This window comes from Massilia norwichensis (genome assembly GCF_024753245.1).
GTDB classification, from domain to species: Bacteria; Pseudomonadota; Gammaproteobacteria; order Burkholderiales; family Burkholderiaceae_D; genus Telluria; species Telluria norwichensis.
Genome location: NZ_JANUGX010000041.1, coordinates 1 through 46,336, shown reverse-complemented (window position 1 = coordinate 46,336; position 46,336 = coordinate 1). Strand labels below are relative to the sequence as shown.

Below are 46,336 nucleotides of genomic sequence, written 5' to 3'. Positions count from 1 at the left end.
TCAGCGCGCTCTCTTTTTCAGCGTCCTCTCTTCTGATACGTCCCGATCAATTCGCCCTGCGTCAGCACGTGTCCCTGCATCGCCTTTTCCAGCTCCGCCTTGGTCGGATGTCCCGGATCCGGCAGCACCACATCCAGCGCGTAGAGCTTGTGCACGTAACGGTGGCGCCCCGTCGGCGGACATGGCCCGCCGTAACCACTCTTCTTCCAGTCGTTCAGACCGGTGCGCGTACCTGGCGGCAGATCCGTGCCGCGCACGCTCGACGGCAGGCTGACCGCAGAGATCGGGATGTTGTAGAGCACCCAATGCACCCAGGTCATCGTCGGCGCTGCGGGATCGGGTGCGTCGGGATCGTCGACGATCAGCGCGAAGCTCTTCGTGCCCGGCGGCGCGCCTGACCAGGACAGGGCGGGTGCGGTATCGGTGCCTTCGCAGGTGTGAACGGCCGGGATGCTCCCTCCCGCATCGAAGTTTGCCGAGACAAGGGATAGGCTCATTGCGAGGTCCTCCTCATGCTTCGACAGCATGCCGCCATCCGGGTTGCAGCTTCCCGCTTAACGGCATCAAGCCTGCAGTTCGGGCCGCAGTTCAGGCCGCAGTTCAAGCTTGAGACAAGGGCGCCGAATCCTGCGCGCTGGCTTCCTGCGCTTGTGGTTTGCCGCGGCTGATGCTTTCGCCGTCGCCGCGGCGCAAACGCCAGAACACGAGCGAGGACAGCATCGTCGTGATTGCCAGTGCGAGGAAGGCGTGGTGCAGGGCCGAGGTCACCATTACCTGGTCGGTTTGCGGTACCCTTCCCAGGAACCAGCCGGTGACCAACGACCCGCTGGCCAGGCCGAAGCTCATCGAGAGCTGCTGGAAGGAACTGGCGATCGTGCTGGCCATGCTCGAGTCCTTCTGCGCGACATCCGCATAGGCCAGCGTGTTCATGCTCGAGAACTGCAGCGAATTGAAGAAGCCCTGCAGCAGGCCGATGCCGGCGATCGCATACCAGGGCGTGCCCGGGCCCACCAGCGTGAACAGGGCGATCGTCAGGCCGATGCAGATCGTGTTCACGATCAGTACCTGGCGGTAGCCGAAGCGCGCCAGCACCTTCGGCGCGATCAGCTTCATGCCCATCGCGGCGGCTGCGGTCGGCATCATCAAGAGACCCGACTGCCAGGCCGGCAATTTGAGACCCAGCTGGTAGAGCAGCGGCAGCAGGAAGGGCAGGCCGCCGATGCCGAGGCGGGTGATGAACCCGCCCAGCACGGAAATGCGGAACGTGCGGACCTTCAGCAGCGCCAGCCGAAGCAGCGGGAACTCTTCCTTGTTCGCATGCCAGACATAGGCCGCCAGTAGCGCCACCGACAGGCCCAGCATCAGCATCATGGTCACCATGTCCAGCGTGTGCTCGCCGAAGATCTCCAGCAGCCAGGACAGCAACGCCGTTCCCGAACTGAACAGGATCAAGCCGATCACGTCCAGCGGGCGCGGCTCGGCGCCCTTGTAGTCGGGCATGTAGCGGAACACCAGGAACAGCGCCAGCAGGCCGACCGGCACATTGACGAAGAAGATGGCCCGCCACGAGGCCCAGTGCACGATCAGGCCGCCCACCGTCGGGCCCAGCAGCGGGCCGATCAGGGCCGGCAGGATCACGAAGTTCATCGCGCCCAGCAGCTCGCTCTTGGGAAAGGTGCGGATGATGGCGAGGCGCCCGACCGGCATCATCATCGCGCCGCCCAGGCCTTGCAGCAGGCGCGCGAAGACCATCATCTCGGCGTTCACCGATAGCCCGCACAGGACCGAGGCGAGCGTGAAGATGGCGATGGCGGTGCCGAACACGCGCCTGGTGCCGAAACGGTCGGCCATCCAGCCGCTCACGGGGATGCCCACGGCAAGGCTGAGGATGTAGCTGGTGACGACGGACTTCAGGCTCAGCGGCGTGACGTTCAGGCTGGCCGCGATGCTGGGGATGGCGGTGTTGACGATGGTGGCGTCGAGCTGCTCCATGAACAGGGCAGTCGCCACCAGCCAGGGAAGGTAGCTCTTGACGGTGCTGGTATCGGTCATGGGACGATTGTCACATAAACGATCCGACGCCGACGCCAGCCACGGACGTCATTCCTGCGGAGGCGGGAATCCATACAGAGCCAACCTGGCCCGCTCAGCATGGGCCCCCGCCTGCGCGGGGGCGACGAAACAGGGGATCAGTAGTGGTAGCTGGCCTTCACCATCAGCAGATTCACGCCGCCGTTCGGATGCTTGATACCGCCATTCGAATAATGCTGCAGACGCGCGCCCAGCTCCCATTTATTCGCGAACACGTAGCCGACGCCGACGTGGTCCGCGAATTCATACGCGGTCGACAGCTGGCGGTGGGTGTTGCGGTACACGTCCGAGAACAGGGCGGCGCCGATGCCGGCGTCGGCATAGAAACCGAGCTTGTTGTCCGCTTCCCAGCGGAACACCGGGGTCAGGCCGATCACCGCCAGGTTATGGCTGTTGTTCGGCAGGTCCAGCCAGCGGTTGGCGCGCCAGTAGGCGATGTTGGCATCCCAGTAGCCCGACAGGTGGTAGCCGCTGGTGGCGAACCAGTTCTTGTTCCAGTCCTTCTGGGCCGACAGGCGCAGGACCTGCACGTGTTCGCCGCCGCCGGCTTCCACGGAATAGCCATCGACCAGGCCGTGCTGGGCGTGCGCCGACTGTGCTGCGAACAGGGCAAGTGCTGCGGCGATCGGGGCCGCGATTTTCTTGATGGAGAACATCTTCTTATTCCTTTCGATTGACGAATCCAGCTATTTTAACGAGGTCCGCGTTTTGACGTGGCCGGCCCGTCAATTGTTAGAATCGAACGATATGGAAAACGACACCACCATGACCCTCCCGACCCTGGCATTTCTCGGCATCGGCCTGATGGGCCGCCCGATGGCAAGCCGTCTGGCGCAGGCTGCGTATCCGGTGCGCGCCTGGAACCGCACCCATGCGAAAGCCGAGGCGCTGCGCGCGAGCGGCGCCCAGCCCTGCGCGCAACTGCACGACGCCGTCAGGGATGCCGACATCGTCATTTCGATCCTCGAAGCGGGAGCGACCGTCGACGAAGTACTGGCGGCGGCGCTGCCGGCGCTGAAGCCGGGCAGCCTGTGGATCGACATGAGTTCCACCCGCCAGGACGAAGCGCTGGCTTTCCATGCGCGCTTGACGCAGGCCGGTTGCCGCTTCATCGATGCCCCCGTGTCCGGCGGCGTGCTGGGTGCCGAAGCGGGCAGCCTCGCCATCATGGCTGGCGCCGATCCCGCCGACTTCAGCGAAGCACAGCCAATATTGGCGGCGATGGGCAATCCGAAATGCGTCGGGCCGGTCGGCAGCGGCCAGGTCGCCAAGCTGTGCAACCAATTGATCGTCGGCGCCACCATCAACATCGTGGCCGAGGCACTGTTGCTGGCCGAAGCCGCGGGCGCCGATCCGGCCGCGGTGCGCGAAGCGATCCGTGGCGGCTTTGCCGGCAGCCGCGTGCTGGAGGTGCATGGGCAGCGCATGCTGGAGCGCAATTTCGTGCCCGGCGGCCAGGTCAAGACGCAGTTGAAGGACCAGCGCAACATCCTCGCCGCCGCGGCAGGGGCGGGCATCACGCTGCCGGTGACGGCGCTGGTGACGCGGCAGTACGAAAGCATCGAGAAAGACCTGCCGGCGGCCGATCACTCGGCGGCGCTGATTGCGCTGGAGCGGATGAATCCGGGGCAGCGCCTCGGAAGCAAAGCCGATACGCTGCCGGAATAGCGAGCGAACTTGGGGCCCCCGCCTGCGCGGGGGCGACGCGTTACCGAGCGGGGGCGACGCGTTAACGCGGCAAGCTCATCTCCACCAGCCGCACCCAGTAGCTGGCCCCGATTGGCAACAGCTGGTCATTGAAGTCATAACTGCCGTTATGCAGCTGGCATGGGCCGAGCCCATGGCCGCCCAGGCGGTGCGCGCCATCGCCGTTGCCGAGGAAGACGTAGCAGCCGGGCTTGGCCTGCAGCATGAAGGCGAAGTCCTCGGCGCCCATGGTCGGTTCGACATTGGCGTCGACATTCTCCTCGCCCACCACCGCCTTCATGGCCTCGATCGCGAAGGCGGTCTGCGCGGCGTGGTTCACCAGCGGCGGGTAATTGCGCTTGAACGAAAAATCGACGCCCGCATTGAAGGCGCTGGCCACGCCGGCCGCGATTTCCTGCATGCGGCGCTCGACCAGGTCCAGCACCTCGGTGGTGAAGGTGCGCACGGTACCGATCAGCACCGCTTCGTCCGGGATCACATTGGTGGCGCTGCCGGCGTGGATCTGGGTGATCGACAGCACGGCGGTGTCCAGCGGGTTCTTTTCGCGCGAGACGATGGTCTGCCAGGCTTGCGCGATCTGCACCGCCACCATCACCGGGTCGATGCCGCGGTGCGGCTGGGCGGCGTGGGCGCCCTTGCCCTTCACGACCACGCGGAACTCGTTACTGGACGCCATCATCGGCCCGGCGACGACGCCGAACTTGCCGGCCGCCATACCCGGCCAGTTGTGCAGGCCGTACACGGCATCCATCGGAAAGCGTTCGAACAGGCCGTCGGCGATCATGCGGCGGGCGCCGGCGCCGCCTTCCTCGGCTGGTTGAAAGATCAAGTAGACCGTGCCGTCGAAGTTGCGGTTCTGCGACAGATAGTGGGCTGCACCCAACAGCATCGCTGTATGTCCGTCATGACCGCAAGCATGCATCTTGCCGGCGTGGCGCGACGCGTGCTCAAATGTGTTGAGTTCCTGCATCGGCAGCGCATCCATGTCGGCGCGCAGGCCGATCGCACGTTCGGACGTGCCGTTCTTGATGATGCCGACGACGCCGGTGACGCCCAGGCCGCGCACGACCTCGATGCCCCAGTCGGTCAGGCAACGCGCCACCACGTCGGCGGTGCGTTGTTCCTCGTAGCAGAGTTCGGGATGGGCGTGGATGTCGCGGCGGATCGTTTCCAGTTGGGCCTGCTGGGCCAGGATGGGTTCGACTAGTCTCATACGTTCTCTCCCTATGTTTTTGAACTATTGTAGCCCTTCCGCCGCAGACCTTGCCAGTGCCGGCACAGGGGCCTCAGGAATCGTCTAAACTATTGGTTTCTCGACGTTTTTCCCGGATCCGATTCAATGACCAAGACCCTTGTCAGGGCGACATGCCCGCACGACTGCCCCGATACCTGCGCCATTCTCGTCACCGTCGAGGATGGCGTCGCGACCGAGGTCAAGGGCGATCCGGACCACCCGACCACGGCCGGGGTGCTGTGCACCAAGGTCTCGCGCTACGTCGACCGCACTTATCACCCGGACCGCCTGCTCACGCCCATGCGCCGCGTCGGCAGGAAGGGCGAAGGCAAGTTCGAGCCGATCACCTGGGAACAGGCGTTGGACGAGATCGCGGCACGCTTGACGCCGATTGCCGAGCGCGACCCGCAGGCGATCCTGCCCTACAGCTATTGCGGCACCATGGGCCTGGTCCAGGGCGAGGCGATGGCGATGCGCTTCTTTAACAAGCTGGGCGCCTCCTTCCTCGACCGCACCGTCTGCGCGACCGCCGGTTTTACGGGTTACAAATACACCATCGGTGGTTCGATCGGCACCGACATCGAACAGTTCCAGGATGCGAAGCTGATCCTCATCTGGGGCGGCAACCCGATCGCCTCGAACCTGCATTTCTGGATGCGCGTGCAGGAAGCCAAGCGCCGCGGCGCGAAGCTGATCGCCATCGACCCCTACCGCTCGCTGACGGCCGAGAAGTGCCACCAGCACATCGCCGTCATGCCGGGCACCGACAGCGCGCTGGCGCTGGGCATGATGCACGTGCTGGTCAAGGAAAACCTGCTCGACCACGACTACATCGCCCAGCACACGCTCGGCTTTGCGCAACTGAAGGACCGCGTGGCCGAATGGACACCGGAACGCACCGCCGAGACCTGCGGCATCACTGCCGAGGAAGTGGTGAACCTGGCGCGCGAATATGGCCAGACCGCGATGCGCGGCGAGCCGGTCGCGATCCGCATGAACTACGGCCTGCAGCGCGTGCGCGGCGGCGGCATGGCCGTGCGCAACATCGCCTGCCTGCCGGCGCTGGTGGGCGCCTGGCGCCACGCGGCCGGCGGCGTGCAGCTGTCGACCTCGGGCTCCTTCCCGGCCAACAAGCTGGCGCTGCAGCGTCCGGACCTGCTGCGCGGACGCCTGCCGCGCACCATCAACATGAACACCATCGGCGACGATCTCTTGCGCGAAGCGGCGCCGGAATTCGGCCCGAAGATCGAAGCCGTCATCGTCTACAACGCGAACCCGGTGGCGATCGCGCCCGATTCGTCGAAGGTGCAGCGCGGCTTCGAGCGCGAGGACCTGTTCACGGTGGTGCTGGAACACTTCCAGACCGACACCGCGGACTACGCCGACATCCTGCTGCCGGCCACCACCCAGCTCGAACACGTCGATGCCCACCTGGCCTATGGCCACCTGTACATGATGGCGAATAACGCGGCGATTGCGCCGCTGGGCGAAGCCAAGCCGAATACCGAGATCTTCCGCCTGCTCGCCAGGCGCATGGGCTTTACCGACCCGGTGTTCGACGAGACCGACGACGAGCTGGCCGCGCAAGCCTTCAACAAGCAGGACGCGCGCGCCGTGCACTTCGACTGGGAATCGCTGAAGCGCACTGGCTGGAGCAAGCTGAACATGCCGGCGGCGCCCTTCGCGGAAGGCTGCTTCCCTACGCCTTCCGGCAAGTGCGAGTTTTACTCCGAATCGATGCTGCACGACGGCCTCGATCCGCTGCCGACGTATATTGCGAATTACGAATCCGTGGCGTCCAACCCCGAACTGGCAGAGAAATATCCGTTGGCGATGATTTCTCCGCCGGCCAGGAACTTCCTCAACTCAACCTTTGTCAATGTCCAGAGCCTTCGCGCCACCGAGGGCGAGCCTCACCTGGACATCCATCCCGTCGACGCCGCATCGCGCGGCATCGAGCACGGCGAGATGGTGCGCATCTTTAACGACAGGGGCGCGTTCGTCGCGCGCGCCCGTGTCACGCCCAAGGCGCGGGCCGGCCTCGTGGTCGGCCTGTCGATCTGGTGGAAAAAGCTCGCCAGCGACGGCAAGAACGCCAACGAAGTAACCAGCCAGCGCCTGACCGACATGGGCCGGGCGCCGACCTTCTACGACACGCTGGTGCAGGTGGAGAGGGCATCTTGATAAACCTACTGCGCGTCGGATTTTCGTCCTGCGATGCTCGCCGTACCGGAAGTACGGCTGCGCTTCTCGGACGAAACTCCTTCCGCTCGCTACGGTTTCTCAAGACGCCTCTAGGCCGCGCCATGATGAACCTGACAAATGAAACTTTCGCGAATCACCCCGCGGCTCCGTGCCGTGCTCCTTGCGGGCACGGCAGCGGGGCTGCTGGCCAGCTGCTCCACGCTGAACTACTACTCGCAGGCGGCCCAGGGCCAGCTTGAACTCCTGTCGGACGCCCGTCCGATCGACGACTGGATCGCCGACCCCGGCACCAGCTCCAAACTGCGTCTCCGCCTGGAGACCGCGCGCCAGATCCGCCGCTTCGCCGTTAGCGAAATGGCATTACCAGATAACAACAGCTACAAGAACTACGCCTCCCTCAAGCGCCCCTACGTGCTGTGGAACGTGGTCGCCACGCCCGAACTGTCGCTGAAGCCCCTGCAGTGGTGTTTCCCGGTGGCCGGCTGCGTGAACTACCGCGGCTACTACAGCAAGGACGCCGCGCTGGCCTACGCGAAGGAGTTGAAGGCCGAGGGCAACGACGTCGAGGTCGGCGGCGTGCCGGCGTATTCGACGCTGGGCTGGTTCAGCGATCCCTTGATCTCCACCTTCATCAACTACCCGGACGCCGAACTGGCGCGCATGATTTTCCACGAACTGGCGCACCAGATCGTGTACGTGCAGGGCGACTCGCAGTTCAACGAATCCTTCGCCAGCACGGTCGAGGAAGCGGGCGTGGAACGCTGGATGGAGCGCTTCGGCAATCCGGCGATGCGCGACGCTTATGCGCGCTACAAGAGCCGCAAGCACGATTTCCTGGGCCTGCTGCTCAAGTACCGCAAGGCGCTCGAGCAGAATTACGGTGTGGTCGACCGCAGCGACAACGAAAAGCGCGCGGTCAAGGTGCGCCTGTTCCAGGAGCTGAAGGACGAGTACCAGGTCCTGAAGGGCAATTGGGGCGGCTATGCCGGCTACGACCGCTTCTTCGAGCAGCCTTTGTCGAACGCCCACCTGGCCTCGATCGCGACTTACGAGGACTTCGTGCCGGCCTTCCGCGCCATGCTCAAACGTGACGGCAGCTTTTCGCGGTTTTACAAGTCGGTCCGGCAACTGGCCGAGCTCGACCGCAAGGAGCGTCACCGCATCCTGAAGGCACTGGTGCCGCCGGCGCCGGCCGCGCCCCTGATGGTGCAGCGCAGCGATGCCCCGACCATGGGCGGACGCTAGAATTCATGTTCGAATTGCTTTAAAAATGCTTGCTATCGGGCGCGCTGCCCGATAGCATCATGGAAAGCAAACTCAGCACGACCGTGCGTTTTTTTCGGTTGGGCGGCCCACACAGAATAATTACACTGGAGACAGGCACCCGATGGACAAGATTTGGCTGAAGTCGTACCCGCCCGGCGTTCCCGCGGAAATCGATCCCGACCAGTATGGCTCGCTCGTGCAGCTGCTGGAGGAATCGTTCCAGAAGTACGCCTCGAACAACGCCTTTGTCTGCATGGACAAGTTCCTGACGTATGCGGAACTGGACAGCATGTCGAAGCGCCTGGCCGCCTGGCTGCAGAGCCGCGGCATGGCCAAGGGGGCACGCGTGGCGGTCATGATGCCGAACGTGCTGCAGTATCCGGTGGCGCTGGCCGCCATCCTGCGCGCCGGCTACACGGTGGTGAACGTGAACCCGCTGTACACCCCGCGCGAACTGGAGCACCAGCTGAAGGACTCGGGCGCCGAGGCCATCATCGTGCTCGAGAACTTCGCGCACACGCTGCAGGAGGTGATGGGCAAGACCCCGGTGCGCCACGTGGTGGTGGCGAGCATGGGCGAGATGCTGGGCGGCGCCAAGGGCATGCTGGTGAATTTCGTGGTCCGCAACGTCAAGAAGATGGTGCCGGAGTTCTCGCTGCCGAGCAGCGTGCGCTTCAAGGACGCGCTGGCGCAGGGCGCCAAGATGCCGTTCCAGAAAGCGGAGCTGAAGAGCAGCGACGTCGCCTTCCTGCAGTACACGGGCGGCACCACCGGCGTGTCGAAGGGCGCGACCCTGACGCACCGGAACGTGATCGCCAACCTGCTGCAGGGCGAGGCGTGGTCCGCGGTGGCGATGAACCAGGAGCCGGTGGTCGAGTTCCCGACCATCGTCTGCGCGCTGCCGCTGTACCACATCTTCGCGCTGACGGTGTGCGCGCTGTGGGGCATGCGGGTGGGGGCGCTGAACGTCCTGATCCCGAACCCGCGCGACATCCCGGGCTTCATCAAGGAGCTGGGCAAGTACAAGTTCAACTCGCTGCCGGCGGTGAACACGCTGTACAACGCGCTGGTCAACCATCCGGACTTCAAGCACCTGGATTTCTCGGGCCTGAAGCTGGCGAACGGCGGCGGCATGGCGGTGCAGCAGGCGGTGAACGACCAGTGGAAAGCCGTCACCGGCAAGCACATCATCGAAGGCTACGGCCTGTCGGAGACCTCGCCGGTGGCCACCGCGAACCGCTGCGACATCTCGGCCTTCACCGGCACGATCGGCCTGCCGATCCCGTCGACCGAGGTGGCGATCCTGGACGACGACGGCAAGGAACTGCCGATCGGCAGCGTCGGCGAGATCGCGATCCGCGGTCCACAGGTGATGGCCGGTTACTGGAACCGTCCGGATGAAACGGCCAAGGTCATGACGGCGGACGGCTATTTCAAAACCGGCGACGTCGGCATCATGGACGAGAACGGGTACGTGAAGATCGTCGACCGCAAGAAGGACATGATCCTGGTCTCGGGCTTCAACGTCTACCCGAACGAACTGGAAGGCGTGATCGCGGCGCACCCCGGCGTGCTGGAATGCGCGGTGATCGGCGTGCCGGACGAACACTCCGGCGAGGCGGTCAAGGTCTTCGTGGTCAAGAAGGACCCGGGCCTGAGCGCCGAACAGCTGATGGACTACTGCAAGCGCGAGCTCACTGGCTACAAGAAGCCGAAGTACATCGAGTTCCGCAGCGAGCTGCCGAAGACGAACGTCGGCAAGATCCTGCGGCGCGCACTGCGCGAGGAAAAGCAGGCAGCGTAGTCTGAATTAAAACCGTCGTCCCCGCGCAGGCGGGGATCCAAGTTCGCTCTTGGGTCCCCACCTTCGCGGGGACGGCGTTTGTATAGATAGAAAAAAGAGGCAATAACATGGACAAATTCTGGCTGGATTCGTACGAGGCGGGCGTACCGTCGGAGATCGACTGGACCCAATACCGCTCCCTCACGCACCTGCTGGAGGAAGCCTTCCGCAAGTACGCGGACCGCAAGGCCTACGCCTGCATGGGCAAGTCCATGACGTTCGCCGAACTCGACAAGCTGTCCGGCCAGATGGCCGCCTGGCTGCAGAGCCGCGGCCTGCAGCCGGGCGCGCGCGTGGCGATCATGCTGCCGAACGTGCTGCAGTATCCGGTGGCGATGGCCGCCATCCTGCGCGCCGGCTACACCATCGTCAACGTCAATCCACTGTACACCGCACGCGAGCTGCAGCACCAGCTGAACGACTCGGGCGCCGAAGCCATCGTCGTGCTGGAGAACTTCGCGCACACGGTGGCCGAAGTGGTCGCCACCACCAAGGTCAAGCACGTCATCGTCGGCACCATGGGCGACCTGCTGGGCGCGAAGGGCATGATCGTCAACTTCGTGGTCCGCACGGTCAAGAAGATGGTGCCGGCCTTCTCGATCCCGGGCGCGGTGCCGTTCAAGCGCGTGCTGGCTGAAGGCGCGCGCCAGACCCTGAAACCGGTCCAGGTGGGCCATGACGACGTCGCCTTCCTGCAGTACACCGGCGGCACTACCGGCGTGTCGAAGGGCGCGGTTCTGCTGCACAAGCACGTGATCGCCAACGTGCTGCAGAACGAAGCCTGGTTCGGCCCGACGCTGGCCAAGGCCGGCGCCGACCTGCAGTTCGTGTGCGCGCTGCCGCTGTACCACATCTATGCGCTGACCGTCTGCGCCCTGCTGGGCCTGCGCGTGGGCGGCATGAACCTCCTGATCCCGAACCCGCGCGATATCGGCGGCTTCATCAAGGAACTGCGCGGCTACCGCATCAACGTCTTCCCGGCCGTGAACACCCTGTACAACGGCCTGCTGAACCATCCGGACTTCGCCAGCCTCGACTTCTCGGGCCTGCTGGTCTGCCCGGGCGGCGGCATGGCGGTGCAGAAGCCGGTCGCCGACAAGTGGCTGCAGCTGACCGGCATCCCGATCGTCGAGGGCTACGGCCTGTCCGAGACCTCGCCGGTGGTCTCCGCCAACCGCTGCGACATCACCGACTTCACCGGCACCATCGGCCTGCCGCTGCCATCCACCGAGATCCGCATCCTCGACGAAGCCAGCCAGGAAGTCCCGTTCGGCACCGCCGGCGAGATCGCCGTGCGCGGTCCGCAGGTGATGGCCGGCTACTGGCAGCGTCCGGACGAAACGGCCAAGGTCATGACCGCGGACGGCTTCTTCAAGACCGGCGACATCGGCATCATGAACGAGCAGGGCTACATCAAGATCGTCGACCGCAAGAAGGACATGATCCTGGTCTCGGGCTTCAACGTGTATCCGAACGAAGTCGAGGAAGTGGTCGCAAGCCACCCGGGCGTGCTGGAAGTGGCCTGCGTGGGCGTGCCTGACCAGCACTCGGGCGAGGCGGTCAAGCTGTACGTGGTCAAGAAGGACAAGGCGCTGACCAAGGACGACCTGCTGTCCTTCTGCAAGGAGCAGCTGACCGGCTACAAGCGGCCGAAGTACGTCGAGTTCCGCGACACGCTGCCGAAGACGAACGTCGGCAAGATCCTGCGGCGCGAGCTGCGGGATGAGAAGCAGACGGCCTGACCATATACCGTCGTCCCTCGCAATGATCTCGTCGTCCCCGCGCAGGCGGGGACCCAAGTTTGTTTGCGGTTTGCTAGCCTGCCTTGGATTCCCGCCTCCGCGGGAATGACGGTCAAGATCGCGGAAACGACGTTCACAAGCCGCAGGCCTAGATCGCCGTCATCTCCACCCCCGCCGTCCCACTCTCCACCCTGAAGGCCGCCAGCTCGCGCTGGCCGGTCTTCGGATCCCGCACCTCGTCCAGGCCCATGAACTGGACCCGCGTCTCTTTCGGCGTCACCGCCATCAGCATGTAGCCGCGCTTGTCGCTGCGGCCGTACTTGATGTGCGGGTTCATCGCCACGTATTGCGCGGTGCGCTGCTGCGGGCGCGAGTTCGAAGTCACCGAGGTGCCGACGAATTCGGTCGCGAGCACCGGGTTGTCTTTCGAGACGGGCCGGTTGAAGTCCGCGCGCAGTTCGCTCGCGTAGAAGGTATGGACGTCGCCGCCCAGCACCAGCGGATTGCGTGCGCGGCTGGACACCAGCGTGTCGAGCAGGCGTTTGCGCGCCGCCGGATAACCATCCCAGCCATCGGTCCAGAAGCGGCCATCGCCGGCCGCGGCGATCGGCAACTGGGTCGACTGCGCCATCAGGGTCTGCTGCGCCAAAATGTTCCAGCGCGCCTTCGACGATTGCAGGCCGCCGGTCAGCCAGGCTTCCTGCTCCCGGCCCAGCATCGTGCGCCGCGGGTCGAGCAGCGAAGGGCAGGCGCGCGGACCCACCGAATTCGAGCCGCCCAGGTTCTTGCCGGGACAGGCCTGCGCCGCGCGGTACTGGCGGTCGTCCAGCACGTGAAAGCGCGCCAGCCTGCCCCAGTCGTAGCGCTGGAACATGCGCACGCTGGCGAAGCTGCGCGGCGGCGGCAGGCGCAGCGGCATGTGCTCGTAAAAGGCCTGGTAAGCCGCCGCACGGCGCGCCGCGAAGTCCTGCGATAAACGCTCGTCGCGGTCGGCGGCGTAGTCGTTGGCGACTTCGTGGTCGTCCCAGGTCACGATCCAGGGCGCGACCAGATGCGCGGCCTGCAGGTCCGGATCGGTCTTGTACTGGGCATAGCGCTGGCGATAACTCTGCAAGTCGAACGACTCGTTCTGGCGCACGATACGCTCCCCCGGCTGCGGATGCTGCAGGCGAAAGGCGCCCCACTCGTAGATGTAATCGCCGAGGAAGGCGACCAGGTCCGGCTGGCTGTCGGCGATGTAGCGGTGCGCGGCATAGCTGCCGAATTCCCAGTGCTGGCAGGAAGCCACGGCCAGCTTCAGCAGGTCCGGCATGCTGCCGGCGGCGGGTGCGGTACGCGTGCGGCCGACCGGGCTGACGGCGTCGCCAAGCATGAAGCGGTACCAGTACCAGCGGTCCGGCTGCAGGCCGGTCACGTTCACGCGCACGCTGTGCGCCAGCTCGGGCGTCGCGACTGCGCTGCCCTTGGCGACGATCTTGCGGAAGGCTTGGTCCTGCGCCACCTCCCAGCGCAAGGGCACGGCGAGCGTCGGCGCCGAATGCGCATCGAGCGGATTCGGCAGAATACGGGTCCACAGGATCACCGAGTCCGGCAGCGGCGAACCGGAAGCCACGCCCAGGCTGAACGGATAGCCGGCCGCGTTCGACGGCGCGGCATGGACGATGCCGGAAGCGCTGACGGCCGCGGCCAGTCGCGCCGCATCCAGCAGGAACAGGCGGCGCGGCAGCGGCATCGTCGGGACGCTTAGTGCTCGATCAGCGAGTCGAGCGGCGGCAGCTGGCGCGGCTTGCGGTCCGGGCCGGTGGCGACGTAGGTGAGGGTGGCCTCGGTGACTTTCACGACGTTGGTCTGCAGGCGGTTGCGCTCGGCGTAGACTTCGACGTACACGGTGATCGAGGTATTGCCGACCTTGACCACGTCGGCGTAGAAGGACAGCAGGTCGCCGACGAACACCGGGTTCTTGAACAGGAAGGAATTCACGGCAATGGTGGCGACGCGGCCATTCGCGCGGCGCACGGCCGGCAGCGAGCCGGCGACGTCGACCTGGGCCATGATCCAGCCGCCGAACACGTCGCCGTAGACGTTGGCATCGGAGGGGGCAGGCATCATCCGCAGCACCGGCATCTTTCCTTCGGGCAGTCGGGTGGTGGATGGCGTCTGGTTTTCTGGCTGGGTCATCTTGAAATCTCGGTAAAAGCTACAATCGTCCCAGATTGAACCATAAATAGACAAACCCTGTCATGCGACGCTCTTCTCCAAGCTCTTCCTTACCCCCGGCCGGCGACCCGAATGCCAGGCGCAACGACTGGGCCGTGATCGGCACGCTGCTGCCTTACCTGTGGGTGTATAAATGGCGCGTGATGGCCGCGCTGGTCTGCCTGATCGGCGCCAAGGTCGCCAACATCGGCGTGCCGCTGGTGCTCAAGAATATCGTCGACAGCCTGAGCATCACACCCTCGCATCCCTACGCGCTGCTGGTGCTGCCGCTCGGCGCCTTGCTGGCCTACGGCGCGCTGCGCTTCTCGACCACGCTGTTCACCGAGCTGCGCGAATTCCTGTTCGCGCGCGTGACCCAGCGCGCGGTGCGCACCATCGCCTTGAAGGTGTTCCGCCACCTGCACGCGCTGTCGCTGCGCTTTCACCTGAACCGCCAGACCGGCGGCATGACGCGCGATATCGAGCGCGGCACGCGCGGCGTCAGCTCGCTGGTGTCCTATTCGCTGTTTTCGATCCTGCCGACGCTGGTCGAGATCACGCTGGTGCTGGGCTACCTGGCCGCGCGCTACGACAAGTGGTTCTCGATCATCACCGCCGCGGCGCTGGTCACCTACATCACCTTCACCATCGTGGTCACCGAATGGCGCACGCATTTCCGCCGCACGATGAACGAGCTCGATTCGAAGGCCAACACCAAGGCCATCGACTCGCTGATCAACTTCGAGACCGTCAAATACTTCGGCAACGAAGACTACGAAGCCAAGCGCTACGACGAAGGCCTGCAGAACTACGAGCGCGCCGCCGTGCGTTCGCAGACCTCGCTCTCCTTCCTGAATTCGGGCCAGTCCCTGATCATCGCCGCCGCCGTCACCGCGATCCTGTGGCGCGCCACGCAGGGCGTGATCGACCGCACGATGACCATCGGCGACCTGGTGCTGGTGAACGCCTTCATGCTGCAGCTGTACATTCCGCTCAACTTCCTGGGCGTGATCTACCGCGAGATCAAGCAGAGCCTGGCCGACATGGAGCGTCTGTTCGGCCTGCTGGAGCAGCACCGCGAGGTGGCCGATGCGCCGGATGCCAAGCCGCTCGTCACGCGCGGCGCCCAGGTCGCGTTCTCGCACGTCGAGTTCAATTACGACCCCAAGCGCCAGATCCTGTTCGACGTCGACTTCACGATCCCGGCCGGCACCACCACCGCCGTGGTCGGCCACAGCGGCTCGGGCAAGTCGACCCTGTCGCGCCTGCTGTTTCGCTTCTACGACGTGCAGCAGGGATCGATCAGCATCGACGGCCAGGACATCCGTCACGTGACCCAGGACTCGCTGCGCCACGCGATCGGCATCGTGCCCCAGGATACGGTGCTGTTCAACGACACCATCGAATACAACATCGCCTACGGCCGCCCGGGCGCCAGCCATGAAGACATCGTCGCCGCGGCGCGCGCGGCCTCGATCCACGACTTCATCGAGAGCCTGCCCGACGGCTATGCGACAATGGTGGGTGAGCGCGGCCTGAAGCTGTCCGGCGGCGAAAAGCAGCGCGTGGCGATCGCGCGCACGCTGCTGAAGAACCCGGCGATCCTGATCTTCGACGAAGCGACGTCCGCACTGGACTCGAAGTCGGAGCAGGCGATCCAGACGCAGCTGAAGGAAATCGCGAAGCAGCGCACCACCCTGGTGATCGCGCACCGCCTGTCGACCATCGCCGACGCGCACCAGATCCTGGTGCTCGACCACGGCCGCATCGTCGAACGCGGCACGCATGGACAGCTGCTCGCGCAGCGCGGGCTCTACCAACAAATGTGGGACCGGCAGCAGGCAAGGCAGGACGAAGACCTCGCATCGCCGCCGCTGGAACTCGAACAAGACTAGGATATAACAATGGAAAACCAGATCGTCGAGATCGACATGGCCGACCTTGGCCACGGCAATCCGGCCTGGATCGCCGCGCTGGAAGCGGGCAAGGTGCTGTACTTCCCGAACTTCGCCCAGCACGGCTTCGCACCGAAGAAGGAAGAGCTGGCGCTGTTCCGCGAAGACATCCGCGACCCCAAGGTCCGCAACATCAGCCTCGACCCTGCCGGCAGCTTGAGGGGCGTGGTCGGCGACGAGGCCACGCAGGCGCTGGCGACCGGCATGGTCAAGCGCTTCCGCGACGAGGCGGAAAGCCTGCTGGGCCACCTGGTGCCGCGCTACACCGAACACCTGCGCCGCGGCTCGGCCAGCTTCCGGCCCTCGAAAGTCGAGACCCGCGTGCAGTCCTGGCGCGCCGACGACCGCCGCCTGCACGTCGACGCTTTCCCGTCCCGCCCGAACCGCGGCGAGCGCCTGCTGCGCGTGTTCACCAACGTGAACCTGGAAGGCGTGCCGCGCGTGTGGCGCGTGGGCGAACCGTTCGAAGATGTAGCGCGCCGCTTCCTGCCGCGCGTGAAGCCCTACGTGGCGTGGCAGGCGAAAGCCTTGAACGCGCTGCACGTGACCAAGTCGCTGCGCAGCGAGTACGACCACCTGATGCTGCAGCTGCACGACGCCATGAAGTCCGACCTCGACTACCAGAAGAACGCGCCGCAGGTCAGCTTCGGCTTCCCGCCGGGCTGCGCCTGGGTGTGCTTCTCGGACCAGGCCTCGCACTCGGTGATGTCGGGGCAGTTCATGATGGAATACACGGCGCAGCTGTCGCCGGCGCAGCAGTACGACAAGGACGCGAGTCCGCTGGCGATCCTGACCAGGCTGCAGGGGCACGCGCTGGTTTGACGCGAGTACTGCCGGCAATCGCCAATTGCTATTGTGCGCCTTCTGTCTATCATGAATAGATAGTCCCGCGGGTGAGCGCCTGCGGGTTTCGCCGACAGACCGCCGGGACGTAGCGTTGCGTCCGTTATGCGGGGCAGCCTCTCCTGGCGAAGCACAGGAGCAGATCATGAAAGCAGTTGTCTATCGCGGCCCCAATCAGGTCGCCGTCGAAGACGTGCCGGACCCCAAGATCGAACGTCCGACAGATGCCATCGTCAAGATCACCAGCACCAACATCTGCGGGTCCGACCTGCACATGTACGAAGGCCGGACCGACTTCGAGCAGGGCCGCGTCTTCGGCCACGAGAACCTCGGCGTCGTGCTGGAAGTCGGGCCGGCCGTGGAACGGCTCAAGCCCGGCGACTGGGTCTGCATGCCCTTCAATATCAGCTGCGGCCATTGCAAGAACTGCGAACGCGGCCTGACCAATTACTGCCTGAACGCGAACCAGCCGGGCGTGGCCGGCGGCGCCTTCGGCTTTGCCGACATGGGGCCATAGCAGGGCGGCCAGGCCGAATACCTGCGCGTGCCCTGGGCCGACTTCATGTGCCTGAAGCTGCCGCCGGACGCGGAGCAGAAGCAGGCCGACTACGTGATGTGCGCCGACATCTTCCCGACCGGCTGGCACGCCACCGAACTGGCCGGCATGAAGCCCGGGGACGCGGTGGTCATCTACGGCGCCGGCCCGGTGGGCTTGATGGCCGCGCACTCGGCGATGATCAAGGGCGCCTGCAGCGTGATGGTGGTCGACTGCCATGCCGACCGGCTCAAGCTGGCCGAATCGATCGGCGCGATCGCGATCGATTATTCGAAGGAAGACCCGGTGCAGCGCGTCATGGACCTGACGCACGGGCTCGGCGCGGACGTGGGTTGCGAATGTGTCGGCTACCAGTGCCACGACCACCATCATCACCGCCAGGAGCGTCCCAACCTTACGATGAATAACCTGATCAACTCCGTCAAGTTCACCGGCGGAATCGGGGGGGGGCGGCGTATTCGTACCGCAGGACCCGAACGGTTCGGACGCATTGGAGAAAGAGGGCAAGCTCGCGCTCGACTGGGGCATGCTCTGGTTCAAGGGGCAGCGCGTTGCCACCGGCCAGTGCCCCGTCAAGGCCTACAACCGGCAACTGCGCGACCTGATCCACGCCGGCCGCGCCAAGCCTTCGTTCATCGTGTCCCATGAGTTGAAGCTCGACCAGGCGCCGGACGCCTACAAGCACTTCGATCAGCGCGAACATGGCTGGACCAAGGTGATCCTGCATCCCGGCTCCTAGTGGAACAGCGCGGTCAGCGGAAAAGCCCCGCGATCGTAGGGTGAACGCGGGGTGGCAATGCGTCCGGTCGGCCCGGGCGTTACGAGGTCAGTAGCGCCTGCTGCGGTTCCGCAGGGCGATGAATCCGTACACCACCGCAGTGGCGATGAGCGTCTTGCGCACCAGCCCGGCCGGGTTGTGGCGCAGTTCGGACCGGATGCCCATTTCCTTGAGCACGTTCGGCACGTGGCCCTGGGACAGATCCTCGACGATGCCTTCGACCATGCTGACGCGGTCGGCGGCGATCAGCATCAGCCAGTGGCGCAGGTCGTTTTCCGGCAACTTGTAGGCCAGGCGCCGGATCGCGCCCGACAGCCACTTCGGGGGCTCGGCCGTGCCGAAGACCGGCGTGATGCCCGGTCGCTCCGGCGAACAGAACACCTCGACGGTCTGCGCCTGCTGTACCGGCTGCCCCTCCGGCACGTGGATGAAGCGTGGCGGCGTGCGCTCCATTGGAATGGCCGGACGGTTCTTGTGGTCGAGGTCCGAACCCCAGCCGGGGATGCGCTGCAGTTGTTCGCGGGGCGGACTGTGCCGGTTCAGATCGTGGTCGATCTGGCGCTCGTAGTTCACATGGCCGTGGTGTTGCGGGTTGCGCCGCTGCTCGGCAAGATCGCGGCGGGCGATGTCGCGCTGGGCGATTTCGTTGTTCATGGCGGCTCCTTCAATGAATGACGCTGGTCGCCATCGAGCGCGCCGAGCCGGCACGCGGGGGAATCAGCACGGGTTTGATGCAGTGGTCGTACTTGCTCGAGAAGATGTGGTACGCGTCCGAAGCCTCCTCCAGCGGTACCCGGTGGGTGATGATTTCTTTCGGGTTCAGGTGCCCCTGGCGGATGTGCTCGATCAGGTGCGGCACATGGCGCTTGACGGCCGCCTGGTTCATGCGCATCGTGATGCCCTTGTTCAGCGCGTTGCCGATCGGGACGGCGTTGAAGGTCGGCCCGTAGACGCCGACGATCGACACGTTGCCGGCCTTGCGTACCGAGTTGATGGCCCAGAACAGCGCGGTCGCCGCGCCTGCCTGCAGCATGGTCCAGCGCCCGGTGACGGTCTGGGCCAGGCTGCCGGACGCTTCGCAGCCGACGGCATCGATGCACGCGTCCGCGCCCAGCCAGTCGGTCATCTTCTTGATCTGCAAGGCCACGTCGCCCACCTCGCGGAAATTGATGACTTCGGCGGGGGCGTAGCGCCGCACGAAATCGAGCCGGTAGTCGATATGGTCGACCACGATGACGCGGCCGGCGCCGAACAGCCAGGCTGACTTGGCGGCGAAGATGCCCACCGGGCCGGCGCCGAACACCACCACGGTGTCGCCTTCATGGATGTCGGCCATCTCGGCCGCCTGGTAGCCGGTCGGCAGCGCATCGGTCAGCAGCACCGCGTCGTCGTCGACGATATCCTCCGGCACCTTGTACGGTCCGACGTCGGCCATCGGCACGCGCACGAACTCGGCCTGGCCGCCATCGTAGCCGCCGGTGGTGTGCGAATAACCGTAGATGCCGCCTACCGCGGTCGCTTCCGGATTGACGTTGTGGCAGTTGCTGTACAGCTCGCGGTCGCAGAAGAAGCATGAGCCGCAGAAGATGTTGAACGGCACCAGCACGCGGTCGCCCGGCTTGAGCGTCTCGACCGCCGAGCCGACCTCTTCGACGATGCCGACGAACTCATGGCCGAAGGTGTGCCCGATGCGGGTGTCGGGTACCAGCCCGTGGTACAGGTGCAGGTCCGAGCCGCAGATACAGGCGCGTGTCACGCGGACGATGGCGTCGCCTGGATGTTCGATCACGGGATCCGGTTTTTGCGATACCCGAATCCGGTATGGACCACGAAAGTTGGTTGCTAGCATAAAACCTCCTGTCAGGAATGTTCCGCGCTCTGCACATGCGGCGGCGGCGCAAAGAAGGTTTGACACTAAAGAGGCGATATGTGCGCGAAAAGCCGCTGGTCGTACAACCCATAAAAAAATGCCGTTCAGGGCGAACTGAACGGCATTTTCGGCGATGCGGGCTGTACCCACGCAAGCATCAGTACGTATAGAACATCCGCTGGATCTCTTTGGTATTCGCAGTCCTGGTCAGCGCCAGCATCAGCAGGATGCGCGCCTTCTGCGGATTCAAGGTATCCGACACCACGAAGTCCAGCTCATCGTCATTGGCCTCGCCGTTGCGTGCCACGATGCCCTGGCCCACGCGGCTGGAACGCACGATGACCACGCCGTTCTTGCGCGCGGCGGACAGTGCCGGGCGCACCTTGGTCGGCAGGCTGCCGTCGCCGACGCCGGCGTGGATCAGGCCCTTGGCGCCGGCGGCGACGAAGGCGTTGACCGCGGTCGGGCCGACGTTGGCATAGGTGTAGGCGATTTCCACCGCCGGCAGGGCGTCGAGCTTCGAAATGTCGAACTCGGTGTCCACGGTGTGCTTGCGGGTCGAGGCGCGGTAGAAGTGCGGCTGGTTGCCGACCACGTAGCCCAGCAGGCCCAGTTCGGTGGCCTTGAAGGTGTCGGTGGTGGTCGTGTTGGTCTTGCTGACGTCGCGCGCGGCGTTGATCTGGTCGTTCATCACCACCAGCACGCCCTTGCCGACGGCTTCCTGGCTGCCGGCGGTCAGCACCGCGTTGTACAGGTTGATCGGGCCGTCGGCCGAGATCGCGGTCGATGGGCGCATCGCGCCAACCACCACCACCGGCTTCCGGCTCTTGACGACCAGGTTCAGGAAGTAGGCGGTTTCCTCGATCGTATCGGTGCCGTGGGTGATCACGATGCCGTCCACGTTCGGCTGCGCCAGCAGCGCGTTGACGCGCTTGGCCAGGGTCAGCCACTGCTCGTTGCCCATGTTTTCGCTGGCGATCTGGAAGACCTGCTCGCCGCTGACATGGGCGACCTTCTGCAGCTCGGGCACGGCGTTGATCAGGGCCTGCACGCCGACCGTGGCGGCGGTGTAGCCGACGGTGGTAGTGCTGGTCGCGCCGGTGCCGGCGATGGTGCCGCCGGTGGCCAGGATTACCACGTTCGGCAGTTTGGCCGGGGCTGCGGTCTGGGCCTGGGCGTGTGCGGCCAGCGCGAACAGGCAGAGGAACAGCGCGAACAGCGTACGCGCGGATTTCAGGTGGGTCATGTGGTCTCCGTAAAAGCGTCGTCCCCGCGAAGGCGGGGACCCAAGTTCTGCGTGCGCTAACGAAACGCTTACGAGCTTGGGTCCCCGCCTGCGCGGGGACGACGGAATCAAAAAATCAGCGCAGCGGCGAGGTGGCGATATCCTTGTCGGCCGCGGTCGGGTTGGTCAGCTCGCCCTCCCACTTCGCGACCACGGCGGTGGCAATGCCGTTGCCGATCACGTTGGTGGCCGAACGCGCCATGTCCAGGAAGTGGTCGATGCCCAGCAGGAGCAGCAGGCCGGCTTCCGGGATCTGGAACTGGTTCAGGGTCGCGGCGATCACCACCAGCGAAGCGCGCGGCACGCCGGCCATGCCCTTCGAGGTCAGCATCAGCACCAGCATCATCGTGATCTGGGTCGACAGCGGCACTTCGATGCCGTAGGCCTGAGCGATGAAGATGGTGGCGAAGGTGCAGTACATCATCGAGCCATCGAGATTGAACGAATAACCGATCGGCAGCACGAAGGCGGCCAGGCGGTTCTTGACGCCGAAGCGCTCCAGGCCTTCGAGGGTCTTCGGGAACGCCGCTTCCGACGAGGCGCAGGTGAAGGCCAGGATGGTCGGCTCGCGCAGTTCGCGCACCAGCTGCAGGATGCGCGGGCCGACGAACAGGACGCCGATACCGATCAGCAGGATCCACAGCAGCGCGATGCCGAGGTAGAACTCGCCCATGAACACGCCATAGGTCGACAGCACGCCGACGCCGCTCTTGGCGATCACGCTGGCCACCGCTGCGAACACCGCGATCGGCGCGAAGTTCATCACGTAGCCGGTCACCTTCAGCATCACGTGCGCGGCGCCGTCGATGGCGTCGATCAGCGGCGTGGCGCGCGCGCCGACGGCGGCGGCGCCGGTACCGAAGAAGATCGAGAAGATCACGATCTGCAGGATCTCGTTCTTGGCCATGCCGTCCACGATCGAGGCCGGCACCAGGTGGGTGATGAATTCCTTGAGCGTCAGGCCGGTAACGGCGATACCCGACGATTCCGTCACGGCCGGCAGGTGGCCGGCGGCGGCCATCGCATCGCCCGGACGGAACAGGTTCACCAGGATCAGGCCCAGGGTCAGCGACAGGATCGAAGCGATGACGAACCAGCCCAGCGCCTTGACGCCGATGCGTCCGACTTCCGAGGCGTCGCCCATCTTGGCGATGCCGACCACCAGGGTCGAGAACACCAGCGGCGCGATGATCATCTTGATCAGGCGGAGGAACAGGGTAGTCACCAGCGACAGCGTGTCGGCGAAGCCGGCCGGGTTTTCCAGATAATTGTGTGCGGCGTAGCCGACGGCGATGCCGAGCACCAGCCCCACGAGGATGTAAGTGGTCAGGCGGTTTCGATTCTTCATAGGGCTTCCTTCTGGTGATGGCGGCGCGGCGGAAGCAGGGGAGATCGTCCGTCCCGTTCCGGGGGCTGATCGGTCAAAATACGCGTGGTTTTGTCCGACATGCCAATTGGTACTGATATCTTGACAAGTTCCGCAGTATCCTAGGGGCGGATGGTGCTGTCAAGCACGCTCAAACGCATACAACACGCACATAAGCACATGATTGAAATAGACAATGTCAGCAAGTGGTACGGCAGCTTCCAGGTGCTCGCCGACTGCAGCACGCGGGTCGAACGCGGCGACGTCGTGGTCGTGTGCGGCCCCTCCGGTTCCGGCAAGTCGACCCTGATCAAGACCGTCAATGGCCTCGAACCCTTCCAGCAGGGCAGCATCCGCGTCGACGGCACCGCGGTCGGCGACCCGGCCACCCGCCTGCCGGCGCTGCGCGCGAAGATCGGCATAGTGTTCCAGAACTTCGAGCTGTTCCCGCACCTGTCCGTGCGCGACAACCTGAATCTGGCGCAGGTGAAGGTGCTGAAGCGCTCGCGCGACGAAGCCACCGCCAACGGCCTCAAATACCTGGAGCGGGTCGGCCTGCTGGCGCACCAGGACAAATTCCCCAACCAGCTCTCGGGCGGCCAGCAGCAGCGGGTGGCGATCGCGCGGGCGCTGGCGATGGACCCGGTTGCGATGCTGTTCGACGAGCCGACCTCCGCGCTCGACCCGGAGATGGTGGGCGAGGTGCTGGACGTGATGACGGGCCTGGCCCAGGACGGCATGACGATGATGGTGGTGACCCACGAGATGGGCTTTGCGCGCCGGGTGGCCGACCGCATCCTGTTCATGGACCAGGGCCGCATCGTCGAGGAAAGCAGCAAGGACGCGTTCTTCAACGCGCCGAAGTCGGAACGGGCGCGCGAATTCCTCGCGCGGATCATTCACTGATCAAGCACCAAGCGCGGCAAGGTCCAGCCGGCGTACCTTGTAAATGAAAGAGGTCGCCGCGTCCGAAGTGAGCACTTCGATGCTGCCGCCATGCGCCCGCGCGATCTCGGACACGATGAACAGTCCCAGGCCCAGGCCTTCATGGGTCACCTTCGCGGCGCCGCGCCAGAACGGCTTGAACAGCTGGCGCTTGACCTCGTCCGGGATCCGCGGGCCGGCATTCGTGACCGTCAGCTGGAACACGCCGTTTTCCTCGCCGACGCAGACGCGCACGGGGCGCAGCGGGTCGCCGTGCACCAGCGCGTTGTTGAGCAGGTTCGACAGCATTTGCCGCATCCGGTCGCTGTCGCACAACAGGCCGGGCACGGGCTGCAGCTGCGCGTCGATACGATGTTCGGGGTAGAGGCTGCGCATGACCTCGATGACCTCCCCGAAAACCAGGTGCAGCTCGTCCTCGCGCCGTAGCTCGACGTCGATGTCGCCGCCCATGCGGCCGTGCGTGAAGTCGACCACGTTGTCGACTAGGGAGGAAATGCGGTCTGCGCTGCGTCCGATATGGTCGAGCAGGGCCCGCATCGCGCTGTCGGGCTGCTTGCGCTTGCCGACTTCCACCGCCATCGCAATCGAGTCGAGCGGCGCGCGCAGGTCGTGTCCGAGTACGGCGATGAGCTGCTCGCGCAGTTCTGCGGTGTCACGTTCGTCGGCCAGCAGGCCGCGGGTGTCGGTCAACTGCGCGTCGGCTTCCATCTGCAGCGAGATCAGTTGGGCGAACAGGGTCATGCTGGAGGTGATCGCCGGGGTCGACAGCTTGGCCGGCTTCGGATCGAGCCCGCACAGGGTGCCGAAATAGCTGCCATCCTGACGGAAGATCGGGATCGAGATGTAGCTCTCGAAGCCATAAATGCGCGGGGTGTGATGATTGCAATAAGTAGCGCTGGCGCTCACATGGTCGATGATGATCGCCTTGCGGGTGTCGCGCACTTCCTCGCACAGGGTCGTCGTGACGTCCAGTTCGGCGCCGACTTTGAGGCCGAAATTCAGCTTGTCCAGCACCGCGCAGGCATGCCAGCTGTTCAGCGTGACGCGCGCGATGCCGACGAAACCCAGGCCGGTGATGGCGGCAACCGTTTCGAGGATGGTGGGAACCGCGGCGATTTCCTGGATCGAGCGGATATCCTGTGCGACCGTGTACTGCATGTGCGGGTTCCCCCCGTTGGCTTCAGAAAATCCATATGCTAGCACTGCGGCGCCGGCAGGCGATCATTCGCCCGGGGTACGGAGGGTGCTTTCCTCGTGCGCAAAGTACTCGTGGTTGTCGGTCAGGACATACGAGTGGCGCAGCTCGACCACTTCGTCGCGGAAGGTCATGGCGCGGCGCACGATGTGCAGCAGCGGGGTGTCCTCGGCGATGCCGAGCAGGGCGGCCACATCGGCACTGGCGCCGACCGCGTCCAGACGCTCCTCGGTGCGCAGCACGGCCACGTCGAACTCGTCCTGGTACAGTTGGTAGAGCGTGGTGCGGCGCTCGCGCACCTGTTCTTCACTCATCCCGGCGAAGAACCGCTCCGGCAGGAAAATCTCGTCGACGATGACGGCCCGCCCGCCCAGGCCAAGACGGTTCAGGATACGCACCACCTTGGCGCCGCGCGCGACGCCCAGCCGCTTGGCGCCGTCGGCGTCGACCTTCTCGCGCGACAGGCGGATGAACTCGACCTTCGGATATTCCTTCTGCCCGGTCTTCGGGCAGATGTGGAAGAAGCCGAACATGTAGCGGTCCTGGCTGTGCGAGGCGACGAAGGTGCCGCGACCCTGGTGGCGGATCAGGATGTTCTCGGCGGTGAGCTCGTCCACGGCCTTGCGCAGTGTGCCGACGCTGACGCCGAAGCGTTCGCACAGGCGCTTCTCGGCCGGAACCGGCTCGCCCGGCTTCCATTCACCGTCGCGCAGCGCCTCCATGATCTTGTGCTTGACCTCCCGGTAGAGAGGCATGCCGAGGGCGACGTCGGAGCGGAAGACTTGGTCCATGATGTAGAGGCGATGTGTGCGCTGAAATTGGCTGTGCCGATAAAGGGATCATACCGCAAGGCGCACGCTTCGGCTTGAATTCATGCACATCATCTAATTGAATAAGGGCCGTGCGCGATCTGTGCCGCACAGCGCCAGCAGCGCCTCGATGCCGGCAGTGCGGTACTTCTGTTTGTGCAGCAGGATGTGCAGCGAGCGTGTGAGCTTCAGGAAGGGTGTTTCGATCGCCACCAGGTTGCCGCGCTCAATCGCGCCGGCCAGGGCGGTAAGCGAGAGGCAGGAAATGCCGATCCCGGCCTCGACCGCGCGCTTGATCGCCTCGGTGCCCCCCAGCTCCATCGCCAGACGGATATCGCCCAACTGGCTGGTCAACAACTGTTCGACCACCTCGCGCGTGCCGGAGCCGCGCTCGCGCAGGATCCATTCGGCCTGGCGCAGGGTGTCGATGCTGGCGCCGCCCGGCCGTGCCAGCGGATCGTCCAGCCGGGTGCAGACCGCCAGCCTATCCTCGCGCCAGGCGATGGCCTCGACGTCCGCATGCATGCACGGTCCCTCGACGAAGCCGACGTCGATCTCGAAATTCAGCAGCGAATTGATCACCTGCTGGGTGTTGCCGACCTCGAGCTGGATCCGGCTGCCGGGCCGTTGCGTGCGGAGCTGCCCGATCAGGCGCGGCAGCAGGTAATTGCCGATGGTGGAACTCGCGCCCAGCCGCAGGTTGACCGCACGGCCGTCGCCGTCGAACAGACCCTCGATCTCCTGGGCGCGCTCGATCATCTCGACCGCCTTCGGATACAGCATGCGTCCGTTCTCGTTGAGGGCAAGGCGCCGGCCGATCCGATCGAATAGCAGGGAGCCGAGCTGGCGCTCGAAGTCGGCCAGCGCCATGCTGGCAGCCGATTGCGTCATGCCGATCGCAGCGGCCGCCTGGGTAACGCTGCCTTTTTGCGCAGTAGCGACGAAGACTTCGACTTGTCTTAGAGTGGTATGCAACATTGCTTATCAGTTCTACTGATTAATCATATCAATATAACTCGTTTTTATAATGAATAGGGGGCGGGTAGCCTGTGTTGAACAACATAGGAGGAATACATGCTTTACCCAAACAGCCGCTCCACCCGATATGGCCATGGCCTGGCACTGGCGGCGCTGATCGCTGCCGTCGCGATCTGGGGAGCCGGCCTGCCGGCCGTGCAGGGTCTTGGCGTCAGCGCGCTCACCCTCGCCATCGTGCTGGGCATCGCACTCGGCAATACTGTCTTTCCGCGCATCGCCCCGTTCAGCGCCGATGGGGTCGAATTTGCCAAGACCCGCCTACTGCGGCTGGGAATCGTGCTGTACGGTTTTCGCATCACCTTCCAGGACATCGCCCATATCGGCTGGGCCGGCATCCTGATCGACGTCCTGATCATCGGCGCCACCTTTACCCTGGCGGTGCAGCTCGGTACCCGGGTGTTCGGCCTCGACCGCCAGACGGCGATGCTGATCGGTGCCGGCAGCTCGATCTGCGGCGCCGCCGCCGTCATGGCGACCGAACCGGTGGTGCGTGGCCAGGCCCACAAGGTGTCGGTGGCAGTGGCCACTGTCGTCATCTTCGGCACAATCGGCATGTTCGTCTATCCGCTGCTGTATCCCTACCTCCAGCTGTCCGAGACCGCTTACGGCCTGTATGCCGGCTCCACCATCCACGAAGTCGCGCAAGTGGTGGTGGCCGGGCGTGCGGTCAGCGAAGCCGCGGCGTCCAGCGCCGTGATCGAAAAGATGCTGCGCGTGATGATGCTGGCCCCTTTCCTGGTGATCCTCAGCAGCCGCGTCGATGCCAGCGACGGCGAATCCCAGCGCCGCATCACGATCCCATGGTTCGCGCTGCTGTTCATCGCCGCCAGCGGCCTGAACTCGCTGCACCTGCTGCCGGCCGGCGTGGTGGCGGCCATCCTGCAGGTCGACACCGTGCTGCTCGCGATGGCCATGGCCGCCCTTGGCCTGCGTACCCACGCCGGTGCGGTGCGGCAGGCGGGTGCCAAGCCGATCCTGCTGGCGAGCGTGCTGTTCCTGTTCCTGATGAGCGGCGGCTACATCATCAACCGCTTTGTCAGCGCTATTGTTTAACCATGGAAAGAGGTGATTCCCATTTATAAATGATATAGATGATCTATTTGACATTCGATGAAACGCTGCGTTAGCATGACTTTCACGGCCCCAGAGGCCCACCATGAGGAGACGAACATGCGCTGTTTCGTACCGCCCCATCCCGGCTGAACCCACATCAGTACCAGACATCATCGAGCGGGCGGCTGCCCGCATTAACGGCCGACCTGCGTTCCCCGTGCCCGCCACAGAGCGGATCCCGAGATGGCGACAGCCGCACGGACTCAATCAGAGCAGTATCAGGAGGAGAACATGAGAAGCTCGCTTTTTCGCAGTCTGTATTTCCAGGTCGTGGTGGCACTTATCGCCGGCGTCGCAGTCGGCCATTTTTATCCGGCCATCGCCGTCGACCTGAAGCCATTCGGCGACGCCTTCATCAACGGTATCAAGATGGTGATCACCCCCGTCATCTTCTGCACCATCGTCTCCGGCATCGCCGGCATGGAGAGCTTGAAGAAGGTCGGACGCGTGGGCGGCAAGGCCGTCCTGTACTTCGAGGTCGTGACCACGGTGGCGATGCTCATCGGCCTGGTGGTTGCCAACGTGGTGCAGCCGGGCGCCGGCATCAATGCCGACATCGCCTCGCTCGACCAGAGCGCGGTGGCGGCCATCGCCGACAAGGCCCATCCGCAGACCACGGTCCAGTTCCTGGTCGGGATCATCCCGTCCTCGGTGGTCGACGCCTTCGCCAAGGGTAACCTGCTGCAGGTGCTGCTGTTCTCGGTGCTGTTCGGTGTCAGCCTGTCGATGCTGGGCGAGCGTGGCTACAAGGCGCGCGAGATGATCGACGAATTCGGCAAGGCCTTGCTTGGCATCGTCTGCATCGTGATGAAGCTGGCGCCGATCGGCGCGTTCGGCGCGATGGCCTTCACGGTCGGCAAATTCGGCATCGGCACGCTGCAGCAGCTGGCCTTGCTCATCGCCTGCTATTACGCCACCACCATCATGTTCATCGGCGTCGTGCTGGGTTCGATGGCGCGTCTGGCCGGGGTCTCGCTGTGGAAGCTGATCAAGTACCTGCGTGAAGAGATCTTCATCGTGCTGGGCACGGCCAGCACCGAATCCGTGCTGCCGCAGCTGATGCTCAAGCTCGAACGCCTGGGTGTGGCGCGCTCGGTGGTCGGGATGGTGGTGCCGACCGGATACTCGTTCAACCTGGACGGTGCCGCGATCTACCTCACCATGACTTCGCTGTTCATTGCCCAGGCGCTGAACATCGATCTGAGCCTGTGGCAGCAGCTCGGCCTGCTGGCGATCCTGATGCTGACCTCGAAGGGTGGTGCGGGCGTGGCCGGCGCGGCGCTGGTGGCACTGGCGGCGACGCTCGGCTCGACCCACATCGTGCCGGTGGCCGGCATTGCGCTGGTGATCGGCGTGGACCGCCTGATGAACGAGATCCGTGCACTCACCAACTTGCTCGGCAACGCGGTCGCTGCGCTGGTGGTGGCGCGCTGGGAAGGCGAGATCGACCTGGTGACGGCGCGCGGCGTGTTGAGCGGCGAGATCGTGCCGGTGGTCGAGGACGAGAAAGGGCTTGCGCGGCCGGTTCAGGGGGCGCCGCAAATCCTTGCCTGAATCCGGGGCGAATCCTTGATGGGGCGAAGGGCGGAGTGGCGCCCTTCGCCTTTTCCGTTTACGTGCAAGGCTCAGGCATTACGCAATATCAGGCTGATACCGCCGATGATGAGGACGCCCCAGATCGCCTGCACCACCCGCGCCGCCGGCAGGCGGCTGTGCAGGTGGCTGCCGAGCCACAAGCCGCCCATCGCGAACGGGAACAGGATCGCCGCCAGCAGCAGCAGGCTGCGATCGTGGTACAGGCCCGCGCTCGAAAATAGCGCCAGACGTGCCGCGCCGCTGAAGAAGATCACGCCGCTGATCGTGGCGCGCAGCACCAGCTTGTCCTGCACGCGGCGCGTCAGGTAGATCGTATAGAACGGCCCACCAGTGCCGAACATGGCCGTGAACATGCCGCCGACCACGCCGAAGGGCAGGGCCCAGCCGGCGCCGAACGGCTGCGGCGTACGCCGCAGCAGCAGGCTCCAGGCCGAATAGCAGAGAATGAAGATGCCCAGCACCAGCAGCAGGACGCGCTCCGGCGCGCGCACCAGGGCGAATACGCCGAGGCCCATCCCGGCCAGCATGAAAGGCAGCAGGCGCAGGACTTCGCGGCGTTCGATCACCTTCAGGTTTTTCAGGCCGAGCAGCAACCCCGATGTCAGGTCGTAGACCAGCATCAACGGCACCGCCACCTTGAGGGGAATGAGCTGCACCAGCAGCGGCATGGCCGTGATCGACGAGCCAAACCCGGTCAGGCCAAACACGGTGTATGCAAACATGACGATCAGCGCCAGCAGCGCGATCGTGTCGAATCCGAACGCCATCGAACCTTTCTACAAGGATGCCAACTGATCGAGCAGGACGGCCGACACCTCGATGCCCTGTTCCTGCGCAAGCCGGGCCAGCCCGTGCCTGCGCGCGCCGGGCAGGCGCACGTCTTCGTCCGCCAGCATCGCAGCGATCAGGGTCTCGATCCGCTCATGGAACACATCGCGGCCCGCCAGCGCGGCGGTGTCCACCACCAGGAAGGCCTGGCCGATGCGCGGCCGCTTGCCCTCGTCCGCAAAAAACGAATCGGCCTCGAAGCCGAACGCCGCACCCGTCAGCGCACAACATAATAGCTCAACAACGAGCGCCAGCATCGCCCCCTTGACGCCGCCCATCGGCAGCATCATCCCGTCCAGGCCGGCGCGCGGATCGGTGGTGGGCTTGCCGTTCCGGTCGAGCGCCCAGCCTGCCGGAATCGGCTGGCCTTCGCGAGCCGCCACCATCAGTTTGCCGCGCGCTGCCTCGGACAGCGCCAGGTCGATCACCAGCGGTGGGGCGGCGCGGCGCGGGAAGATCGCCGCGATCGGATTGGTGCCGAACAGCGCACGCTTGCCGCCCCAGGCCGGCATCGCCGCCGGCGAGTTGCCGAACGCCAGCCCGACCATGCCGGCGGCGGCTACCGGTTCGAGGTGCACGGCGGCGGCCCCGAAGTGGTGGCTGTTGGTCACGCCGGCAAACGCGGCGCCACTGGACCGCGCGGCGCGGATCGCTTCCGCCAGCGCCAGCTCGCAGGCCGGGAAGGCCAGTCCATGGCCGGCGTCCACCAGCAGGGCCGCCGGCCGTGCGGCCACGAGGCGCGGCTGTGCGTTGCCGTCGACGCGGCCGTTGCGCAGGTGGCTGCAGTATTGCGGCACGCGCGACAGGCCGTGCGAAGCCAGGCCCTGCGCTTCGGCCGCGACCAGGGCGCGCGCGGTGACCCCGGCCATGACGGTGTTGGCGCCGGCGCGCAACAGCGCAGCGGCGGCGAGGTCGGTGAGTTCCGGAAGGATTAGTCTGGGCATGGCTTGCTGCGATCACGGAATCGCCAACGCCGCTCCCGGCACTGCCGGCAGCGGCGATGGCCAAACGGGGCCTTACGCGCTTTCGTACAGGCGCGTCAGCACGAACTCCCTGTGTCCCAGCGCTTCCGCCGCGGTCATGCGGCCGTTCGCGGTGCGCAGCATGCATTCGAGGAGCTTGTCACCGGCGCCGTCCATGTTGATCTCGCGTTGCAGCAAGCCCGACGTGTCGACGTCGATGTGCTCGGCCATGGTGCGGACAGTCTTCGGATTCGCGCAAATCTTGATCACCGGGACGATCGGGTTGCCGATCACGTTACCCTGGCCGGTGGGGAAGAAGTGCACCGCATAGCCGGCGGCCGCGCACAGGGTCACCATCTCCGCCGCGGCGGACGATGAGTCCATGAACCACAAGCCGGGACCGGTCGGCGCTTCGGCCTTGTCGAGCACGCCGTGCACCTGGCAGCGCTTGCCGATCTTCTGGATGTTGCCGAGCGCTTTTTCCTCGATCGTCGTCAGGCCGCCGGCAATATTCCCCTTGGTCGGCTGCGAGTCCGACAGGTCGGAGGTCTTGTAGCGGTTGATCATGTCCTGGTACTTGTTGAAGGTCGTCATGAACTTTTCCTTCACGTCCGGCGTGGTGCAGCGCGCCGCCACCAGGTGTTCGCCGCCGGTCAGCTCCGAGGTCTCGCCGAACAACAGGGTCGCGCCCAGGTCGTACAGCTTGTCGAAGGCGTTGCCGACGGTCGGGTTGGCGCCGCAGCCGGAGGTGGTGTCCGATTCGCCGCATTTGGTCGACACCCACAGTTCACCGATCGCGCAGGTTTCGCGCTGCTTTTCGGAAGCCCACTGCACCAGCTCGCGGGCCGCCTTCGAGGCACGCATGATCGTGTCGTGGTCGCCATGGCCCTCGATCGCGAAGCCCTGCACCGGCTTGCCGGTTTTGGCGATGCCGTCGACGATCAATTGGGTCCACTGCGGCTCGATGCCGATCACCACCACGGCGGCCACGTTCGGATTCGACCCGGTGCCGATCAGGGTGCGGAAGTGCAGCTCCAGGTCGGCGCCGAACTGCAGGCGGCCGTAGGGGTGCGGCAGGGCCATGGTGCCCTTGATGTTGTTGGCCACGGCCTCGGCGGCGGCATTCGAGATGTCGTCCACCGGCAGCACGATGACGTGGTTGCGCACGCCGACGCGGCCGTTTTCGCGGCGGTAGCCGAGGAAGGTGGTGTCCTGGGTGATCATTTGCTTGTCTCCGTTCGGTTCAATGGTGGGGTGGCTTACCAGCGCTTGGTCTTGACGTTCTGGACGTGCAGGTGTTCGCCGGCCGCGATCGGGGCCACCACCTTGCCGATGTCGACGCCGTACTTGAACACGGTGTCGCCGACCGCCAGCGGCTTCAGCGCGATCTTGTGGCCGATCGGAATATCGCTGGCCGTGCGCATTTCCACCACCTGGTCCTGCTCCATGATCCAGCCGTTCAGCGAGGCGCCGGATTTGACGCCCTCGACCACGACCGTTCCCACCGAGTCGCCCTCTTCGTGCACCACAAAATGAATCATCTTCGTCTCCTTTGTCCGGTCGGTTCGATGTGGACCGTGAAATCATCCTACGCCGCGAATTCATACGTGTCAACCATATCATCTATATGAATTATCGCGATTCCGTAAGGAAATATACGGCTGGCGGAAGCGTGACGCGTGTCCGGATCGAGGGCTGAAGGTAAAATGTCGCGGTTCGCAATCCGAGAGCCGCCATGTCCATCATCGAATTCCCCGACACCATCACCCTCATCCGCCCCGACGATTGGCACCTGCACCTGCGCGACGGCGCGCACATGGCCAGCGTGCTGCCGCACACCGCGCGCCAGTTCGCCCGCGCCATCGTCATGCCGAACCTGAAGCCGCCGGTCACCACCGCGGCGGACGCCGCCGCCTACCGCGACCGCATCCTGGCCGCACTGCCGGCAGGGATGTCGTTTGAGCCGCTGATGACCCTGTACCTGACCGACAACACGGACCCGGACGAAATCCGCCGCGCCCAGGACACCGGCTTCATCCACGCCGTAAAACTGTATCCGGCCGGCGCCACCACCAACTCGGCGGCCGGCGTGACCGACCTGCGCAAGTGCTACAAGACGCTCGAGGTGATGCAGGAACTGGACATGCCGCTGCTGGTGCACGGCGAAGTCACGAACCACGACATCGACCTGTTCGATCGCGAAGCCGTGTTCATCGAGCGCGTGATGCGCCCGCTGCGCCGCGACTTCCCGGAACTGAAGATCGTGTTCGAGCACATCACCACCCGCGACGCCGCCCAGTACGTGGCCGAAGCCGAAGGCCCGATCGCCGCCACTATCACCGCGCACCACCTGCTGTACAACCGCAACGAGATCTTCAAGGGCGGCATCAATCCGCACTATTACTGCCTGCCGGTGCTCAAGCGCGAAGAACACCGCCTGGCGCTGCTGACCGCCGCCGCCAGCGGCGACGAGCGCTTCTTCCTCGGCACCGACTCGGCGCCGCACGCGGTGCACGCCAAGGAAAGCGCCTGCGGCTGCGCCGGCTGCTACACGGCCCTGCACGCGATGGAGCTGTACGCCACCGCCTTCGAGCAGGCCGGCGCGCTGGACAAACTGGAAGCCTTCGCCAGCCTGAACGGCCCGGCCTTCTACGACCTGCCGGTCAACGAAGGCACGGTGACCCTCAAGCGCGAGACCTGGACGATTCCGTCCAGCGTGCCGATGGGCGAGCACGAGCTGGTGCCGCTCGACGCCGGCCAGCCGCTGCACTGGAAGATGTCGTAAGCGCGGATGTTCGCGCAGATCGATTGGGCGCGGCCCTGGTATGACGCGGTGCGCCCGGCCTTCGACAGCCTGGCGCCGGATGCGAACGGCACTGAAGGCTTCATCGACGCCTTCAACGCCAACGCGGCCAGGCTGGGCCTGCAGAACCACCGCGGCCAGCCGATCCGCTTCGTGCCCCAGGCCGACCTGCCGCCGGACACCGCCTACGAGGAATTCATCGGCGCCAGCGGCTGCGTGCCGACGCGCGAGAACCTGCACGACTTCTTCAATGGCCTGGTGTGGCAAACCTTCCCGCTCATCAAGCGCGAGCTGAACGCGCTGCAGGCGGCGCAAATCGCTGCCGCGGGCGTGGGCAAGTCGCGCGGACCGGCGCGCGACGCCGCCACCATCTTCGACGAGAACGCCGCACTGCTGGTGGTGCGTGATGGCGACGCCGGCCGCATGCTGGTCGAGGGCCTGCGCGCCCACCAGTGGCACGACACGCTGTTCGTCCAACGGGCCTTGTTCGGTGCCGGAAGCACGGCCGAGGTCTGGCTGTTCGGCCACGCGCTGATGGAAAAACTGGTGGCGCCGCGCAAGGCGATCACCGCGCACACGCGGGTCCTGTTCGCGCCGGACGCCTGGTTCGGCCTGGCGTGGGACGACCGGCGCGCCTGGATCGACATGCAGGTGGCCGGCCAGCTCTGCGTGGAGGGCTTGAACACCGCCGCCTTCACGCCGCTGCCGGTGCTGGGCGTGCCCGGCTGGTGGGGCGGGCAGGACGAGGCTTTCTATCTCGATCAGACCGTATTTCGCCCCAAGCGGGCGGACAGACAGGTAACCCAAGGAGGAAAAGCATGACTGATGTGGTTCGCTGGGGCATCCTCGGCACCGGCAAGATCGCCAGGGCCTTCGCCAACGCGCTGAAGGACACCCCGAACGCCGTGCTGGCCGGCGTCGGTTCGCGCGGCTTGGAGAGTGCGAAGACCTTCACCGACGAATTCGGCGGCACGGCCTACGGCTCGTATGAGGCGCTGGCGCAGGCCGGCGACATCGACCTGGTCTACGTCGGCACGCCGCACCCGGCCCACGTCGACAACGTGCGCCTGGCCCTGAATGCCGGCAAGGGCGTGCTGTGCGAGAAGCCCTTTACCATGAACCGCAGCGAGGCCGAAGAACTCGTCCAGCTGGCGCGTTCGAAAAGGCTGTTCCTGATGGAGGCGATGTGGACGCGCTTCATGCCGGCGCTGGCCGAGGTGCGGCGCGTGGTCGACTCCGGCGAGATCGGCAAGGTCACGCAGGTGATCGCGGACCTCGGCTTCAAGGCCGACTTCGGACACGAGCATCGCGTGTTCAACCCGGTGCTGGGCGGCGGCGCGCTGCTCGACCTGGGCATTTATCCGCTGTCGATCGCGGTGGCGCTGCTCGGACCCGTCGCGTCGGTAGCGGCGCAAGCCGAGATCGGCCCGACCGGCGTCGACGAGCAGACCGGCTTCGTGCTGCGCCACGTCAATGGCGGCATGTCGGTGTGCAGCTGCTCGCTGCGTGCACGGCTGCCGAGCGAGCTGACGATCGCCGGCGAAAAGGGGCATGTGCGCATGAACACCATGTTCCACCGGGCCCAGACGGTGACGGTGGCGCGCGCCGACGGCATCTCGCGCACCGTGCCCACGCCTTTCCTGGGCAACGGCTATGTGCACGAAGCGATCGAAGCGCAGCGCTGCTGGCAGGCGGGCCTGATCGAGAGCCCGGGCATGACCCACGAGGACACGCTGGCCCTGATGGGCGTGATGGATGAAGTGCGGCGCCAGATCGGCGTGCACTATGAAGCAGACAATCAACAAGGAGAAAAACCATGAAACGCGATCCACGATCGACCAGCCGCATGCGGCGCCTGAACACCCGCCAGCGCAAGAAGCAGCGCGTCGGCGAGTTCAAGGAGCATTGCTTCGACATCGAACTGAAGTTCAACAGCCCGATGCGCGGCGAGCCTTACCACGACTTCATCAACGATTTCTTCGGCTTCCTCGAGCAGCGCGGCCTGCTGGGCGGCGGTTTTGGCGGCAAGGAGCCGTTCACCGAGACCGAAGGCGTGATCGCCAACATCGAGCGCGGCTCGCCCGGCGAGGAAGACCGCGAGGCGGTGGTGCAGTGGCTGCGCGGCCGTCCGGAAGTGGTCGATGCCCGCGCCAAGGACTTCAAGGATGCCTGGCACGGCTACGGCTTCTGAAGCCGCGCCGACATGCTCGAGTTGTAAGCATTTGTCAGCACGGTAAGCCTTTGTAAAGCCCGTCAACAGGGCAGCGATGGTCCGCGTTTCAGGGACAAGTGACACGCAAACGTGCACTGACAACCCCGAGACAAAACTGAGGACCACATCATGCAAAAGACCATCGCTACCCTGATCGCCGGCCTGTTCGCCACCGCAGCATTCGCAGCACAGACGCCTGCAACGACCACCCCGACGGCGACCACCCCGGCCGTGGCGAAGGCTGAAGCCAAGCAGGAAAAGCAGGCTGCAAAAGCGGAAGTGAAAGAAACCAAAGCCGCTGCCAAGGCCGACGTCAAGGAAGCCAAAGCTGCAGCCAAGACCGAGGTGAAGGAAGCCAAGGCCGATGCCAAGGCGACCAAGGAAGCCGCGAAAGCCGATGTGAAGGAAGCCAAGGCCGAACACAAGGCAGCCAAGGCCGAACACAAGGCCGAGCACAAGGACACCACCGTCGCTGCCGCCACCCCGGCCAAGTAATCGCGCTCATCCCGAATGACAGGTCCGCATGACGCGGGCTTGTCGACAGCTTACCGTGAGGACCACCACCATGAAAAAAACCATCGTTACCGTGATCGCCGGCCTGTTCGCCACCGCTGCATTCGCACAAGCGCCCGCTCCGAAGACCGCCGTGCTGGTACCCACTGCCGAAGTGACCAAGGCCAAGGCAAGCGACACCAAGGCGGACCAGCATGCCGCAGTCGCCAAGACCGACACCAAGGCCACCAGGACCGACGTCAAGGAAACAGCATCTTCCGACGTGAAGCCTGCCAAGGCCGAGCCCAAGAAAACCAGGCACACCAAGACCGCCCACAAGACCGCGCCCAAGGCCAGCGTGAAAACCGACGGCGACACCGCCACCGACACCACGACCGCCACCGAAGCTGCGACCCCGGTCACGCCTGCTACCCCGGCCACCGCCGCGACCCCGGCAACGCCGACCGCGACGACGACCACGACCACGACCGCGACGCCAGTGACCCCGGAAACTTCGGACACCCCGGTGGCACCAGCCACGCCTGCCGTCCAGGCCAGCCCGGCAACGCCTGCCGCGCCGACCACCCCCGCCGCGCCGACCACGACGACCAACTGATCGCCTTCAAGGCACGAAAGCCCGCCCGGGTCGCCAGGCGGGTTTTTTTTGCCGCATGCATATCCGGTTTTGTTTGACACTGCCGCCCGCCGCATCGATACTTTTCGCAGCCCTCATCTCCGAAAAGGAAACCCATGATCCGCCGCGCCATCCTGCTCGCCGCCTGCCTGTGCGCAGCCCAACCCAGTTTCGCGGACCCGGTGCCGGTTCCCGCCGACAAAGCCGCCTACGTGGGAGAGTGGCTGGGCAAGGACATGCGGCTGAACATCAAGCAGGACGGCCACGTCGAGTACAAGCGCAAGCAGCCCGGCAAGGACGTGAACCTCAACATCGACCTGCAGGGCTTCCACGGCGACGATTTCGACGTCGGTTTCAGCCTGGTCCGCTCGACCTTCGTGGTCAGCAAGCCGCCGCACCGCGAGGGCGGCAAGTGGAAGATGACGGTGGACGGCGTCGAGCTGACCAGGACCGAATAAGCTTCGCTCGGCCCACGGCCGGCACGCCGGCATTCGCGGAACAGGCCGTATTGACGGCCGGGTGTACATTAGGGGCTCAGCCCACGTGGAGGAGCATGCCAATGAAACGCACGATCGCCACCCTGAGCGCCTGCCTGTTCGCCGGCGCCGCATTCGCCCAGGCGACGCCTGCCCAGGCGCCATCCCAGACCACCACACCGGATTCCAGCACTTCGCCCGCCGTCGCCAGGGCCGCCGCCGCGCACGAGAAACAGGCAGGCGAGAAACCGGCGGCGAAAGCCGATGCGAAGAACAAGAAGTCCAAGGACAAGGCCAGCAAGAAGCGCAAGCAGGACGACGGCCACGTCAGCAAGCAGGACACCACGGCCTGAGGCCGGCCAGCGGCCCTGCTTACACCTTGAGGAATTCCTCGCGCCCGCCCAGCCAGCGCAGCAGGTGGGCATCGACGATGGCCTCGGCTTCCGGCCTGTCGGATGCCAGCAGCCAGGCCGCCACGTCGCGCGCCTGTTCGACGATCCACTGGTCGGTTTCCAGGTTAGCGAAGCGCAGCATGGCCTCGCCGGACTGGCGCGCGCCGAGGAATTCGCCGGGGCCGCGGATTTCCAGGTCGCGGCGCGCGATTTCGAAGCCGTCCGTGGTCTCGCGCATCGTCATCAGGCGCTGCTTGGCCACGTGGCCGAGCGGGCTCTGATATAGCAGCAGGCAGACGCTGGCCGCCGAGCCGCGGCCCACGCGGCCGCGCAGCTGGTGCAGCTGCGACAGGCCGAAGCGCTCGGCGTGCTCGATCACCATCAACGAGGCGTTCGGCACGTCGACCCCGACCTCGATCACGGTGGTGGCCACCAGCACGTGCACGTGGCCGGCCGAGAAGGCATCCATGATCACCTGCTTTTCCGCCGGCTTCATGCGGCCGTGGACCAGGCCGACCACCAGGTCGGGCAGGGAGGCGGCCAGGGTCTCGAAGGTGTCGGTGGCGGTCTGCAGCTGCAGCGCTTCCGACTCTTCGATCAACGGACACACCCAGTAGACCTGGCGGCCTTCGAGCGCGGCGGCGTGCACGCGCTCGATCACCTCGTCGCGCCGGTTCTGGTCGATGGCGCGCGTGACGATGGGCGTGCGGCCCGGCGGCAGTTCGTCGATGACGGACACCTCCAGGTCGGCGTAGTAGGTCATCGCCAGCGTGCGCGGGATCGGCGTGGCCGACATCATCAACTGGTGCGGCACCAGGCCGTCGCTGCCCTTGTTGCGCAGCGTGAGGCGCTGGCCGACGCCGAAGCGGTGCTGTTCGTCGACCAGCACCAGGCCGAGCTTTGCGAACTGCACCGAGTCCTGGATCAGGGCGTGGGTGCCGATCACCAGGTTGGCTGCGCCGGTCTCCGCCATCTCGCTGGCAGCCTGCTTTTCCTTCTTTTTCAGGCTGCCGGTCAGCCAGGCGACCTTCACGCCCAGCGGTTCCATCCAGGCCGCGATCTTGCGGAAGTGCTGCTCGGCCAGGATCTCGGTCGGCGCCATCAGCGCCGCCTGGTAGCCGCTGTCGATGGCCTGGGCGGCGGCCAGCGCCGCGACCACGGTCTTGCCGCTGCCGACGTCGCCCTGCAGCAGGCGCTGCATCGGGTAGCCTTCGCGCAGGTCCTTGCTGATTTCCTCGACTACGCGCGCCTGGGCATTGGTCAGCTTGAACGGCAGCGCCTGCAAAAACGCTTCGGACAGAGCGCCGACGGTACCCAGCTGCGGCGCCCCCTTTTCGCGGCGCGCCTGCTGGGCGCGTTTCAAGGACAGCTGCTGGGCAAGCAGCTCGTCGAATTTCACCCGGGTCCAGGCCGGGTGGGTCTTTTCGATCAGCGCGTTCTCGTCGACGTCCGGCGGCGGGTAGTGCAGCAGGCGCACGGCCGGCTGGAACTCGGCCAGCGACAGTTTTTCGCGCACCGCGCGCGGCACGGTGTCGGTCCAGTCGACCCGTTTCATGGCGTCCGCGATCGCGCGCCGCAGCACGGTCTGCGACAGGCCTTCGCCGGCCGGGTACACCGGGGTCAGGGAGGTCGGCAGCGGCGCGCCCTCGTTGACGATTTTATAAACGGGGTGGACCATTTCGGCGCCGAAGAAGCCGTGGCGCACCTCGCCGCGCGCCCGCACGCGGGTGCCTTCCGCCAGCTGCTTGACCTGGCTGCCGTAGAAATTCATGAAACGCAGCTGGATGTCCGAGGTGTCGTCGGCCAGCGTTACCAGCAGCTGCTTGCGCGGTTTATACGTGATTTCATTCTTGGTCACGATGCCTTCGACCTGCGACACGTGGCCGCCGCGCAGGCAGGCCTCGCGCACCGGCACGATCTCGGTTTCGTCCTCGTAGCGCATCGGCAGATGCAGCACCAGGTCCATGTCGGTGCGCAGGCCGAGCCTGGCGAGTTTGCTCTCGATGGTCTTCTGGACCGGCGTTGCTGCTTTGGCTTTTGGCTTGGCGGCGGCTTTGGCCGGGGCTTGGTCCGCGGCTTTGTCTTTGGTTGCGGGCATAAAGGCTGGTGTAAAATAGAGGGTTCGCCGCATACGCTTGAGCTTATATTGTAAGGCTCCTGGCACTGTTTTCCCATCATGAGCAGAATCTACTCCCTCTCCGATTTCGATTTCGACCTGCCGGAAGCGCGCATTGCGCAGGTGCCGCTGCCGGACCGCAGCGCCTCGCGCCTGCTGCAGCTGGACGGCGACCAGATCGCCGACCGCCATTTTGCCGACATCCTCGACCAGCTCCAGGCCGGCGATGTGCTGGTGATGAACAATACCCGCGTGCTGAAGGCGCGCTTCTTCGGCCAGAAGGAATCCGGCGGCCAGGTCGAGGTGCTGGTCGAGCGCGTGCTCGACAACCGCACCGTGCTGGCGCAGGTCCGCGCGTCGAAGTCGCCCAAGCCGGGCAACCGCATCCGCCTGGCCGACGCCTTCGACGTCACCACCGGCGAGCGCGCCGGCGAGTTCTTCACCCTGCATTTCGAAGGCGATGTGTTCGACCTGATCGAGGCCCACGGCCGCCTGCCGCTGCCGCCCTACATCGCCCACGACGCCGACGAATTCGACGAGCAGCGTTACCAGACCGTCTATTCGAAGGAGCCGGGTGCGGTCGCCGCGCCGACCGCCGGCCTGCACTTCGACCAGCCGCTGCTCGATAAACTGGCAGCGAAGGGGGTGAAGATCGCCTACGTCACCCTGCACGTGGGCGCCGGCACCTTCCAGCCGGTGCGCGTCGAGAACCTGGCCGAGCACAACATGCACAGCGAGTGGTACACGATCGCCCAGGAGACCGTGGATGCGGTGCGCGCCGCCCAGGCCGCGGGCCGCGACGTGGTGGCGGTCGGCACGACCTCGCTGCGGGCGCTGGAATCGGCGTCGCAGTCGGGCCAGCTCGAAGCCGGCAGCGGCGACACCCGCCTGTTCATCACCCCGGGCTACCAGTTCAAGACCGTGACCCGCCTGATTACGAACTTCCACCTGCCCAAGTCGACCCTGATGATGCTGGTCTCGGCCTTTGCCGGCTACGACGAGATCCGCAAGGCCTATGCCCACGCGATCGCCAGCGAATACCGCTTCTTCAGCTATGGCGACGCGATGCTGCTCACCCGTAAAGATTGATACCGATGCTGGAATTTACCCTTCTCAAAAAAGACACCAGCGGCCTGTCGCACGCGCGCCGCGGCCGTTTGAAACTCAACCACGGCACCATCGAAACGCCGATCTTCATGCCGGTCGGGACCTACGGTTCCGTCAAGGCGATGGACCCGACGGAACTGAAGGAAGTCGGTTCGCAGATCATCCTCGGCAATACCTTCCACCTGTGGCTGCGTCCGGGCACCGAGGTCATGGACAAGTTCGGCGGCCTGCACGGCTTCATGGGCTGGGACAAGCCGATCCTGACCGACTCCGGCGGCTTCCAGGTGTTTTCGCTGGGCGCGATGCGCAAGATCACGGAAGAGGGCGTCAAGTTCGCCTCGCCGATCGACGGTTCGCGCCAGTTCCTGTCGCCGGAAATCTCGATGCAGATCCAGCGCTCGCTGAACTCGGACATCGTGATGCAGTTCGACGAGTGCACGCCGTATGAAATCGACGGCCGCCCGGCCACCAGCGAAGAGGCCGCCAAGTCGATGCGCATGTCGCTGCGCTGGGCCCAGCGCTCGATGAACGAGTTCAATCGCGGCGAGAACCCGAACGCGCTGTTCGGCATCGTCCAGGGCGGCATGTACGAGCGCCTGCGCGACGAATCGCTGGCGGGTCTGGAAGACATCGATTTCCCGGGCCTGGCGATCGGCGGCCTGTCGGTCGGCGAGCCGAAAGAGGACATGATGCGCATCCTCGAGCACGTCGGCCCGCGCCTGCCGGAAAACAAACCGCACTACCTGATGGGCGTCGGCACCCCGGAAGACCTGGTGGCGGGCGTGGCCAACGGCGTCGACATGTTCGACTGCGTGATGCCGACCCGTAACGCGCGCAATGGCTGGCTGTTCACCCGCTTCGGCGACCTCAAGATCAAGAACGCGCGTTATAAAGACGACACGGCGCCGCTGGACGAATCCTGCACCTGCTATTGCTGCAAGAACTTCTCGCGCGCCTACCTGCACCACCTGCACCGCTCGAAAGAGATCCTGGGTGCGCGCCTGAACACCATCCACAACCTGCACTACTACCTGAACCTGATGCAGGAAATCCGCGATGCGATCGATGCCGACCGCTTCCACGAGTTCCGCCTGCAGTTCAATGCCGACCGCGCCCGCGGCGTGTAATTTTATGCATCGTGGGCACGGTGTGCCCACCCTACGTGTCGTGGCTATTCGTAGGGTGGACACCCCGTGTCCACGCCAGCAGCATTAATTTTCCTGCAACGTCTTGCAATCAAGCATCGCGCTCCCACATGCCCCAAAACTGGTTGTTGACAGTTTGCGGGTGCTAGAATACAGCGCTTGTTTTTTCACATTCTTATAATCGGAGTCCTTGTGTTCATTTCCAACGCTTACGCCCAAACCGCTGCCGGCGCCGCCGATCCTGGCCTGATGGGTAGCCTGACGACGTTTGCCCCGATCATCATCATGTTCGTGGTCATGTATTTCATCATGATCCGTCCGCAGCAAAAGCGTCAGAAAGAGCTGAAGTCCATGATGGACGCACTGGCCAAAGGCGACGAAGTGATCACCATCGGTGGCGTCCTGGGCCGCGTGTCCAAAGTCGCCGAAGCCTATGTCACCATCGAAGTGGCCGCAGGTACCGAAATCGTGGTGCAGAAGAACGCCGTCACCACCCTGCTGCCGAAGGGCACGCTGAAGGCCCTGTAACTCCTTAACCCGCCGCACGGCCCCTATCATGAATCGCTACCCCCTCTGGAAGTACATACTGATCCTGGCAGCAGTGCTGCTCGGCCTGCTGTACACGGCGCCGAACTACTTTGTCGACTCGCCGGCGCTGCAGATCACGACCTCGAAAGCGACGGTCAAGGTCAACAGCGGTACCGTCACCCAGGTTGTCGAGGCACTCAAGCGCGACGGCCTCCCGGCCGAGACCGTGAGCCTGGAAGGTTCTGGCGACACCAGCGCCGTGCGTGCGCGCTTTACCAGCACCGACGCCCAGTTCAAGGCCAAGCTGGCCCTCGAACGCGACCTCAACCGCGACCCGGCCGACCCTGACTACATCGTCACCGTCGGCCTGGCGAAGAACACCCCGATGTGGATGCAGAAGCTGGGCGCGCAGGCGATGAACCTGGGCCTGGACCTGCGCGGCGGCGTGCACTTCCTGCTGCAGGTCGACACCAAGGCGGTCGAGGAAACCCGCGTCAAGAGCATCCAGACCTCGGCCCGCCAGCTGCTGCGCGACCAGAACGTGCGCCACGCCGGCATCGATCGCGTCGGCAACCGCGTCGAGATCCGCTTCCGCGACGCCGAGACCCGCGCCAAGGCACGTTCCGTGCTGGCCAACCAGAATCCCGACCTGAACTTTGCCGAAACCGCCGACGGCACCGACCTGAAGCTGGTCCTGACCCTGAAGCCGGAAGCACTGCAGAAAGCGGTGGACGATGGCGTCAAGCAGAACATCAGCACCCTGGGCAAGCGCATCAATGAACTCGGCACCACCGAGCCGGTGATCCAGCAGCAGGGCCGCGACCGCATCGTGGTGCAGCTGCCGGGCGTGCAGGATGTCGCCCACGCCAAGGACATCATCGGCCGTACCGCAACCCTCGAATACCGCGTGACCGACGACACGATCACCCCGGGCACCGAACTGACCGCCGCGATCCCGCTGAATTCGGAACTGTTCACCCAGGGCCGGGATGTGCCGGTGGTGGTGTCGAAGGACGTGGTGGTGACCGGTGAATCGATCATCAGCGCCACGGCCAGCTTCGACCAGAACCAGCGCCCGGCCGTGAGCATCGAGCTGAACGCCGAAGGCGGCCGCAAGATGCGCGCCATGACCCGCGAGCGCGTCGGCAAGCGCATGGTCGCGCTGCTGAAGGAAAAGGGCAAGTACACCGTGCTGCAGGTCGCGACCATCCAGAGCGAATTCGGCGCGAACTTCCAGACCACCGGCATGCGCAGCCCGCAGGAAGCCGCCGAGCTGGCCCTGCTGCTGAAAGCCGGCGCGATGGCGGCGCCGACGGATTTCATCGAGGAACGCGTGGTCGGCCCGCAGCTGGGCGCGGAGAACATCTCCAAGGGTCTGCATTCGACCCTGTGGGGCTTCGTGGCGATCGCGGTCTTCATGATCGTCTACTACCAGCTGTTCGGCTTCTTCAGCGTGGTGGCGCTGGCCTGCAACCTGCTGTTCCTGCTGAGCTTGCTGTCCATGATGCAGGTCACGCTGACCCTGCCGGGCATCGCCGCAATCGCGCTGGCGCTGGGTATGGCGATCGACGCCAACGTGCTGATCAACGAGCGCATCCGCGAGGAACTGCGTGCGGGTAACACGCCGCAAGCGGCGATCGCGGCCGGCTTCAGCCACGCCTGGGCGACCATTCTCGACTCGAACGTGACCACCCTGATCGTCGGCCTGGCCCTGCTGATATTCGGCTCGGGCGCGGTGCGCGGCTTCGCGGTCGTGCACTGCCTGGGCATCCTGACCTCGATGTTCTCGGCCGTGTTCCTTTCGCGCGGCGTGGTGAACCTGTGGTACGGCCGCAAGAAGAAGCTGGGCAAGATCGCCATCGGTACCGTCTGGGAACCGGGCATCACGGCGGCGGGCGCCAAGTCCGCAGCCAAGAAATAAGCAGCGAGGAAAGACATGGAATTTTTCAAGATTAAACGGGACATCCCGTTCATGCGCCATGCGTTGATCTTCAACGTGATTTCGGCGCTGACCTTCGTCGCCGCGGTGTTCTTCCTGGTGACCCGCCCGCTGCACTTCTCGGTGGAATTCACCGGCGGCACGACCATGGAGCTGCGTTATCCGCATGCGGCCGACCTGGAGAAGATTCGCAGTACCCTGGAAAAGGCCGGCTACGAACATCCGGAAGCGACGCCTTTCGGTACCGCCCAGGATGTCCTGCTGCGCCTGCCGATCCGCAAGGATCTGCCGGGCGCGACCGCCTCGACCACGGTGTTCAACGCACTGTGCACGGCCGAGAACGGCACGACCAAGCAGATCCAGCAGACCACCGAGAAGGGCGAGACCGTCAGCCGCAACACCTGCGTCAACGCGGCCGGCGCCGAAGCGGTGCACCTGCAGCGCGTCGAGTTCGTCGGCCCGTCGGTCGGCGACGAGCTGGCCCAGAACGGCCTGAACGCGCTGATCATGGTGGTGATCGGCGTGGTGATCTACCTGGCCGTGCGCTTCGAGTGGAAGTTCGCGGTGGCGGCGATCATCGCCAACCTGCACGACGTCGTGATCATTCTCGGCTTCTTCGCCTTCTTCCAGTGGGAGTTCTCGCTGACCGTGCTGGCGGCGGTGCTGGCGGTGCTGGGCTACTCCGTCAACGAATCGGTCGTGATCTTCGACCGGATCCGCGAAACCTTCCGCAAGCAGCGCAAGATGAGCGTGACCGAGGTCATCGACCACGCGATCACCAGCACCATCTCGCGTACCATCATCACCCACGGTTGTACCGAGATGATGGTGCTGTCGATGCTGTTCTTCGGCGGCCAGGCCCTGCATTACTTCGCCGTCGCGCTGACCATCGGTATTCTGTTCGGTATCTATTCGTCGGTGTTCGTGGCCGCCGCCATCGCCATGTGGCTGGGTGTGAAGCGCGAAGACCTGATCAAGCCGATCAAGGAAAAAGACGAGACCGACGGCGCCGTCGTTTAAGCCGTCCGCATGTTGAAAAGCCGCCCGGCCCTGGCCGTGGCGGCTTTTT

Annotated in this window: 41 protein-coding genes and 1 pseudogene; 24 read left to right on the top strand and 18 right to left on the bottom strand. The window is 65.1% G+C overall.

All coding sequences use genetic code 11. The features are described 5' to 3' along the window. Nucleotides 1-17 precede the first annotated feature (17 nt). From NX782_RS24585 to NX782_RS24575, 3 genes are all read right to left on the bottom strand, one after another. Entirely contained in the window at nucleotides 18-497 is a 480-nt protein-coding gene (locus NX782_RS24585; protein ID WP_258848133.1) for a YbhB/YbcL family Raf kinase inhibitor-like protein, read from the bottom strand. Between the two features lie 103 nt (nucleotides 498-600). After that, nucleotides 601-2,052 (bottom strand): DHA2 family efflux MFS transporter permease subunit, encoded by a 1,452-nt coding sequence (locus NX782_RS24580; protein ID WP_258848130.1) that lies wholly within the window; start codon nucleotides 2,050-2,052, stop codon nucleotides 601-603. 137 nt (nucleotides 2,053-2,189) lie between these two features. Further along, nucleotides 2,190-2,747 (bottom strand): acyloxyacyl hydrolase, encoded by a 558-nt coding sequence (locus NX782_RS24575; protein WP_258848129.1) that lies wholly within the window; start codon nucleotides 2,745-2,747, stop codon nucleotides 2,190-2,192. Nucleotides 2,748-2,856: 109 nt separating this feature from the next. On the opposite strand from NX782_RS24575, the gene NX782_RS24570 reads away from it, so the two are divergent. Further along, nucleotides 2,857-3,759, top strand: coding sequence for an NAD(P)-dependent oxidoreductase (locus NX782_RS24570; protein WP_258848128.1), 903 nt, complete (start codon nucleotides 2,857-2,859; stop codon nucleotides 3,757-3,759). 61 nt (nucleotides 3,760-3,820) lie between these two features. Here the strand turns inward: NX782_RS24570 and NX782_RS24565 are convergent, their stop codons facing one another. Next, the gene (locus NX782_RS24565) at nucleotides 3,821-5,011 is read right to left on the bottom strand and encodes a M20 aminoacylase family protein (protein ID WP_258848127.1); all 1,191 of its coding nucleotides are present in this window, start codon (nucleotides 5,009-5,011) and stop codon (nucleotides 3,821-3,823) included. Between the two features lie 126 nt (nucleotides 5,012-5,137). On the opposite strand from NX782_RS24565, the gene NX782_RS24560 reads away from it, so the two are divergent. From NX782_RS24560 to NX782_RS24545, 4 genes are all read left to right on the top strand, one after another. Continuing rightward, a complete protein-coding gene (locus tag NX782_RS24560) occupies nucleotides 5,138-7,216 on the top strand; it encodes a molybdopterin-containing oxidoreductase family protein (protein ID WP_258848126.1) in 2,079 nt (692 codons plus the stop codon). A 138-nt stretch (nucleotides 7,217-7,354) separates the two neighbouring features. Continuing rightward, nucleotides 7,355-8,482, top strand: a complete 1,128-nt coding sequence (locus NX782_RS24555; RefSeq protein WP_258848125.1) for an aminopeptidase — start codon at nucleotides 7,355-7,357, stop codon at nucleotides 8,480-8,482. A gap of 142 nt (nucleotides 8,483-8,624) precedes the next feature. Next, complete coding sequence (locus tag NX782_RS24550) at nucleotides 8,625-10,307, top strand: long-chain fatty acid--CoA ligase (RefSeq protein ID WP_258848124.1); 1,683 nt, start codon at nucleotides 8,625-8,627, stop codon at nucleotides 10,305-10,307. A 107-nt stretch (nucleotides 10,308-10,414) separates the two neighbouring features. Continuing rightward, nucleotides 10,415-12,088: a long-chain-fatty-acid--CoA ligase gene (locus NX782_RS24545; RefSeq protein ID WP_258848123.1), complete on the top strand. Its 1,674-nt coding sequence runs from the start codon at nucleotides 10,415-10,417 to the stop codon at nucleotides 12,086-12,088. Nucleotides 12,089-12,236: 148 nt separating this feature from the next. Here NX782_RS24545 and NX782_RS24540 read toward each other — a convergent pair whose 3' ends face one another. Together NX782_RS24540 and NX782_RS24535 are read right to left on the bottom strand one after the other, a co-directional pair. Beyond that, nucleotides 12,237-13,820 carry an alkaline phosphatase D family protein gene (locus NX782_RS24540; RefSeq protein ID WP_258848122.1) on the bottom strand — a complete coding sequence of 528 codons (1,584 nt, stop codon included), beginning with the start codon at nucleotides 13,818-13,820 and terminating at the stop codon, nucleotides 12,237-12,239. 11 nt (nucleotides 13,821-13,831) lie between these two features. After that, nucleotides 13,832-14,266, bottom strand: coding sequence for an acyl-CoA thioesterase (locus tag NX782_RS24535; RefSeq protein WP_258848121.1), 435 nt, complete (start codon nucleotides 14,264-14,266; stop codon nucleotides 13,832-13,834). Between the two features lie 62 nt (nucleotides 14,267-14,328). On the opposite strand from NX782_RS24535, the gene NX782_RS24530 reads away from it, so the two are divergent. From NX782_RS24530 to NX782_RS24520, 3 genes and pseudogenes are all read left to right on the top strand, one after another. After that, a complete protein-coding gene (locus NX782_RS24530; RefSeq protein ID WP_258848120.1) occupies nucleotides 14,329-16,179 on the top strand; it encodes an ABCB family ABC transporter ATP-binding protein/permease in 1,851 nt (616 codons plus the stop codon). A 9-nt stretch (nucleotides 16,180-16,188) separates the two neighbouring features. After that, nucleotides 16,189-17,061 (top strand): Kdo hydroxylase KdoO, encoded by an 873-nt coding sequence (kdoO, locus tag NX782_RS24525; protein WP_258848119.1) that lies wholly within the window; start codon nucleotides 16,189-16,191, stop codon nucleotides 17,059-17,061. 166 nt (nucleotides 17,062-17,227) lie between these two features. Beyond that, nucleotides 17,228-18,377, top strand: a pseudogene (locus NX782_RS24520) (glutathione-independent formaldehyde dehydrogenase). Between the two features lie 87 nt (nucleotides 18,378-18,464). On the opposite strand, the gene NX782_RS24515 reads toward NX782_RS24520, so the two are convergent. The 4 genes from NX782_RS24515 to NX782_RS24500 all read right to left on the bottom strand — a co-directional run bounded on the left by NX782_RS24515 (nucleotide 18,465) and on the right by NX782_RS24500 (nucleotide 22,919). Next, complete coding sequence (locus NX782_RS24515; RefSeq protein ID WP_258848118.1) at nucleotides 18,465-19,070, bottom strand: hypothetical protein; 606 nt, start codon at nucleotides 19,068-19,070, stop codon at nucleotides 18,465-18,467. Nucleotides 19,071-19,080: 10 nt separating this feature from the next. After that, entirely contained in the window at nucleotides 19,081-20,265 is a 1,185-nt protein-coding gene (locus tag NX782_RS24510; protein ID WP_258848117.1) for a zinc-dependent alcohol dehydrogenase, read from the bottom strand. Nucleotides 20,266-20,443: 178 nt separating this feature from the next. Beyond that, a complete protein-coding gene (locus tag NX782_RS24505) occupies nucleotides 20,444-21,532 on the bottom strand; it encodes a type II asparaginase (RefSeq protein WP_258848116.1) in 1,089 nt (362 codons plus the stop codon). 115 nt (nucleotides 21,533-21,647) lie between these two features. Continuing rightward, nucleotides 21,648-22,919, bottom strand: a complete 1,272-nt coding sequence (locus NX782_RS24500) for a dicarboxylate/amino acid:cation symporter (RefSeq protein WP_258848115.1) — start codon at nucleotides 22,917-22,919, stop codon at nucleotides 21,648-21,650. A gap of 198 nt (nucleotides 22,920-23,117) precedes the next feature. On the opposite strand from NX782_RS24500, the gene NX782_RS24495 reads away from it, so the two are divergent. Next, on the top strand, nucleotides 23,118-23,843 hold the full coding sequence (locus NX782_RS24495) for an amino acid ABC transporter ATP-binding protein (RefSeq protein WP_258848114.1): 726 nt from the start codon (nucleotides 23,118-23,120) through the stop codon (nucleotides 23,841-23,843). Here the strand turns inward: NX782_RS24495 and NX782_RS24490 are convergent, their stop codons facing one another. From NX782_RS24490 to NX782_RS24480, 3 genes are all read right to left on the bottom strand, one after another. After that, nucleotides 23,844-25,040: a sensor histidine kinase gene (locus NX782_RS24490; protein ID WP_258848113.1), complete on the bottom strand. Its 1,197-nt coding sequence runs from the start codon at nucleotides 25,038-25,040 to the stop codon at nucleotides 23,844-23,846. It lies immediately after the preceding gene. Nucleotides 25,041-25,103: 63 nt separating this feature from the next. Continuing rightward, entirely contained in the window at nucleotides 25,104-25,868 is a 765-nt protein-coding gene (locus NX782_RS24485; RefSeq protein WP_258848112.1) for a GntR family transcriptional regulator, read from the bottom strand. Nucleotides 25,869-25,961: 93 nt separating this feature from the next. Continuing rightward, nucleotides 25,962-26,864, bottom strand: coding sequence for a LysR family transcriptional regulator (locus tag NX782_RS24480; RefSeq protein ID WP_258848111.1), 903 nt, complete (start codon nucleotides 26,862-26,864; stop codon nucleotides 25,962-25,964). A 96-nt stretch (nucleotides 26,865-26,960) separates the two neighbouring features. Between NX782_RS24480 and NX782_RS24475 the strand changes: the two genes are divergently transcribed. Both NX782_RS24475 and dctA read left to right on the top strand, forming a co-directional pair. Next, nucleotides 26,961-27,977 (top strand): YeiH family protein, encoded by a 1,017-nt coding sequence (locus NX782_RS24475; protein ID WP_258848110.1) that lies wholly within the window; start codon nucleotides 26,961-26,963, stop codon nucleotides 27,975-27,977. A 291-nt stretch (nucleotides 27,978-28,268) separates the two neighbouring features. Continuing rightward, nucleotides 28,269-29,591, top strand: a complete 1,323-nt coding sequence (gene dctA, locus NX782_RS24470) for a C4-dicarboxylate transporter DctA (RefSeq protein WP_258848109.1) — start codon at nucleotides 28,269-28,271, stop codon at nucleotides 29,589-29,591. A 71-nt stretch (nucleotides 29,592-29,662) separates the two neighbouring features. Here dctA and NX782_RS24465 read toward each other — a convergent pair whose 3' ends face one another. From NX782_RS24465 to NX782_RS24450, 4 genes are all read right to left on the bottom strand, one after another. Next, complete coding sequence (locus NX782_RS24465) at nucleotides 29,663-30,400, bottom strand: sulfite exporter TauE/SafE family protein (RefSeq protein WP_258848108.1); 738 nt, start codon at nucleotides 30,398-30,400, stop codon at nucleotides 29,663-29,665. Between the two features lie 9 nt (nucleotides 30,401-30,409). Then, complete coding sequence (locus NX782_RS24460) at nucleotides 30,410-31,405, bottom strand: Ldh family oxidoreductase (protein ID WP_258848107.1); 996 nt, start codon at nucleotides 31,403-31,405, stop codon at nucleotides 30,410-30,412. 72 nt (nucleotides 31,406-31,477) lie between these two features. Next, a complete protein-coding gene (locus tag NX782_RS24455) occupies nucleotides 31,478-32,647 on the bottom strand; it encodes a UxaA family hydrolase (RefSeq protein WP_258848106.1) in 1,170 nt (389 codons plus the stop codon). A gap of 35 nt (nucleotides 32,648-32,682) precedes the next feature. Further along, entirely contained in the window at nucleotides 32,683-32,964 is a 282-nt protein-coding gene (locus NX782_RS24450; protein ID WP_258848105.1) for a UxaA family hydrolase, read from the bottom strand. Between the two features lie 194 nt (nucleotides 32,965-33,158). Here NX782_RS24450 and pyrC point away from each other — a divergent pair, with 194 nt between their 5' ends. From pyrC to NX782_RS24410, 8 genes are all read left to right on the top strand, one after another. After that, nucleotides 33,159-34,208 (top strand): dihydroorotase, encoded by a 1,050-nt coding sequence (pyrC, locus tag NX782_RS24445; protein ID WP_258848104.1) that lies wholly within the window; start codon nucleotides 33,159-33,161, stop codon nucleotides 34,206-34,208. A 6-nt stretch (nucleotides 34,209-34,214) separates the two neighbouring features. Next, on the top strand, nucleotides 34,215-35,048 hold the full coding sequence (locus NX782_RS24440; RefSeq protein WP_258848103.1) for a DUF3025 domain-containing protein: 834 nt from the start codon (nucleotides 34,215-34,217) through the stop codon (nucleotides 35,046-35,048). After that, nucleotides 35,045-36,046: a Gfo/Idh/MocA family protein gene (locus NX782_RS24435; RefSeq protein ID WP_258848102.1), complete on the top strand. Its 1,002-nt coding sequence runs from the start codon at nucleotides 35,045-35,047 to the stop codon at nucleotides 36,044-36,046. Before NX782_RS24440 ends, NX782_RS24435 begins: the two co-directional genes overlap by 4 nt. Next, on the top strand, nucleotides 36,043-36,417 hold the full coding sequence (locus tag NX782_RS24430) for a 50S ribosome-binding protein YggL (protein WP_258848101.1): 375 nt from the start codon (nucleotides 36,043-36,045) through the stop codon (nucleotides 36,415-36,417). Before NX782_RS24435 ends, NX782_RS24430 begins: the two co-directional genes overlap by 4 nt. 150 nt (nucleotides 36,418-36,567) lie before the next feature. Then, nucleotides 36,568-36,933: a hypothetical protein gene (locus NX782_RS24425; protein ID WP_258848100.1), complete on the top strand. Its 366-nt coding sequence runs from the start codon at nucleotides 36,568-36,570 to the stop codon at nucleotides 36,931-36,933. Nucleotides 36,934-37,003: 70 nt separating this feature from the next. Continuing rightward, nucleotides 37,004-37,546 carry a hypothetical protein gene (locus NX782_RS24420; protein ID WP_258848099.1) on the top strand — a complete coding sequence of 181 codons (543 nt, stop codon included), beginning with the start codon at nucleotides 37,004-37,006 and terminating at the stop codon, nucleotides 37,544-37,546. Between the two features lie 134 nt (nucleotides 37,547-37,680). Further along, nucleotides 37,681-38,022, top strand: coding sequence for a hypothetical protein (locus tag NX782_RS24415; RefSeq protein ID WP_258848098.1), 342 nt, complete (start codon nucleotides 37,681-37,683; stop codon nucleotides 38,020-38,022). Nucleotides 38,023-38,123: 101 nt separating this feature from the next. Then, nucleotides 38,124-38,393 (top strand): hypothetical protein, encoded by a 270-nt coding sequence (locus NX782_RS24410; RefSeq protein ID WP_258848097.1) that lies wholly within the window; start codon nucleotides 38,124-38,126, stop codon nucleotides 38,391-38,393. Between the two features lie 19 nt (nucleotides 38,394-38,412). Here the strand turns inward: NX782_RS24410 and recG are convergent, their stop codons facing one another. After that, complete coding sequence (recG, locus tag NX782_RS24405) at nucleotides 38,413-40,530, bottom strand: ATP-dependent DNA helicase RecG (protein WP_370661836.1); 2,118 nt, start codon at nucleotides 40,528-40,530, stop codon at nucleotides 38,413-38,415. A gap of 87 nt (nucleotides 40,531-40,617) precedes the next feature. Here recG and queA point away from each other — a divergent pair, with 87 nt between their 5' ends. The 5 genes from queA (at nucleotide 40,618) to secF (ending at nucleotide 46,287) form a co-directional block, all read left to right on the top strand. Continuing rightward, nucleotides 40,618-41,637, top strand: a complete 1,020-nt coding sequence (queA, locus tag NX782_RS24400) for a tRNA preQ1(34) S-adenosylmethionine ribosyltransferase-isomerase QueA (protein ID WP_258848132.1) — start codon at nucleotides 40,618-40,620, stop codon at nucleotides 41,635-41,637. Nucleotides 41,638-41,642: 5 nt separating this feature from the next. Next, a complete protein-coding gene (gene tgt, locus NX782_RS24395) occupies nucleotides 41,643-42,782 on the top strand; it encodes a tRNA guanosine(34) transglycosylase Tgt (protein WP_258848095.1) in 1,140 nt (379 codons plus the stop codon). 210 nt (nucleotides 42,783-42,992) lie between these two features. Further along, entirely contained in the window at nucleotides 42,993-43,328 is a 336-nt protein-coding gene (yajC, locus tag NX782_RS24390; RefSeq protein ID WP_258848094.1) for a preprotein translocase subunit YajC, read from the top strand. A gap of 28 nt (nucleotides 43,329-43,356) precedes the next feature. Next, on the top strand, nucleotides 43,357-45,249 hold the full coding sequence (secD, locus tag NX782_RS24385; RefSeq protein ID WP_258848093.1) for a protein translocase subunit SecD: 1,893 nt from the start codon (nucleotides 43,357-43,359) through the stop codon (nucleotides 45,247-45,249). A 15-nt stretch (nucleotides 45,250-45,264) separates the two neighbouring features. Next, nucleotides 45,265-46,287 (top strand): protein translocase subunit SecF, encoded by a 1,023-nt coding sequence (gene secF, locus NX782_RS24380; RefSeq protein ID WP_258848092.1) that lies wholly within the window; start codon nucleotides 45,265-45,267, stop codon nucleotides 46,285-46,287. Nucleotides 46,288-46,336: the final 49 nt, after the last annotated feature.

Coding starts and splice junctions, on each gene's coding strand:
- NX782_RS24585 (WP_258848133.1), bottom strand. CDS start 497: ATGAGCCTATCCCTTGTCTCGGCAAACTTCGATGCGGGAGGGAGCATC.
- NX782_RS24580 (WP_258848130.1), bottom strand. CDS start 2,052: ATGACCGATACCAGCACCGTCAAGAGCTACCTTCCCTGGCTGGTGGCG.
- NX782_RS24575 (WP_258848129.1), bottom strand. CDS start 2,747: ATGTTCTCCATCAAGAAAATCGCGGCCCCGATCGCCGCAGCACTTGCC.
- NX782_RS24570 (WP_258848128.1), top strand. CDS start 2,857: ATGACCCTCCCGACCCTGGCATTTCTCGGCATCGGCCTGATGGGCCGC.
- NX782_RS24565 (WP_258848127.1), bottom strand. CDS start 5,011: ATGAGACTAGTCGAACCCATCCTGGCCCAGCAGGCCCAACTGGAAACG.
- NX782_RS24560 (WP_258848126.1), top strand. CDS start 5,138: ATGACCAAGACCCTTGTCAGGGCGACATGCCCGCACGACTGCCCCGAT.
- NX782_RS24555 (WP_258848125.1), top strand. CDS start 7,355: ATGAAACTTTCGCGAATCACCCCGCGGCTCCGTGCCGTGCTCCTTGCG.
- NX782_RS24550 (WP_258848124.1), top strand. CDS start 8,625: ATGGACAAGATTTGGCTGAAGTCGTACCCGCCCGGCGTTCCCGCGGAA.
- NX782_RS24545 (WP_258848123.1), top strand. CDS start 10,415: ATGGACAAATTCTGGCTGGATTCGTACGAGGCGGGCGTACCGTCGGAG.
- NX782_RS24540 (WP_258848122.1), bottom strand. CDS start 13,820: ATGCCGCTGCCGCGCCGCCTGTTCCTGCTGGATGCGGCGCGACTGGCC.
- NX782_RS24535 (WP_258848121.1), bottom strand. CDS start 14,266: ATGACCCAGCCAGAAAACCAGACGCCATCCACCACCCGACTGCCCGAA.
- NX782_RS24530 (WP_258848120.1), top strand. CDS start 14,329: ATGCGACGCTCTTCTCCAAGCTCTTCCTTACCCCCGGCCGGCGACCCG.
- kdoO (WP_258848119.1), top strand. CDS start 16,189: ATGGAAAACCAGATCGTCGAGATCGACATGGCCGACCTTGGCCACGGC.
- NX782_RS24515 (WP_258848118.1), bottom strand. CDS start 19,070: ATGAACAACGAAATCGCCCAGCGCGACATCGCCCGCCGCGATCTTGCC.
- NX782_RS24510 (WP_258848117.1), bottom strand. CDS start 20,265: ATGCTAGCAACCAACTTTCGTGGTCCATACCGGATTCGGGTATCGCAA.
- NX782_RS24505 (WP_258848116.1), bottom strand. CDS start 21,532: ATGACCCACCTGAAATCCGCGCGTACGCTGTTCGCGCTGTTCCTCTGC.
- NX782_RS24500 (WP_258848115.1), bottom strand. CDS start 22,919: ATGAAGAATCGAAACCGCCTGACCACTTACATCCTCGTGGGGCTGGTG.
- NX782_RS24495 (WP_258848114.1), top strand. CDS start 23,118: ATGATTGAAATAGACAATGTCAGCAAGTGGTACGGCAGCTTCCAGGTG.
- NX782_RS24490 (WP_258848113.1), bottom strand. CDS start 25,040: ATGCAGTACACGGTCGCACAGGATATCCGCTCGATCCAGGAAATCGCC.
- NX782_RS24485 (WP_258848112.1), bottom strand. CDS start 25,868: ATGGACCAAGTCTTCCGCTCCGACGTCGCCCTCGGCATGCCTCTCTAC.
- NX782_RS24480 (WP_258848111.1), bottom strand. CDS start 26,864: ATGTTGCATACCACTCTAAGACAAGTCGAAGTCTTCGTCGCTACTGCG.
- NX782_RS24475 (WP_258848110.1), top strand. CDS start 26,961: ATGCTTTACCCAAACAGCCGCTCCACCCGATATGGCCATGGCCTGGCA.
- dctA (WP_258848109.1), top strand. CDS start 28,269: ATGAGAAGCTCGCTTTTTCGCAGTCTGTATTTCCAGGTCGTGGTGGCA.
- NX782_RS24465 (WP_258848108.1), bottom strand. CDS start 30,400: ATGGCGTTCGGATTCGACACGATCGCGCTGCTGGCGCTGATCGTCATG.
- NX782_RS24460 (WP_258848107.1), bottom strand. CDS start 31,405: ATGCCCAGACTAATCCTTCCGGAACTCACCGACCTCGCCGCCGCTGCG.
- NX782_RS24455 (WP_258848106.1), bottom strand. CDS start 32,647: ATGATCACCCAGGACACCACCTTCCTCGGCTACCGCCGCGAAAACGGC.
- NX782_RS24450 (WP_258848105.1), bottom strand. CDS start 32,964: ATGATTCATTTTGTGGTGCACGAAGAGGGCGACTCGGTGGGAACGGTC.
- pyrC (WP_258848104.1), top strand. CDS start 33,159: ATGTCCATCATCGAATTCCCCGACACCATCACCCTCATCCGCCCCGAC.
- NX782_RS24440 (WP_258848103.1), top strand. CDS start 34,215: ATGTTCGCGCAGATCGATTGGGCGCGGCCCTGGTATGACGCGGTGCGC.
- NX782_RS24435 (WP_258848102.1), top strand. CDS start 35,045: ATGACTGATGTGGTTCGCTGGGGCATCCTCGGCACCGGCAAGATCGCC.
- NX782_RS24430 (WP_258848101.1), top strand. CDS start 36,043: ATGAAACGCGATCCACGATCGACCAGCCGCATGCGGCGCCTGAACACC.
- NX782_RS24425 (WP_258848100.1), top strand. CDS start 36,568: ATGCAAAAGACCATCGCTACCCTGATCGCCGGCCTGTTCGCCACCGCA.
- NX782_RS24420 (WP_258848099.1), top strand. CDS start 37,004: ATGAAAAAAACCATCGTTACCGTGATCGCCGGCCTGTTCGCCACCGCT.
- NX782_RS24415 (WP_258848098.1), top strand. CDS start 37,681: ATGATCCGCCGCGCCATCCTGCTCGCCGCCTGCCTGTGCGCAGCCCAA.
- NX782_RS24410 (WP_258848097.1), top strand. CDS start 38,124: ATGAAACGCACGATCGCCACCCTGAGCGCCTGCCTGTTCGCCGGCGCC.
- recG (WP_370661836.1), bottom strand. CDS start 40,530: ATGCCCGCAACCAAAGACAAAGCCGCGGACCAAGCCCCGGCCAAAGCC.
- tgt (WP_258848095.1), top strand. CDS start 41,643: ATGCTGGAATTTACCCTTCTCAAAAAAGACACCAGCGGCCTGTCGCAC.
- secD (WP_258848093.1), top strand. CDS start 43,357: ATGAATCGCTACCCCCTCTGGAAGTACATACTGATCCTGGCAGCAGTG.
- secF (WP_258848092.1), top strand. CDS start 45,265: ATGGAATTTTTCAAGATTAAACGGGACATCCCGTTCATGCGCCATGCG.